Genomic DNA, 43258 nt, shown 5'->3' with positions numbered 1-43258 from the left:
GGTGAAAGGTGAAAGGTGAAAGGTGAAAGGTGAAAGGTGAAAGGTGAAAGGTGAATCAACCCGGCAAAAAAATTTGCCGGGTTGATTCACCTGAAAAAAACCTTTTACCTTTCACCTTTAGCCTTTCGCCTCAATTATTCGCTTCTTAAACTTTTAACAGGATTTGCAATAGCCGCTTTAATAGCCTGGAAACTTATGGTGATTAATGTAATCGCGATTGCAGCTATTGCCGAGAGGATAAACACTCCCGGCCCAACACTTATCCTGTATTCGTACTTTTGCAGCCAGCTTTGTAAAAAAAACAAAGCAATGGGCGAGGCTATTATACAACTGATAATCACCAGTAGTACAAAATCTTTTGATAACAAAAACCAGAGTTGACTAACGGTAGCACCCAATACCTTGCGCACGCCAATCTCTTTGGTACGTTGCTCTGCTATATAAGCAGCCAACCCGAAAAGGCCGAGGCATGATATAAATATGGCCAGCAAGGCGAAAATGCCCGATAGCTTACCTACTAACACTTCCTGCCCGAATTTCCGGTTATAATCATCATCAACAAACCTGTAGGAATAAGGGTAAGCGGGATTATATTTGGCAAAAATTTTATTAAGCTGATCTATTGCCTGGTGCGTATTTATATTTGGCGACAAGCGGTAAATTAGGTTATCCTGTGGATAAGTACTATACAAAAACATGGTTGGATCGGCTTTGGCAAAAGGCGAAAGCATGAGGGCGTCTTTTACAACACCAATGATCTTTAACTTTGCTCCGCCATACTTTATAACCTGGTTAATGGGATTTTTCAGGCGCAGCCGCTGTATTGCCGCTTGGTTAAATACCACGTTTTGAGTATCTGCAGCTACGTTATCATAATTCCGCCCGGATTGTATTTGCATTCCCAGGGTTTTAAAATAATCGCCGGATACCGATATGACACCCATTTCAACAGTTTCACCGGCAAATTTACCGGGCCAGTTATCAATATTGTTATGCAACCAGATGTCGGTTGCCGGACTCGATGATTGTGTAACACTTTGCACTATGCTGCTTTGAAGCAGGTCGTTTTTAAGAGCATTGTAATTTTTGCCGAGGTCGGCGTTTGAATAGGTAGTAAGCAAACGATTTATGTTATAGCCCGATTGCCTGTTCCTGGCAAACTGGATCTGCCTGTAAATCACTACAGTACTGATGATCAAAGCTATAGAACAGCTAAACTGCATAACCACTAAAGCTTTCCTGGAATACGATGCCGACCGGCCTACTTTTATAGTTCCTTTTAAAACTTTAACAGGGTTAAATGATGACAGGTAAAAGGCCGGCCTGCAGCCCGCAATGAGCGCTGTAAACAAAACACCTGCCATCATGATGAGCCAAAAAGAAATACTATTAAAAGGGATGCTTATAGCAGTACCTGTTAACGCATTAAACGGCCCTAATGCCAACTGTACAAACAACAGCGAGCACAAAAATGATATAAATGTAATTAACGCTGACTCGGTAAGGAACTGGAAGATGAGGTTACTGCGCTGAGAACCAATGGCTTTGCGAATACCTACTTCACGCGCTCGTTTTTCTGAGCGGGCGGTTGTAAGGTTGATAAAATTAACGCAGGCTATCAGCAATACTAAAATACCTATAATGCTGAAAATACGGACATATTCGATAAAACCACCGCTGGCTATGCCATTCCTGTAATCTGCATATAAATGCCAGTCTTGCAGCGGCTGCATTATCACCTCGGAGTTTTTGGCGTTGATATTATTTTCGCCTTTTTCCATGTTTTTAATTTTAGGCGCGATCTGGGCATAACTGATACCAGGCTTTAACTTTACAAATATGTTAAATCCATTATAGCCAAAGCTATTATGAGCGCCCTTCATGTATGCATTAGTTTGCTCGAGTAAACTAAATGGAATAAGATATTTAAACTGAAATGATGAGTTTAAAGGGATATCATCAACCACACCTGTTACTTTTAAATTAAAAGCATTATCAACCTTTACTACCTTGTTTATCACGTTGGTATTACCAAATAAAGCAATTGCAGTTGCCTTTGTAAGCACAATAGAATAGGCATCCTTTAATGCTGAACCCGCATCACCCTGGAGCATATGATAAGGAAAAACCTTTAAAAAATCGCTGCCAACCCGAGGGCCATCCAAAAAAAACTTTTTATCACCTACCAGCAAACCGTGTGAACCATTGCCATCTGTTGGCACTACATATTCAATCTCGGGGTAATTGCTTTTTAAAACGTCGGCTAATTTAAGTGAGGTTGAACTAAATGTTAATGTTTCGCCATTGCTGTTAAAATTGCGGCGCACCTGGTAGGCCTGCTCATAACCGGGCAAAAACTTATCGTACGAATATTCATTGTTAACCCATAATGCAATCAGTAATGCCACAGCCATCCCGGCAGCCAAACCCAATATATTTATTGCGCTGTACACCTTATTGTTAACGATATTTCGCCAGGCTATTTTCAGATAGTTTTTTATCATCTCATTTGGTTATTAGTACTTTTCGCTTCACTTTAATTAGTCCTTCCGCTTTGAGCCTTTTGCTTTAAGCTTTCTGCCATACCTTTCGCCTTCCTACTCGCTTCTCAAACTCTTCACCGGATTTGCCAGTGATGCCATTACAGACCGGTAACCTACTGTTATGGTAGCAATAATAAATGTTAACAGTATCGATTCCAGGAATATAACCGGGCCGATGGTTATCCGGTATTGAAAATCTTTCAGATAATTATGCATGGCCCACCAGGCTAATGGTGCGGCTATTACAAAAGCTATCAGCAGCAAAAAGGTAAACTCCCTGCCAAACAACCAAAGGATATTCTTTATTTCGGCTCCAAGCACTTTACGAACGCCGATCTCTTTGGTTTTACGTACCGCCATAAACGATACCAAACCATATAGGCCCAGGCAGCCTATAACTATGGCAATGCCGGCGAAAGCTTCAATTAGCGTAAGCAGGATATTATCCATCTCGTAAAACTTTTTGATACTATCATCCAAAAACTGGTATGAGTAAAGCTCTTCGGGGAAAGTTTGGTTCCAGATCTTTTCGAAAGATGCCAGCGAACTCTTTGCATTACGCATATTTATTTTGATGGCAACAGTTGAATAGTTATTAAAATTTGGCATCATACATACCGGCGAAATTTCGCTATGGAACGAGTAATTGTAAAAATCCTTAACCACTCCTACTATCGGTGCAGTAGTACGTTTGCCGTTTATCGATAGCATTTTGCCAATAACGTCCTGTGGTTTTAAATGAAGTTTTTTAACAAAGGTTTCATTCACCACAAACTCCTTTGTTGTATCAGCAGGAAAAAAATTGCGGCCAGCAACCAATTTTAAACTAAATGTTGAAAGGTAATTTTCATCCGCAGTTTTGGTATTGATACCCCAGTGCTCGTCTTCGGCCCGATGATCATAATTAACGCCGGTGGTATTATTTGATTGTGAAGCAGGCGGACGATAACAATACGAAACCTTTTCTACTCCCTGAACTTCGTTCAGGCGATTTTTCATGGTGCTTAGTTTTGTCTTATCATTTGATGGCACGGGCAGTAAAACTATACCGTCTTTCCTGAAGCCCAGATCGGCAGTTTGCGAGTAATGTAATTGCGATACAATAATGATAGTGCCAATAATTAATACCTGCGAAATAGCAAACTGTGTTACCACCAAAATACGGCGTAATGAAAAGCCGCCAACGTGTTCTTGCGATAGCTTGCTTTTAAGGGCCATAATAGGCTGAAACCTGGCTAACACCAAACCCGGATAAGAGCCGGAAAGGAAAACCACCGCAATACCTATCAGAATGATGAACACCGATAGCCCGGCAATATTAAATTGCATTTCTGATTGGAACAAATGGTTTATTGCAGGTAAGGCCACATACGATATCCCTACCGCTAAAACAACCGCCACAACCGTTATTAAAGCAGTTTCGGCTATAAACTGCCAAAAAAGCTGGTGAGGCAGGCTACCCAATACTTTGCGGATCCCAACTTCTTTTGAGCGGTTAAGCGCCTGTGCTGTTGCCAGGTTTACAAAATTTACGCAGGCAGTAATAATCAGGAATATCCCTATAAAAAATAGCGCCCATAAATACTTTTTATCTGCGTAACCGTCAAGCTCGGCGTTAAAATGAATATCGCTAATAGGTTGTAGTTTAAAAAACCACACTTTCAGGTCGCGGCCTGTGTAGTGTTTTTTTACAATTTCGGCCAAAGCTTTTTCGCCCTGAGTTTTTGATATGCCTGTTTTAAGCTTTGTAAATGCCTCGCTCCCACTGTATACACCGCCCCAATTATCTTCMCGGCGCTTATCAGTGTATTCTTCCATGCTGCCATATGATAAATAGATCTGCTGCCGACGGTCGGTATTGGCTGGTATATCTTTTAAAATACCGGTAATGGTAAAATTCACTTTATTATCCAGGCGAATCACCTTACCCACGGCATTACCGTTGCCAAAGTATTTATGCGCTATTTTTTCGGTGATAATGGCTTCGCCGGGCGCTACCAATACCGTTTTTATATCTCCTTTTAACAACGGAAAATTCAATATATCAAAGTATGGGGTTTCTGCAAAAGCCACACCATCTTCTTCCTCAAACTTTTTAACATCGTTACCCTTTGTGATCGTGATCAGGGGTCGATGAAGGTTTATTACCCTTGCTGTTTTTTCGCCCAGGGTAAAATCGTTTCTGAATGTTTTTCCTAAAGGCTGGGGTACTCCGTTTGATTTATCAATCCCCTCATCATGCCACTCGGTATACAAGCGAAAAACCCTGTCGGGATCTTTATGAAAAGTATCAAAGCTGAGGTGATAGGTTATCAGCGTAAAAATCAAAATGCCGCAGGCAATACCAAGCGCCAAACCAATAACACTAATAGCTGCGTAAGCTTTATTACGCTTTAAATTTCTCCAGGCTATTTTAATGTAGTTCTTTATCATGATGTTAGTTCATTTGTTCACTTGTTCATTAGTTCATTGGTATATGGCGGCCAGTTTTAAATCAACAATCTGATAACCGCCTGCTGCAAACTGGTCATTCGCTCCTCAAACTCTTAACAGGATTAGTCAACGCGGCTTTTATGGCCTGGAAACTAACTGTCGCCAGGGCTATCAGCATGGCTAATACCCCTGCAATGGCAAATACCCACCAATGTATAGTTATACGGTACTGGTAATTTTGCAGCCATTTGGCTATGGCCCACCAGGCTACCGGGAATGCTATCAGGCATGAAATACCTACCAGCTTTAAAAAATCCTTTGATAACAAACCTGTTAAACCCGCAACTGTAGCACCCAATACCTTGCGGATTCCTATTTCCTTTATCCTGCGTTCGGCCGTATAGGCAGCAAGGCCGAATAAGCCAAGACATGATATGAATATTGCCAGGGATGCAAAAACACCTGCCAGATTGCCGGTTAGGGTTTCGGTTATAAACAGTTGGTTAAAATCCTCATCAATAAACTTGTATTCAAAAGGGTAACCAGGATTATTTCCTTTTAAAATATCTCCTGTTTTGGTTAATGCTTCTTTCAAGTTTACACCTGCCTTTAACCTTACACTTAAAACCCTTGTAACTTCGGGATGGTTATATAGCAAAAGCGGGGCGCCCGACATGTACATATCGTTGTACAAAAAATCTTTAATGATGCCGGTTATTGTAAGCACTTTATTACCGCCATCCCTTATTATCCCTCCTACGTGGCCCTCTTTTCCCATTTGCCTGGCAAATGCTTCATTGATGATCACATTATTACTGTCAAGTTTTGGATCAGAATAAAAATCCCTGCCCGATGTTAGCTTCATACCCATGGTTTTCACAAACTGCGGACTAACATTTTCCCACGTGATTAGTGGATTTTTGGATGCATCCTTACCTTTCCATGCGTAGTTATCGGTATTATTCCAGATCTGTACTACCGGGTATTCACTTAGAGCAGCATCCTCAACAAACCCCGATTGTTTTAAATCATTATATATTCCTGTAAAATGATCGGTTAATTTGCCTTGTGCATTAATATAGATCAGGTTACTTTTACTATAACCCAGTTCCCTGTTTTTTACATGCTGAATTTGCTGGTATATAACAACCGTTCCGATAATGAGTATAATGGAAACAGAAAACTGCATAACAACCAGGCCTTGCCTGATGAAGCCCGCACCGGTGCCCGATTTAAGTTTCATGCTTTTTAATACCGTTACCGGGTTAAAGGATGAGAGATAAAATGCCGGGTAGCTACCTGCCAGTAAACCCGTTACCCCGCCTATTGCAACCAGGTAAATAAGATGGCCGGATTCAAATACATTGACCGACAAATCTTTTTGTACCAGGTTTTTAAATGATGGCAGGGCTATATAAATTAAACCTACAGCTATCACTACAGCAATAAATGACATTATAACAGCTTCACCTATAAACTGACCAATCAGCTTTCCTTTACCTGCTCCCATTACCTTGCGTACCCCTACTTCTTTAGCCCGTTTCTCTGATCGCGCGGTAGACAGGTTCATGAAGTTGATACAGGCAATAATTAAAATAATGAAAGCTATGGCTGCAAAAAGCCGCACATATTCTATCCTGCCGCCATCCATTTTACCATTGGTGAAATTATCGTACAGGTTCCAATCGTTCATGGCAAAAACGAATGCTTGGGTTTTATTACCGGTCTTTTTTGTACCAAGATAATTCGATAGCTTTTTATTAACTGCCCTAACATCCGCCGATGGTTCCAGCTCAACATAAGTACGCGCCCAGTTGGCGCCCCAATCCTGCATCCAGGGCATTTTATGGTCGATATTTGTTAACGGAGCAAGCCAGTGAAACTGCAGGGTGGAATTTTTTGGCAGATCTTTAAATACCCCGGTTACCGTAAAATCCTGCTCATTATTCATCCTGAGGGTTTTACCTACCGGATCGGTATTACCAAAAAACTTTTTAGCCATGAGCTCGCTAATCACCACCGAATGGATCTGCTGCAGCGCATTTGCGCTTTTCCCATATACAAAAGGCATATTAAGTATTGGTAATATTTCTGCGTCGGCATAACTACCGGGTTCGTTAATTGCCTTATCGCCAAGTGAAAATAGCTGGTGATCACTTCCCGCTGTACGGGCCGCGTTTTTTATACCGGGGATGTCGGCCTTTAAAGCTTTGGCCATAGGGCCAGGCGTAGCACGGAAGGTGGATATTTTACCATTGTAGGTTTGGTTTTCGAAAACAGTATAAAGGTTGTTCCGCTTCTCAAAATTATGATTAAAGGTCATTTCATCCTGCACCCACAAAAATATCATAGATGCACAGGCTATACCTATAGCCAGGCCCGCAATATTTAAAAAACTATGCGCCTTATTATTAAACAAGACGCGAAGTGCGGTTTTAAAATAGTTCTTTATCATAATGATTAAATTCTAAACCCTAAATTGACTTCCTCTTTTCAATGACCAATGACCGATGACCGATGACCAATTACCAATGACCAATTACCAATGACCAATGACGAAATTACTCGCTCCTCAAACTTTTCACCGGGTTTGCCACTGCAGCGCGTACCGCTTTATAACCAACAGTTACCCAGGCAATAATTACCGATGTGCCAATAGCTAACAGGAATACCCAGGCATTGAGTGATATGCGGTAAGCAAAGTTTTGAAGCCAGCCCGTCATTACATACCAGGCCAAAGGCATGGCTATTACAAAGGATATTACAATAAGCACTATAAATTCCTTAGAAAACAGGTAAACAATACTGCTTACCGAAGCCCCTAGTACCTTGCGTATACCAACCTCTTTGGTTCGCTGCACAGCCATAAAAGATACCAGGCCATATAAACCCAGGCACGATATAAAAATGGCTATGCCAGCAAATATTTTATAAACCAGGGCCATCTGGTTTTCAGATTGATAAAATTTAGCAATATTCTCATCCAGGAAATATCCGTTGTAGGCATATTGCGGATAAGTGTTCTCCCACATTTTTTGCAGGTCGGCAACCGTTTTGCTTAGTGTTTTGGTTTGAACCTTGATGGCTACAATGCCTTCAAATTTTTTGGCCGCGCTTATTACAATTGGTTTTACAGTTTCGCGCAGCGAATTAGTTTTAAAATCCTTAACCACACCGGTTATCGGCATCCATTTACCGCCGCCAAGGCGTACGGTTTTACCAATGGCGTTTTCGGCGTTTTGAATACCCAACTTATGAATAAAAGTTTCGTTAACTACTACCTGCCGAGCGGTATCGCTTACATCATAACCCTTCCCAGCTGTAAATTGCAGACCGAAAGTTTTAAAATAGTCCGCATCGCCAAATTTTAAATAGGTATTAAAGCCGTTATCTTTTGTGGAGTTATTAAAGTTGAAATTGGTACCCCAGTTGTTTTCTGACGATGGCGCATCTGAGGCAAAACTTACCGATTTTACAGCCGGATTTTGTAGTAACTGTTGTTTAAAAGAGTTTATTTTCCCCAAACTAATGCTATCGGTATAACCGGGAATGATCAATAGTGCTTCCTTATTAAAACCCAGATCGGCCTTATTTACATAATCCATCTGGTTCACGGCTACAATGGTACCGATGATAAGCAATTGCGAAATTGCGAACTGCGCAACCACTAATGCTCTGCGCAGCGGGATGCCCCCTATTGAGGCTGCAGTAATTTTGTTTTTTAAAGCCAGTACCGGTTTAAAGCCCGATACCACTAAAGCCGGATAGATTCCGGATAAAAGGATAACGATCACCGTAACCGCGGCTAAAAACAGCATATTCTGAACATTGAACAAGCCAATGCTTTCCGGAACATTCGCAATGTTTTTGAGTTGTGGCAATGCTAATTTGGCTACCGCGAGTGCCAGTATTACCGAAAATAAAACAACAAGCATAGTTTCGCCAATAACCTGGGCTATCAGTTGCTTGCGGGTGCTGCCTAAAACCTTACGGATCCCTACCTCTTTTGAACGCCCTACTGATTGCGCTGTTGATAGGTTAATAAAGTTGATAGATGCCATGATAATAATAAGCACCGCTATAAATGAAAGCGTACGTAAGGTGGCATAGCTCATGGTATGATCGGCAAGCGGGTTGCCAAAGCGGGTATCAAAATGAAAAAGTGATAAGGGTTGGGCGAGTAAATGAGTTTCGGAAATTCCTTTTTTGTAATGCTTAGTCGAAAATATTTTCAACTGCGCGCTCACATTATCCTGGCTGAGGTTTGATGGGAACAGCATAAATACCTGGTGGTTACTGCTGGTTGATCCCCATTCGTTGCTGTAGTTATAATCTTTGCCATGCGCTTTCCAGGAAACAAATGACACCATTATTTTAAATGGAAAATCGCTGTTTACCGGGGCATCTTCAATTACACCGGCAATTTTGAGCGTGAGTACATTATCCATTTTAAGGGTCTTGCCAATCACGTTTTTCCAGTCGCCAAAGTATTTGATAGCGGTACTTTTATCAATCACCACCATATCCGGGTCTTTCAAAACAGTGGCACTCCCAGCCAGCCATTTTGAACTAAAAATATCAAAAAACTGGGGCTCGATAAAAAGGACGCCAAGGTTCTCGGTGAATTTCTTATCACCATTGTTGTTGCCAGCACCTTCGGGCACGGTGATCTGGCTGCCATAACTGCCGTTTACAGCCGCTACTTTTGCCTGCGGAAAATCTAAACGCAAAGCTTCGGTAGCGGGCACTGCAATACCCGGGTTATAAGTAAGATCGGCTTCATGCTTCTCCTGGGTTACAATGTGGTATATGTTTTTGAAATTGGGTTGATCAGTATCAAAACTCAATTCAAATTTGATAATCACAAAAATGAGTAAACAAGCTGCAATGCCAACGGTTAACCCAGCTACATTAATGCTTGAATAAGCCTTATGCCTGACTATGTTTCGCCAGGCAATTTTGATATAATTTTTGATCATATTATCTGCAGATTTTGATACGTAGTTTAAAACATATACCAAAACAGCAAATAGTTAATAATCAATATATTAACATAAGTTAACAATACGAATGTGTTCGTAAGTGTGACAGTGGGTGTACGGTAATGATACAGTGATTTTGCAGGAATAATGACAACAGACATTAAAGCAGCCACGGAGACGGTTAGCGTTTAACCTTAGCTAATGCCCTGGTTATATCCGATAGGTAAACCTGGTCTGGTTCTTCTTTATAAGGATCTGCCCGGTGGTAGCCGGTTTCAAGGAAAAGTTCACGGGCGTGGCTGAGCGATTTGGATGCCTTAATTTTGTCGTTCATGGCTAAATACACAAGGCCAATATAATAATGAACATCTGCAAGCTTTTCGTACTTCTTAACTTCCTGCTTCAGATCGGCCAATGCCGGGGTATATTTTTTCATATTCAACAACGTTACGCCTCTATGCAAATAATCATACAGGCCTAAATTTTTTTTCTTTTCATGGTCGCCAATGCATTCATTAAAATAATGCATGGCCAGTTTATTATTGCCCATTTCGCGCTGGGCCATAGCCATTACCATGCGGAGGTCGTAGTCGCCATCGCCCGTGTAACCGGGCAAACCGTTGGTGAGTGTATATAAACGGGACAAATCGGCATAACAGTTTTTGTAATCCTTCAGGAATTTAAAATAACACCAGCCCCTAATGCCTAAGTATGCACCCGGATCGGCTTGTACCGCTTTATCCATTAATACTTTCCAGGTGTAAATATCGCCACGTTTTAAATAAGGCACCGACATTTCACATAACGTTGGCCCAAAAGTGGCGCAGGCCTGCAGCGAATAGATAAACAGTTGCTGAGAGTTTTTAGATCCTTGTGCATATTGAATAGCGTCTGTATAGTACTGGCATGCCAACTGGTGTGGCTTATCGGTATAAACATTGCAATTAGTTTGTGCATTAAGTACACCCCCACTTAACCATATTAAGGCCAACAAATACTTTTTCATATGGCTATATCTTTAACATGACCATTAACAACTTTGAAGTACAAATAATAATAGGTATCGCAAATTGTTCCATTGGGAAGTTTACCGGGGATCCACCCTTTTAAACTTTTAACAGCCTCTGATACCATGGTAACAAAAATCGGCGAAAAGACGACCTTTCGATAACTGGCATCTAACTGGTAAATTCTGAACCAGCCGGTTTGCCCTTTACAGTTTACAATAAACCGTACGGTAACTGAGCCTGTAACGGGTTTGAACTGTGGCTGATAAACCATTTTGTTAAACAGTTCTTTCTTTAAAGCTTTTGCCTCCCCCTTATAGGAGGTATTTAACCCGTAGTATTGATAAATGTTGTCCTTGTCGCAAAGCTTAAAATCGTATTGATCTGTTTGCGGGTTAAATATAATATCGCCAACCTGGTTTGGTAAATGAACAGTATCCGGCAGTTTATCCTGCGCAAAAATATTATAAGTGAAGAAACTGAGAATTAGGGTACTTATAATATATCTCATTTGTAGGTAAACATAAAAAAAGGCGCTGTAAAACGCGGGGTGTGACAAGTTATTTTTGTTTAAAAACAAATAAAACGGCAAATTCCGGAAACTATAGCCAGCTATTCATTTCGCAAACTATTTACCGGGTTGGCCATAGCCGCTTTAAGTGATTGATAGCTTACAGTTACAAATGCAATGAGTATGGCAATAACAGCAGCAAGTGCAAATACCCACCATTGAATAGCTATGCGGTAAGCAAAATCCTGCAGGTATTTGCTCATCATGAGCCAGGCTATTGGTGAGGCCACAACAATCGCGATGAGCACCAATTTAATAAAATCGATCGAAAGCAAGCCGGTAATGTTTGCCACCGATGCACCAAGTACCTTACGAATACCGATCTCTTTGGTACGCTGGATGGTAAGCAGCGAGATCAGCCCTAAAAGACCAAGACAGCTGATAAAAATCGCTATTATAGCGCTCGATGTGATAAGCTTATTTAACAGGTCTTCCTTTTGATAAAAACCGGCTATTTGCTCATCCAGAAAACTATATTCAAAAACGTTATCAGGAAACACCGATTGCCATATTTTTTGCACCTGGGCCAAAGCCTCAGCGCGGTTTTTCATATCTATCCTGATACCGGCATATTGATAGGCACTACGAAAGGTACTGATATACGTTGGTTCAATGGCTTTGTATAATGATTTGGCATGAAAATCTTTCACTACGCCAACAATAGTACCAGGGATCTCAGAGAGATCGCCGGCCGTAAATTTGCGACCGATGATCTGCCGCGGATCTTTTACGCCTAATTTTTGCATGAGTTGTTCGTTCACCAGGTATTCTTTAGCCGAATCAGCTTCGGCAATGTTCCTCCCGGCAATGATACGGAGACCGAAAGTTTTAGCATATCCGGCGTCGCCCATAACGGTACGCCCAACAAATTTTTCCCATTCACGGCTATCGTATTTTATCGAGCCACCTTTATCCGCAGTTGATGATGGCGCCCGGTAGCAAAAAGAAACCGCACTGATGCCCGGATTGGCCAATAACTGGTTACGTAGAAAATCTGTTTTACCCTTATCAAAATCGGGCAACGGCAGCATGATCACCCCGGTTTTGTTAAAGCCAAGGTCGGCAGTTTTAAGGTAACGCACCTGCATGGTAATAATGATAGTGCCTATGATGAGCACCTGTGCTATGACATTTTGAACAACTATCAAACTTTTACGGCTAAATCCGGCAGATTGCGAGTCGCCATTCACCTGGTTTTTCAATGCGTTCACCGGTTTAAACCTGCTCAAAATTAAGGCGGGGTAAAAACCTGCAGCTATAGTGATGATAGCTACGGAGAGTACAATAAAGGCAAACAGCGCTGTATCATGCTCAAAATTAAACGTAAGCGTTGTTTGCAGCCAGGAGTTTAAAACAGGCAAAAACAGCCATACGGATAAAACAGCCAGTAAACCGGCAGATAAAACTATCAATGAAGTTTCGGCAACAAACTGGATAAATATTGCCGATGGCGTACTCCCTAAAACCTTGCGGGTGCCAATTTCTTTGGCCCGCTTAAAGCTTTGCGCAGTTGCCATATTGATGAAGTTAACGCAGGCTATAACGATAAGCAGTAAACCTACAATACCAAGCGTGGTCAGTAACGATTTCTGTATCACGCCACTGTACCTGCCATCAAAATGCACTTCATTAATGGGTTGTAAAATATACTTGAAAATTTTTGCCGCGTCCTTATCCTGAACTTTGGTTATGGCTGCTTCGACCGTTTTGGATGAAAGGTTTGGGGGCAAAGACAGAAAAATCACATTTCGCGAGTCTTCCCAAGACCAACTCTCCTGGAAATCCTTTTGAACATCCGGGTAAAGTGTTTTAATGGCTGTGAGCGATAAAAACATATCGCATTTAAAATCCGTATTGTCTACGTTATCCGCCAGTACTCCCGTTATTTTAAAGTTATGCTTACTATCCAGGCCAATTACCCGGCCAACTGCATCATCTGTACCAAAATATTTTTGAGCCAGCTTATGGGTAATAACTGCATTGTCGGGGTCATTAAAAGCAGTTTTGGGGCTGCCGCCAAGCCAATTATAATCAAGCATATTAAACCAATGCTTGTCGGTAAGACCAACATTTTCCTTTTCATAAAACAACTTCTTCCCCGCATCATCCTTTTGCCGCACCGAGATGGTAAACGATCGTTTTTGAACAAGTATAGCCGCGTCCTTTATCTGCGGCAACTCGGCTTTGATGGCGCGCACTAAGACCATTGGCGCACCGCGTTCATAAAGCGTGCTGCCATCCTCAAGGTGCACCTGTTCTACGATTTTATAAAGCGATTTTTTGTTATGGTGATAGGCATCAAAACTTAGGTGATAGGTAATAAACTGGAATAAAATAATACTACAGGCTATCCCCAGCCATAAGCCAAATACATTGATCAGCGTATAAAACTTATGTTTCCACAGGTTGCGCCATGCTATTTTGAAGTAGTTTTTGATCATAATATTTACTTTATACGATGATAGCTAAAACTCTTTAAATGAGAAGTTAAAATGTGTTAAAAGGCTAAAGACTAAAGACTAAAGACTAAAGGCTAAAGGCTAAAGGCTAAAGGCTAAAGGCTAAAGGCTAAAGGCTAAAGGCTAAAGGCTAAAGGCTAAAGGCTAAAGGCTAAAGGCTAAAGGCTAAAGGCTAAAGGCTAAAAAGAAAGCTTGCGCTTTCTTTTTAGATAATTATAACTTTTTGCTTTAAGCCTTCGGCTTTAAGCTTATTACTCGCTTCTCAAACTTTTTACCGGGTTAGCCACTGCCGCCTTTACCGTTTGAAAACTTAACGTAAACAGGGCCGTTAACAACATACCTGCTCCACTTGCCACAAAGATCCACCAGCTGATAGATGTACGATCAGCAAAGTTTTCCATCCATTTATTCATGGCGTACCAGGCAGCCGGAGTTACTATGACAAAAGCCAGTACAATTAATAATATCAGCTCGGTTGAAAGCAATCTTACTATTTGCGCTACAGATGCGCCAAGCACCTTGCGCACCCCTATTTCTTTAGTACGCAGACTGGTGGTATACATGGCCAAACCTAATAAACCTAAACAACTGATAAAGATTGATAAGCCGGTTGCCCAGGTAAGTAATGTGGAGGTATGCTGTTCCTGTTCGTAAAATTTGGCTATATCGGCGTCAAAAAAGTGATACTCAAAATCATCTTCAGGGTATAATTGTTTCCAGGCAATTTGCATGCTGCTGATGGCTTTCTTCCAATCATTTCCTCCTTCCGTTTGTGGTTTTAAGGCTATATGAAAAGTACGGTTTCCAAACCTGTTCCCCGGTATCAAAATAGTTAGGGGCTTAATAGGAGAATGTAACGATTTCTGGTAAAAATCTGCGGCGACTCCAACAATTTCAATTTTCTGTTTGTCGTGGTCCAGAATTTTACCGATAGCATCGGCTGGATTTTTAAAGCCTAATATCTTCGCATAGGTATTGTTAATAATAAGGGCTTTTGCCGAATCAGCCTGCCTGATGTTGCGGCCGGCCAGCAACCTGATATGATAAACCTGTATATAGTTTTCGTCGGCATATTTTTGCTGAACATCTGTTTTTATTTCCTTCCTGCCGTCCTTATAAGTAATTTCGGTGCTGTTGGTATTGCCTGACGATGGCGCAGCACCGCCAATGCTTATCATATCTACCTGTGGAATGCTTGCCAGTTTGTTTTTAAACACTTGTTTCAGGCCGTCGTGTGTATTCTTAAACGGAATGGTAATATTCACGATAGCATCTTTTTTAAAGCCGAGATCCTTATGCAAAGCATAATAAATTTGTTTGCTTACCAGTATAGTAGCCATGATAAAAAACTGGGCTATTATAAACTGCATTACCGTTAACGATTTACGCAATACAGCATTGCGGGTTTTACTTGAGCCCGACTGAGCCTGTTTTTTTAGCACCAATACAGGCTTATAAGCAGATAGTACCAATGCCGGATAAAATCCGGAAAGTAAGGTTACTACAAAAGTGAGCGCAACCAGGAACAAAATTAAGCTGCTTTGGCGTATATAATCAATCGTGATCTCCTTTGGGATAAAATCTGTGAATAACTTAAGTATCACCGGAGCAAGGCACATGGCTATAATTACCGCGAATACGGTTACCAGGAAAGTTTCGCTTAAAAACTGGCCGATAAGCTGACTGCGGGTACTGCCCATGGTTTTGCGGATACCTATTTCCTTTGCCCGCTGTGAGGCCTGGGCTGTAGTGAGGTTTACAAAGTTGATGCAGCCCAGCACAAGTAAAAACGCGGCGATAACCAGCAAGCCATATAAAGTAGTTTTATTGGCTATGCGCCCGTTATCGAAATTACTGTAATCTTTGTTGAAATGCAGGTCATTTAATGGCTGCAGATGAAACATCTGTTTATTCCCGGCATTCTCCTTTTTGGGCGGATTATGTTTTTTGAGCAATACATTCAGCTGCTTTTCTACATTGGCAGCATTAGCGTTACCGGCAAGCTTAATAAATAACGCCGATGCCGAAGTTGTGCTGCCCCATTCGGTTAATTGCAAATTCCCCTTCAGGTCGGCATTACTCAGCCCGGTACTGTATGATATAAAATTGCGAAAGTAAAAATCTGTGTTGTGTACAGGTGTTTGTACAATGCCCGTTACCGTTGTTTTAATAGTATCAAAAATTACAGTTTTACCAAGCACCTGGCTATAAGGTACATTCGGGAAATAAATTTTAGCCTGGTCTGAAGTAATGACCAATTTATAAGGCTCATTTAATGCAGTTGAAGGAGAACCAGCTAACCAGTTGTATTTAAATAACTTGAAATAGCGGCCATCTGCAAGCACAGCATCATTCTGATTTTTAAATTTAACCGGAACATCGGCTCCAGCTTTCGGTACAAACACATCTGTTTGGTATAATGTAAAAAATGGCACTACATCTTTTAAACCAGTAACCTCGGACCTGACAGCACCCGGAAGCGGGCCTGCTACTCCGCTATTATAAGCCACTTCGCCCGAGAATGAATATTCAGAAACTACCCTGTATATCCTATCCCGATCCTGGTGAAACTTATCAAAAGTAAAATCAAAATTTACAATAACGTAAATTACCAATGCGGCACTAATGCCAATGGATAAACCAACAATGTTAATCATTGTAAACAGCTTATGCCGCCCGAAATTGCGGAAAGCGATCTTTAAGTAATTTTTTATCATCTTTTTAGTTCATTAGTTCAATCGTTCATTAGTGGTATTCTTCATTAGTTTTTAGCATTTGTCTTTAACACATCAATATCAATCAAACAAGATCAGTGAACAAATGAACTAATGAACAAACCTATTCGCTCCTCAAACTCTTAACCGGGTTCGCCGTTGCTGCTTTGATGGATTGAAAGCTGATAGTTACAAAAGCAATCACCAAAGCAATAATGCCAGCCATTACAAACACCCACCATTGGATGCTGACGCGGAAAGCAAAATCAAGCAGCCATTTACTCATGGTATACCAGGCTACAGGCAGAGCAATTACAGAGGCGATTAGCACCAGCTTCAAAAAGTCTTTTGATAGTTCGGTTACTATTTGCGGGATGCTGGCGCCTAATACCTTACGCACCCCAATCTCTTTAACCCTTTGTGTAATGGTAAATGCCGACAAGCCAAATAACCCCAAACATGCTATAAATATGGCAATGAACGAGAATATGGTGAACAGGTTCCCCTGCTGTTGCTCGCTATCATACAGTTTCTGGAATTTCTCATCCAAAAAGGTGTATTCAAATGGAGTTTCGGGCTGATATTTTTTCCAGGTTTGCTCCAATGTGTTTATGGCCGACTGCACGTTCCCGCCATCTATTTTAATGGATAGTCTGCCGTAATTATTATTAGCGAATGATGGCATGCGCATTAACAACGGGATGATATTTTGGTGCAGCGATTCGAAATGAAAATCATTAACTACGCCTATAACTTTTCCGTTTACGCCACCATAGCTTATTTCCCTGCCTATGGCGCTTTCAGGCGTTTTCCAGCCTAATACTTTTGCAGCAGAAACATTTATTATATAGTTATTACTATCGGTAGCAAAATCCTTTGAAAAATTACGGCCGGCTGCCAACTTCACGCCATAAGTTGGGATAAACCCATAATCGGCATTAATGTTCTTAACGTCGGCTTTAACAGCCTGTATTGTGCTGCCCTGTATAACGGAAATACCCTGATCATCCAGTAAACGCCCCGACGGAATCCTTGATGAACGACCAACACCCTTTATAGTACCATCCTTCATCACTTCGTTTTTAAATACCTCAAACTGGCTTGGACTAAATGCATTACCCATGGTTACCAAATGATCTTTATTAAAGCCCAGGGATTTTTGCTGCATGTACCTCAATTGCTGAAATACAATGGTTGTTGCCACTATCAAAATAATGGAAATAGAAAACTGCAAAACCACCAATACCTTACGGAATGAGATATTCCCAGAGCCTACTTTTAACATTCCCTTTAAAACTTTAATCGGTTTAAACGACGACATAAAGATGGCCGGATAAATACCGCTAATAATGCCTATCACAAATGGCATAGCTACAACAGTCACAATTATTTGAGGCTGAAATAACTGGTTAAACGAAAGCGTAAGCCCCGAAAATTTATTAATCAGCGGCATAATGAGCCAGGTGATAACCAGTGCCAGTATTAACGAAAAAGCAGTTATTAATACCGATTCACTTAAAAATTGGGTGATGATCTCTTTTTGCTGCGCCCCAATTACCTTACGGATGCCGATCTCCTTAGCCCTTAAGGTTGAGCGTGCTGTTGACAGGTTCATATAGTTGATACAGGCTATCAGTAAAATGAACAAGGCAATTGCCGAAAATATATAAACCCGTTTGATATCACCATTCTGCTCTAACTCATCATCCAGGTGCGAGTTCAGGTGGATGCTCAGAAATTTCTGGAAGGATAATTTGCTGTTCTTTGATTCATTATTGCCAACATACTTATCTAAAAAAGCCGGGAACTGCGAGGCCACATGATCCACATTGTAACCTTTGGGGAATAAAAGATAAGTAAAGAATGAATTATTGCCCCAATTGGTCTCCAGCCCTTTTTTGCCGTAAATAGCGTCGTTATTCAAGGTATTGAAAGATAATAGCATTTGTGGATGCAGCTGGGCATTTTCGGGAAAAGGCTCATAGATCCCGGTAACTTTAAAGTTGTATTGGTTATCCAATCGGAGTTCCTTGTTCATCGGATCTTCATTACCGAAATATTTGCGGGCCAGCTCCGGTGTCAGCATTACAGTAAACGGTTCTGTAAGAGCTGTTTTAGGGTCACCATGAATTGTTTTTACACTAAAGAAATCAAAAAAACTCTCATCGGCAAAGTACGAACCACGCTCATTAAATAGCTTATCCTTATACCGCAATGAGCTTGAACCATTGGATAATATCCGGGTAACTTTTTTAATATCCGAAAACTCATTCTTTAACAACGGCCCAAACGGAGGCGCTACCGCTCCAAGATGAAGTGTTTCTACTCCATCCGGGGTGTTAAAACTACGGGTAACACGATAAATATCATCAGCGTTGGCGTTAAACTTGTCGTAGCTCAACTCGCTGATCACATAAACCACAATGAGCAGGCAGCAGGTTAACCCAATGGTTAATCCAAAAATATTGATGAACGAAATAAATTTGTGCCGGGTAATGTTTCGCATGGCACTGCGCAAATAATTCCTAATCATATCGTTAAATTCTAATTTTTAAACCCTAAATCCCAAACTCTAAGTGCTAACTGCTAACTTAAGCGCCCTTTTTCAAATGAACCAATGAACCAATGAACCAATGAACCAATGAACCAATGAACCAATGAACCTACTCAGTCCTCAAACTTTTCACCGGATTTGCCATAGCTGCTTTTACCGATTGAAAGCTAATTGTGATCGCGGCTACCAATACGGCTATAAAACCCGCCAATAAAAACACCCACCATTGTATACTTATGCGGTATGCAAAATCCTGCAGCCATTTATTCATGGCGTACCAGGTGATGGGAAATGAAATCAACGACGCGATAATAATAAGCTTTAAAAACTCTTTAGATAGCAGTGTTGTAATACTACCTGTTGATGCACCTAAAACTTTGCGGATGCCAATCTCCTTAACCCTCAGCCTGATCATGAAAGCGGCCAAACCAAATAAGCCCAAACTGGCTATAATTAAAGCGATAACAGCAAATACTGTAAATATTTTGCCGGTTTGCTGTTCCGCTGCATAAAGTGAGGCAAATTTCTCATCAAGGAAAGAATAACTGAATGGGAGGTCCGACTTAAAATTATTCCATTGAGCCCTCATATCAGTAATTAAGGCTTTAATATCTTTAGTTTTTACCTTAACCATAATTGAGCTCGCACTATGACCGGGTAATAACATCAGCGGTGCAATTTTCTGCCTGGCCGAAACATAATGAAAATCCTTAATTACACCCACAACTGTATAGTGAGCCCTTGCCGAGCGGACAATAGTTTTACCTACCGGATCGCTTTTACCCCAGCCCAGGTCGCGCACCAAAGCCTCGTTCACTACAACAGCCATCGAATCGCCGGGATATGACGGATAAAAATTACGACCTTTTACCACCTGGATACCTAAAGTTGGTATATAGTTTTCATCAACATGAAAAATATCAGTATGGATCTCGGCATGGCCGCCCTTATCATTAAATTCCTTAGCGTCTATCTGTGTGCCATCGATACCACCCCCAGTACCCGGAACACTGCTTGATATGGTTGCATTGATCACCTGCGGATTACGCAGCAACTCCTGTTTAAACGCGTCAATGTTGTTACGTAACGACCAGCTTTCATTTATCACCAAAACCTGGTCTTTATCGTAACCCAGTTTTTTGTTTTGCATATAATGCAATTGCTGGTAAACCACAAACGTGGCTATAATGAGTGCTGTAGATACCGCGAACTGGAAAACAATAAGCGCGCTGCGTAAATAATTTTTATTCGCCGTTTTTGTACTTCCCGTACCTCCTTTTAACACACTGATGATCTGGAAGCCCGATAAAACAAATGCAGGATAAATACCGGCTATTACTCCAACTGTAAATGCCAGTAAAAGTTCAATAATTATGGCTTTATAATTCAGGAAAAAGCTGATCCCGATGTGTTTGCCCGACAAGTTATTAAACATGGGCAACAGCAGGTAAACCAGGGCTATTGCTAATACCATGGCTCCCAAAGTAAGTAATACAGATTCGGTAAGGAACTGCGAGATCAGGCCGCTTCTTTCTGATCCTAAAACCTTGCGAATGCCTACTTCTTTACTTCGTTTTGCCGAGCTTGCGGTTGACAGGTTGGTAAAGTTGATACAAGCCAGCATCAGTATAAATATGGCTAATGCGCCAAAAATGTATACGTAATGAATATCGCCGTTGGCCTCTAACTCATACTTGGTGGCGGAGTGTAAATGAATGTCCGTTAAAGGCTGCAAATAAAACAGGAATGTATTTACTGATTTGCCGGCTTCGGCCATGTTCATACCCATATCATGGGCTATTTCGGGCACTACAAATTTCCTGACAAGGTCGTCAGGAAAGGAAGCTTCCAGTTTCTTAGGATCAGCATTTTTATTTAGCCTTATGTAAGTAAAAAATCCAATATTGCTCCATGTTTGCCTGGCGTCTCTTACAAAGGTATTCATGCTAAAAAAAGCATCGCCGTGAAAATGAGAGTCATCAGGCACCTTATCAATAAGCCCGGTAACTTTGTAAGGGTCCTTATCAACAAGTAACGATTTACCCAAAGCCGGCTGATTGCCAAAATATTTTTGCGCAAAGGCCTTGGTAATTACCATGCTATAAGGTTCTTTAAGGCATGTTTTAATATCGCCATCTGTCAACGGGATCGAAAACATTTGCAAAAAGTTAGCGTCAACCATTTGCAGGTGCTCTTCTTTAAATTTTTTCCCGTTGTATTCTATAAACGACGGTTTCCGGCCGGTAAGCCTGGTTACTTCTTCTACCTGCGGGTACTGATCTTTTATCCCTTTGGCTACTGCCACATCCACATTTGGGTACACGCTTACACCTGCGTTTTCAATAGTTTTAATACCAACCCGATAAATCTGGCCGGCTTCATGTGCATAGCTGTCATAACTTAATTCACTATAAACATAAGCAGTAATCAGCATGCAACAAGCCAATCCAACCGAAAGGCCGAACACGTTTATAAATGAAAATATTTTATTCCGCCTTAAACTACGCCAGGCGGTTTTGATATAATTTTTAAGCATCGTGATGTAATTACACCTAATGCTGTTTAAAACGCATACCAATTATTTAATTTATTGATAATCAAATATTTAATTTGTAAATTGATTTATAACTGTACGCAGGCGTAACAGTGGGTGTACGCTTATGATACACTTGTATGCCCGATAATACGCCGAATTAAATTGAGTATTTGGATCAGCAAATTTTTAATTATTGAACTGCTTGCCGCTGATATAACTTCCTAAAATTTAGTGGGTTATTTTGGTACACTGCCCTAAACTGGCGGTTAAAATTAGATAAGTTGTTGAAGCCACAATCAAGACAAATATCGGTCACGCTCAGGGATGTTTCAATCAAAAGATTGGCAGCGTAATTTAATCTGACCTCATTCAGGAATGCTGTAAATGATTTTCTTGTACGCTGACTAAAATATCTTGAAAATGAATTTTCTGCCATATTAGCCAAACCGGCGACTTCCGCGATAGTAATTTCGCGCTTAAAATTATTGAGAACAAAATTTAAAATATTATTCATCCTTTTTGTTTCAGCAGGATTTTGTCCGGTAATCACATTATGGCAGATTTCCTGCAAATCATTACTACCCGATAGGATATTTAATATATCAACTAACAATAGCCACCTGGTTAATCCTTTGGCTGTTATTAAAACATTCAGCTTTGCCGTTATCAACATATTAGTTTTACCCGTAATGCTTAACCCTTTAACCGAGCGTTGAAGTAAACCTGAAATTTTTTGCGTTTCGGGCAATGCGAAAAAGCCGTCGCCAAAGGAATCCTCCTTGAAATGAACAACTATGGATTTAGCTCTTAATACCGAATGCTCTTCCAGGTAATCTGCATCATTTTGGTAAGTATGTGGCAGATACGGACCGATCAGCACCATGTCCCCCTGCTTAAACTCGCTGATGTGATCACCTATAAAACGTTTTCCGGTACTTTCGGTAACCAGTACAAGTTCATATTCGGGATGAAAATGCCACGGCGTTGGAAAAAAATTGTAATCAAAATATTTGGTAACAAAGGATTCGCCTGAATTTCGAGGTAAATATTCCAATACTGGTTTCATGCCCAATATTAAGCTATTTTACTTAAATATTTTTTCTAAATGTTAGAAAAGTATCGGTTTTTAACAGATGCGATGTGGCGGCCGCCGACAAAGATTTTGACCTTTGGTGTATTAAAACCAATTGTATGCCAAACATTAAATTAACACCAGAACAAAGTGGCCACTATCATAAAGATGGCTATGTGATAGTAAAAGGTTTTTTTAGTAAACCGGAAATAGACAAGCTGTACAAAGCTGCAACCAGTGACGATAACATGTTGAATAATGCACTTGATCTGAACGATCAATCGGGCAAAAAAACTAAACTGTCTTTATGGTTTACACCTGGAAATGATGTTTTCGGATATCTAACGAGAAGTCAAAAGATGGTGGATTCGGTTGCACAGTTGCTCGGCGGCCAATCCAGGGTATGCCATTTCCATTCAAAATTGATGCAGAAAGAGCCAAAAGTTGGCGGTGCCTGGGAATGGCACCAGGATTACGGCTATTGGTATAAAAACCAATTTATGTTTCCCGATCAGCTTATTAGCGTAATGATTGCACTTACTACTGCCAACAAAGAAAACGGTTGTCTCCAGGTAATTAAAGGTTCGCACAAAATGGGGAGGATCAATCACGGTTATGCCGGTGAACAAGTTGGCGCCGACATGGTGATGGTGGAAAACTCACTGAAATCAATGGAATTAATTTACGCTGAACTGGAACCAGGCGATGCACTGTTTTTCCATAGTAACCTATTGCATCGTTCAGAAGCTAATTTGTCCGATTACCCAAGATGGTCAATTATATCCTGCTATAGCCTGCAATCCAACCTTGCTTATAATGAAAAGTCCACTTCATGGAAAACACCTGTAGAGGTCGTTCCCAACGAAGCTATTCTGGAATGGCAAACAGAAGAGCGGGTTAAAGCTGATTTTCTAAAAAAAGAGGAAGATCCGGCACTACAAGGTAATGAGTGGGGCAAATAATCATAGAAGACCGTTTAACCTGATAAACTGCCATTTACCATTGAATAAAATTTCAAATGAAAATAAAGTTTTTTTGCCCCCGTTGGGGCTCTGAACAATTGTCCTGGGATGAATTTTGTTTTAAAGTAAGGGAAGCCGGTTACCAGGGTGTCGAAGCATCTGTACCTTTTGATGAACAGCAAAAGAATATCATCTTAAATGCACTTAAAAAATACGATCTGTTATTGATTGGTCAATATTACCAATCTTTTGAAGAAGATTTTGAGTTGCACAAAATCAACTTCCGCAAACATCTTGAAAATACAGTGCAAGTGCAGCCGGTTTTGATTGATTCGCAAACCGGAAAGGATTATTTCACAAACGACCAAAACAAAGAGCTTTTTGCCATAGCTAACGAGATTGCCGTTGCAAGCGACATTACCATTGCCCATGAAACGCACCGGAATAAAGCTTTATTTGCAGCCCATATCGCTAAACAATTACTTACAGATAATCCTGATGTTTTGATAACCGCAGATTTTTCGCACTGGTGTAATGTATCTGAAAGCTTGCTGGAACAGCAACCGGAGGCGGTTAAAATAGCCATCAGCCGGACTGTTCATATTCACGCGCGCGTTGGCCATGCCCAATCTGCGCAGGTTTCTGATCCAAATGCCCCCGAATGGCAAACAGAACTGGAAGCACATTTGCAGTGGTGGGATGCTATAGTAAATTCGCGCCTGCAAAGCGGTGCCGGGCAATTAACCATTACACCCGAGTTTGGCCCTTCCCCTTACATGCCTGTACTGCCGTATACAAAAATGCCGGTATCAAACCAATGGGACATTAACGTTGGCATGATGCAATTACTTAAGAAGCGCTACCAGGGGACTTAAGACTAAGTACTTATGGCTAAACACACAAAGGGCCTGTCGCGTTAAACAACAGGCCCCTTTTTTGTACTTAATTACTTTATATAGATCTTAGTTAAGATTAAGATTGATACGGTTACCCCTGATTACTACAGAAGAGCCGCCGCCGTTTAGTTTGCCTTCAATTTTTTCTTTTTCTTTAGTTCCGCTAAAGTTGGAGGTGAAGTTAGCTTCTACCCTGTCGGCACGCAGATCAAGATCCAAGCCTTGTTTTGACGGAATCGATATGTCTACATGCCCGCTAACATCTACTTTAACATATTTACCAACGCTGTTAAATTGTGCATGAAAACTGCCACCGCTGGTAGATGCATCAAGCGCGCATGCCAGGTTAGTAAGATTGATACTACCACCTGAAGTTCCTGTTTTAAATTCGCCTGCTATGTTATTTGCATTGATACTGCCACCGCTGGTATTTGCATCTATAGTACCTTTTAAGTCGGTAAGGCGCAATGAACCACCAGAGGTTTCCAGGTGAATTTTGCCATTGCAATTGCTGGCTTCAATGCTGCCGCCGCTGGTTTCAAGGCTGATATCCGAGCCAGAATTGCTTACATGAATGCTGCCGCCAGATGTTTCGCCTTTAACAATGCCGGTTAATTTGTCAACATGTAAGCTGCCGCCACTGGTTTCAAATTTTTCATTACCTGATAAGTTATCCATGTGGATACTGCCACCACTGGTACTCAGGTTTGTATTAACCTGTTTTGGTACAAATACTTTAAAGCCAATACTTAAAGAGTTTTTCCAGTTTGAAAAATTGTGCTTGTTTTTGGCGGTTGCATGAACTTCGCCACCACTAACGGTAACACTAAGGTCATAATTTTGCAGGCGTTTTTCTATTTCTTCTTTTGATATTTTGCCAATAACATTGTTGCCCTGGATATAAACCTCTACACGAGGCGCCTCCCCGGCTGCTCCGCTAACGCTGATGCTGCCCCCCGATGTGCTAACAAATACGTCTTTTATAGCTCCTGATAAGGATTTGGTCATGTATGGCGTTTTGGAGTCCTGCGCAAAAACAACACAGCTTTGGCAGGCAACAAATAATAACAGTAAGTGCTTTTTCATAATGTTTTAGTTTGGTTTGTTAATAAGACAGCAGCAAGAAGAAATATGTTGCACCCGGTAAAAAATAAATTCTAAATCCTAAGCTTTAAATACTAAAAAGAATTACTAAATATTAGTATCAAATCTCAATATCAGACTTTTCACCAATGAACTAATGAACCAGTGAACCAATGAACTACTCCGCTCTTAAACTATTTACCGGGTTTGCCAAAGCTGCTTTTATAGCATGGTAACTAATAGTGACAACCGCCGTTACCATCGCAATTGCTCCGGCAACGGTAAATACCCACCATGGTATGGCAATGCGGTAGGCAAAATTCTGCAGCCAGCTGTGCATGGCCCACCAGGCAACTGGCGAAGCGATAATAACCGATAGCAACACCAATTTCAGAAAATCCATAGATAACAGGGTGCTGATTGTCGACAGGCTGGCACCTAATATTTTACGGATGCCAATCTCTTTGGTACGCTGCTCAATAGTGAAAGCAGCCAAACCAAACAGGCCCATGGTAGCCAGTATAACAGTTATATAAGTAAACAGGCTGAATATAGATGCCAGGCGGTCTTCGGCTTTGTATTGCTGGTTAAAGGCATCATCCATAAAAGTGTAATCAAAAGGCGTATCCTGATCATACTTTTTATAAATGCCCTGCATTTTAGCCAACAGGGTTGGCAAATTGGTATGCGGTTTTATCCTGGCAAATAAACTACAGCCGGTTCTTTTCCAAAAGGATGAGGTATCCGGCAGCGTAAACAAAGCAAAGGGTTGTAACTCATCTGCCATCGAGCTAAAGTTGAAGTTTTTAAGTACTCCCATAACCTGGAGTTTGTTATTGCCATCACTAATAAAACTGCCTACAGGGTTTGCAGGCAAATGCAGTTTTCCTATAGCCAGTTCGTTAATTACAACTTTGTTACGACCGGTAATTTCGGTATTTTGTGCAGGAGGATATTTCCATTTTAAACCAAGAACGGGGATAAAGTTATTATCGGCAACTAAGTTGGCTATAGCTATACTTTTCTCTTCTTTAGTTTTGCCGGCGGCAAAAAACATATCATAGCCTTTGTACATAGCATAATGTGAAGTAGCAACCTTATCGATACCTGCCAAATCACTGATGTCTTTTTTAAAGGCCTGGTAATTTTTCACAAGGTTGGTACCTACAGGCAGCATTACAATATTATCGCGGTTGATACCTGTATCTGCATGCCTGAAATAGTAGAGCTGCCTATCGATAATAATACCACAAATAATCAACCCTACCGAAATGGCAAATTGCAATGTGGTAAATACTTTGCGTACCACGGTACCGCCGGCTTGTCTGCTCATCTTGCCCTTGAGTGTAACCACTGGCTTAAATGCCGACAAAACCAGCGAAGGATAGCTCCCGGCTACTAACACAGTTAATACCAGCAACGCAAACAACAGCCCCAAAACCTGTGGACTGTATAAAAACGAATTATCGATCTTTAACTGCAACACATTTAAAAACCAGGGCTTGCACAGATAACACAGACAATAACCCAACACGAATGAAATGCCCGCGAACAAGGCAGACTCTACATAAAACTGCATGGCAATGCTAATACGGCTTGCACCAGATACCTTGCGTACCCCAACTTCCTTGGCCCTTAACGTCGCCCTCGCGGTAGAAAGGCTCATGTAATTAACCAATGCCAGCAGCAATATGAGCACGGCCACCAGTGGAAAAATCTTTAAATACCTGGTGTTAGATGAATCGCCAAAGTTCATGTGCAGGTGGGTATCCGTTATTGGCGATAAGGTATAAATCATCTCATCAAAGCTTTTATCCTTTTTGGCCATTGCCTGCAGGTTACGCCTCAACGTGGCAGTATCCGAGGCATGATTTAAAAGCAGGGTCAACCCGAATGAGCCAAAGCTTATACCTTGCGAACCTGTATACATTGATGCTTCTTTCATTGAAAGCAAACTTGTGTTAGACGCCACAAAGTTGAAGTCAATAGATGAATTTGACGGGGCGTTTTCGGCTACGCCGGTAATGTGATAGGTATATGCGCTATCTGTTTTTATGATAAGTGTTTGCCCTACCGGATTTACGTTGCCGAAGTATTTTTGGGCGATATCCCTGGAGATTACAACAGAGAATGGCGCTTTGAGTGCATCCGATGCCTCTCCCGACAATAATTTAAAAGAATAAAAATCAAAGAAACCCGCATCTGCAAACATCAGTTTACTTTCTGCAAACTTATTTTCGGGTGATTTCGGATTGCTCACCACCAATGGCCTGAAATAAGTCATCGTACGCATGTAATCCTCCACCACAGGATTATTTTGCTTTACAACAGGCCCGGCAGCGTAACTCATGTAGGCCATATTCATGACATTTCCCCCCACCTTTATAGATGCCCGGAGGTTATAAATCCGCTTCCCGTTTTTGTGAAAACTATCGTAACTCATTTCATGGGTTACATACAGCATAATCATGATGCAAACCGCAAGCCCCACGGCCAAACCCGTGATATTGATAAAGGTAAAACCCTTATTCCTGCTCAAACTCCTGAAAGCTATTTTGATGTGATTACGTAGCATATGTTAGTTCATTGGTTCATGGATCATTAGTATATTGGTACTTGTCGCTGGTAAACGGTTTGTTACTATAAACAGCCTTATCATTACTTATCGCGAGCAATCGTTTGTCACCCTACTCACTACTCACTACTCACTCTTCAAGCTTTTTACCGGGTTGGCCAACGCCGCTTTGGTTGATTGTATACTAACCGTAATGGCGGCTACCAATAATGCGGCAGCACCTGTTATGATAAATACCCACCATTGTATATCAATACGATAAGCGAAATCCTGCAGCCATTTGCTGGATATATACCAGGCTATTGGCGATGCGATAACGGTGGCAATAATCACCAGCGCTAAAAAATCTTTTGCTATCAGCAGGATAATATTGGCAATGCTTGCGCCCAACACCTTGCGGATGCCAATCTCTTTGGTACGCTGCACTACGGCAAAGGCTGTTATGGCAAACAACCCTAAACAGGCCAGTATAATGGCCAGCGCTGAAAAAGTGGTGAATACCCCCGCTGTACGCTGTTCGGTGCGGTATAGGGCGTTGTAATTATCGTCCAGAAAATGGTAATCATATGGCCTGTGCGTAACACGGTCTTTCCATACCTTACCAATCTCGGTTATTATTTGAGGTGTGTTATTGCCGTTAATCCTAATAAACAACTTGTGCAGTTGCTCATTATCCAAAAACAGGATGAGCGGGGTAATAGGATCATGAAACGTTTTAAAATTAAAATCTTTAATAACACCTTTCACAACACCGGGGTTACCTTTTGATATGGTTTTGCCTATGACCTGCTCCGGTGTCCACCCTAAGGCTTTTACAGCCGATTCATTCATGATAAAAGAATAGTGGTAGTTTTTGTACTTATTGGTGGTATCCATTTGCAGCAAGTCGGCACGGGTATAATCGCTGCCAGCGGTTAAGCTCAGTTGCATAGTTTTCACAAAATCCATATCCACCGGTATGGCGGTCACCGAAATACTTTTGCCATCATTGGTACTGATACCATCGCCCCAGCCTACATTAATAGGCTCGTCATTTGCAGCGGCTACAGATTGTACACCGGGAATGGCCGCCATTGCTTTTTTCAGGGCTTCGAGTTGTGGCCGTATCTTATGATCTACAGGTAAAACTACTACGTTGCTTTTATTGTAACCAACATCCTTATTACGGATATAGGCCAACTGTTGCAATATCACAATGGTAGAGATGATTAGAAAAATAGAGATCACAAACTGGAACACGATGAGCGATTTGCGTACACTTTGACCTGAAGTAAACGAGAAGCCCGATTTAAGTATCTTCACCAGTTTTGCGTTGGATAACAATAACGCCGGGTACGCCCCTGCCGCAAAACCAACCACTAAACTTAATGCCACCAAACCACCAATTACAGCCGGGTTAAATAACACCATTATTTCTAATTGCTTGCCCGATATTTGGTTAAATAAAGGCAACACCAAAGCTGCCAAAACCATAGCAAATATTGATGCTATTGCGGCTGTAAAAACCGACTCAGCTATAAACTGCCAAAATAATTCGCCATTACCGGCGCCCATTACCTTGCGTACGCCTATCTCGGCACCGCGTCCGGCCGATTGGGCTATGGCCAGGTTTATATAATTTACACAGCCTATCAATAGTATCAGTATAGCTACAGCCAAAAGGATATAAATATAAGTGATACTGCCGGTAGGCTCAAATTCGTATGGTATGCCAGAGTGGAGGTGAATAGCTGTTAGTGGTTGCAGGTTGTAAGTAAGGTAATGTTTGCCCTCCATCTTAAGCTCTTTTTTGCTAACCGTGTTTACCATGTAATCGGTTAGTTTAACTTGAAGCGATTTGATATTAACTTTATCATCAATCAGCAAATAAGTCATGTTACTTGCCGACCACCATTGCTCGGGCCCGTTATCGGTAATGTATAAACTAAAAGGCACAACAAAATCAAACTGAATTTGCGAGTTTGACGGAACGGTTGCCGCAACCGCCGCCACCGTAAAGTTTTTTGAACCAACTGATAAAACTTTGCCCAAGGCATCCTGGTTACCAAAATACTTTTTAGCCGCGTTTTGGGTAATCACTATTTTATCAGGCGCGTTTAAAGCCGACCGCGCATCGCCCTGGAGCAAGGGGAACGAAAACACGCTGAAAAAATTGGCATCGGCATAAAATACCTTTTCTTCAAACACCTGGTTGTGGTAACTTATTACCATAGGATATTTAAAGGTGCGTACATATTCCTTTACACCTGGAAACGTCCTTTTAAATTGCGGGCCTGCCTTTGTACCACTTAAAGCAATATTTTTAGTTACGTCGGACGAATTATACTCCATCGTAGCCCGCACAATCCTATCGGCGTTTGAATGGAAACGGTCATAGCTCAATTCATGCCTGATATAGATGCCAATAAGCAGGCAACTGGCAATACCTATAGTTAAACCCAGGATGTTGATGAACGCATAAAGCTTGTTCTTTTTTAAATTACGCCACGCTAATTTGGTATTCATATTTTTTAAATGATAAATTCTAAACTATAATTTTTAAATTCTAAATGATTCTTTGCCACACTATACACCCTGACCAATGAACTAATGAACAAGTGAACCAATTATTCGCTCCTCAAACTCCTTACCGGGTTCATCATTGCTGCTTTAAGCGATTGGAAGCTAATGGTAAATACKGCGATAATAAAAGTTATAAACGCGGCTAATACAAATATCCACCAATGCAAAGGCGTTTTATAGGCAAAACTTTGCAGCCATTTATTCATACAATAATAACCGATAGGCATAGCGATAACTGTTGCTAATAGTACCGGCTTTAGCAGATCTTTTGAGATCAATATCAAAATGCTTTGTACCGATGAGCCCAATACTTTACGTACGCCAATTTCTTTGGTGCGCTTAGCAGCTGTAAACGATGCTAAACCAAACAAGCCAAGGCAGGCGATGAAAATGGCCAGGCCCGAGAAAATAGTGAGCATGGTTTGCTGCCTGATATCGGTTTTATAGGTGGTGTCAAATTTCTGATCCAGGAAAGTATACTCAAACGGGTAAACCGAAGCTACCTTACTATATATGTCTTTAACCGCTGCCACAGCTGCAGGGATATTGCCCGCCTTTAATTTGATAACGACCACCCTCCTGTCTTCGCTTGGAGAGATCACCAGGGCATCCATGTTTTCTTTAAGGGAAAGAAAATTAAAGTCTTCTACAACACCAATAACAGTGCGCCGTTTATCATCACGCACTTTATTTTTTATCCATTTGCCAATAGCTTGCTGCGGCGAACAACCTAATTCTTTAGCAGCCGTGCGGTTGATAAGTACCGAGTTGGTAGTATCGGTGGCAAAAGCAGGCGAAAAATCACGACCGGCAATTATTTTCAATCCTAAGGTTTTCACGTATTCAAAATCGGCAAACTCTGTTCGCGACATAAAATTGGCTTGCTGTCCTTCGGCATCAAAACCATGCACATCGTAAAAGCCGCCGGGCTCGCCAGACATCAGCGACACCGATGAAACCGCCCCGGAGTTCTGTAATTCGTCTTTAAAGGTTTTACGGTGGTCATAAATATCGTTATTATCAATTTTTATCACCAGCGTTTGTTCCTTATCATACCCTAATGATTTGCTTTTTATATACCGCATCTGGTTTACAATAACAATAGTACCGATGATAAGCATTACCGAAATACTGAATTGCAATACCACTAATCCCTGCCTGAAAATACTGCCGCCTTTACCCAGCTTCAGTTTGCCCTTTAATGCCTGGATAGGCGAAAACGCCGACATAAATATTGCCGGATAGCTTCCCGCCAAAAAGCCAACTACCAAAATAACCCCCAAAAGAAACAACCAGATAGGCAGGCTATTCCAGGAGACAGTTAAATCATAACCCAACAATTGGTTGTAGGATGGCATCAATACCAGCAGCAAGCCAACTGATAATGCACACGAAATAAGCGCCAGCATCAACGACTCGCCGATGAATTGCCATATTAAATGATTGCGCAACGCGCCCATTACTTTGCGCATCCCTACCTCTTTTGAACGCTCAACCGCCCTGATGGTGGCCAGGTTGGTGAAGTTGATACAAGCGATGAGCATGATAAGCGCCGCTATCGATATAAAAATAAAAACCACCATTTTATCGCCATGCTTCACATTGTCAAAGGCCGAGTAGCGTTCAAAATAGATATCGTTAAGCGGGGTTAGCGTTAAATCAAATTTAGCGCCGAATTTTTGCATATCCTTACCCATATACTTATCCATAAACTGGGTAAAACGACGTTCGAGTGCGGTTTGGCTGCTGTGCTCATTTAAAAGCACGTACACAAACAGGCCGTTGTTTATCCACACATTAAAGCCTGGGTTTTTGGTATAATTGGCTATAGGCATTACCAAATCAAAATCAAGATGCGAGTTTGACGGCACATCTTTAGCCACGCCCGTAACTTTCAAATTCAACTGTTTATCAAACTGCACCACCTTTCCCATGGCGTTATCAACGGTGCCGAAGTATTTTTTTGCAGTAGTTTGGGTAAGTACAACGCTGTTAGGATTATCAAGCGCTGTGGATGCATCCCCTCTAAGAAGCGGAAAAGTAAACAGCTTAAAAAAGCCTGCATCTACTGCATAAACCTTCTTTTCGTTAAATGCCCTTTCGCCAAAGGAAACAAGGTTATTTTGTGGCGACACCCGCACTGCCATTTTAATATCCTGAGGATAATCATTCAGTAGCGCCGGTGCATACGGACCCGACAGGTATGGCACCCTCGGTTTCGCCGGATCAAACCCACGCATTACCCGGTAAATATTTTTACCCTGCTTATGGAATTTGTCGACACTAAACTCATTCATAATATACAGGAAAATCATGAGGCACACCGTAATGCCCATGGTTAATCCGAGGATATGGATCAGCGAAAAAGCCTTTTGTTTATAAAGGTTCCGCCAGGCTATTTTTAAATAATTCCTGATCATAATTTTTAAACTCTAAATCCTAATTTCAAAACTCTAAAAAGAAAAAACCTTAAATTCTAATTTTAAAATTCTAAACGCTTCTTCGCTACACTCTACACCCTGACCAATGAACTAATGAACCAGTGAACCAATGAACGATTACTCGCTCCTCAAACTCTTCACCGGATTGCTTAACGCTGCTTTTATAGATTGAAAACTGATAGTAGCAAAGGCGATGAATACAGCCAGGAATGACGACACGGCAATAACCCACCATTGTATATTTTGCCTGTAGGCAAATCCCTGCAGCCAATGGTGCATAAACAGCCAGGCTACTGGTGTTGCAAAAACTATAGCTATAAGTACCAGTTTGATAAAATCTTTGGAGAGCATGGCAACAATGGTGCTTACGTCTGCTCCCAATACTTTGCGGATGCCTATCTCTTTACTGCGTTGCTCGGCGGCGTAGGCAGCCAAACCAAACAGACCCAGGCAGGCTATAATAATGGCCAGCGAGGTAAACACTATTGATATGGTGCCCATACGTTGTTCGGCACGGTACGTGGCATCAAAATCTTCATCCATAAAAGAATAATTAAACTCCCTGTTGGGCGATATGGATTTCCACCTGTCTTTAATAAGCGCCATCAGCGAGGTGATGTTGGCAGTATTCACTTTTAAGCTCATCGCCCCGGTATCCTCGCCGTACATCAGTACTACAGGGCTGATATTGGTTTTTAACGAACTGAAGTTAAAATCCTTTATCACCCCAACAATATGAAAACCCTTAAAGGTTTTGGCCATATTATCCTGCGGGAGATATAATGTTTTGTTTATAGGATCGGGTACATCCATCAGTTTCGCGGCTGTTTCATTGATGATCATCGATGCGGTATCGGTTGCCATCTCTTTAGCGAAATTACGCCCTTTGGTGATTTTTAAACCCAGGGTATTAACGTAATCTTCATCAACCATCCAGGTTTGCGTAAGGATAGCCCGTTTTTGATCGAGGTTACGATCGGGGAACATGCTGCTGCTGTTGCGGTAATCCATGGTGGGTAAAAAGCCCGTCATGGTGGCATTCATTACGCCCGGTAGTCGCTTTACCTCTTCTTTAAATGTTTTTGCATGTTTACCCAGGTCATATGTGCCGTGTATGATCAATACCTGGTTGCGGTTATAGCCAAGATCTTTATGCTGGATATATTTTAACTGGTTGTAGATTACCAGCGTGCCTATGATGAGGAAAATAGAAATTGAAAACTGGAATACAACCAAAAAGCTCCTTAACCAGCTGCCTTTAAAACCATTGGCCAGCTTACCTTTTAATACTTCAATAGGTTGAAAAGCTGATAGGAAGAACGCCGGATAAAAGCCTGCCAGGCAGCCAATCACTAATACCACTACCAGCATACCCGGTATCAGCCAGCTTAGGGAGCTAAGACTGAGCGCTAAAGTTTTGTCGGCCATATGATTAAATACCGGTAAAAATAAATAAGCCGTGATTACAGCCAACACAGCCGCTATAAACGTAACCATTACCGATTCGGACAGGAATTGAAAAATAAGGTATTTACGGGGCGAACCCAGCACCTTACGAACCCCAACCTCGCGTGCACGATTTGATGAGCGTGCGGTAGACAGGTTCATGAAGTTTACGCAGGCTATCAGCAATATAAAAATGGCTACCGCGGTAAAAATGTACACATACTGGATATTGCCATTAGGTGAAAGTTCCGAAACGCTGTTTGATTTAAGGTGAATATCTTTCAGCGGGATTAAGTTAAGCTGGTACTTGTTACCGGCCTTTTCAAAATCATCAAAGGTGATGTGCAATATACTTTGCAATTGCGGCCCTGCATATTTACGCAGCAGTTGGGGTAATTTTGCTTTGAACTTCTGCGGATCGGCCCCTGGTTTTAATAAAACATAGGTATTAAAATTATTGCTGAACCAGGCGTTCTCCCTGCTTTCGGCAAGGGTGCTCATTGATAAAAAGAAACCGAAATTAAAGTGCGATTGCTTTGGAATATCCCTGATGACCCCGGTTATTTTGTATAAAATGCTATCGTTAAAAGTTAAGGTTTTACCAATGGCCTGCAAAGGGTTATTAAAATAGCGCCTGGCTGTGGTTTCGTTTATTACTGCTGTGTGTGGCTCAATCAGGGCCTTGTGTGGGTCGCCCGCTATCATGGGTAAGGTAAATACATCAAAAAGGGAAGCATCGGCAAATATCATTCTATCTTCCTTAATATTCTGATTGCCTTTTTTTACATTATAGCCACCCCTGTTAATCATCCTCGTCGATTTTTCCACCTCCGGAAAATCGCTTACCAAGGCCCCCGCAAGCGGTGCAGGCGAACTGGCATATGATTGATCGTTACCACCAAATTTGATATCGTTATTCAGGCGGTAAATCCTATCGGCATTCTGGTTAAATCCATCGTAACTTAACTCATCAACCACATAAAAAACAATAAGCAAACAAGTTGCCAGTCCCAGGGCCAGCCCCAAAACATTAATAGCCGTAAACCCTAAGTTTTTCTTAAGCGTACGGAAAGCGGTTTTGATGTAGTTTTTTATCATTTTATTGGTTCATTTGTTCATTTGTTCACTGGTTCATTGGTGGCAATTATAAAATCCTTTGACAACATGCTAACGATAGTGGTTACACTTGCATCCAAAACTTTTGTGATGCATTAGTTCATTAGTTCCTGTCTGTCCAACCAGACAATACCAATGAACTAATGAACCAATGAACGTTTTTACTCACTTTTAAGGCTTTTAGCCGGATTAGCGTTGGCAGCCTTTACAGATTGTACGCTTACAGTTACAAAGGCTATGGTAATAGCTGTAATACCGGCAATGGCAAACACCCACCATTGGATATCAATACGGTAAGCAAAGCTTTGCAGCCATTTACTCATGCCATACCAGGCCAATGGTGATGCAATTACGGTGGCCACCAGTACCAGTTTCATCAGATCCTGAGATAGCAGGGTAACAATGTTTGCTATACTGGCGCCTAATACTTTACGGATACCTATCTCTTTCACCCTTTGCTCGGCGGTAAAAGTTACCAGGCCGAAAAGTCCCAGGCAGGCTATACTAATGGCAAGTATGGTAAATACAAACAGGATACTGCCCTGCTTTTGTTCGGATTGGTATTGTTTGGCAAAATTTTGATCTAAAAAGTGAAACTCTACTTTGCTTTCGATATCAAAGCGACCATACACTTTACTGATATAATCTAATGTAGCCTGGATGTTGTTTTTACCAATGCGTACATACATATTATCCTGATCGTTTGCTTTGGCTGGCATTTCCATCACCATAGGCGATACCTTATGCTGAAGGGAGTAGGTATTAAAATCTTTTACAACGCCGATAATAGTTTGCGATATTGTGTTGCCCTTTTCATCAACCCCGGTTCGTACGGATTTACCTACGGCATCCTTCCAGCCCATTTCATTAACCAGGGTTTGGTTAACAATGATGGATTGCTTTTGATCGGTAACCATTGATGATGAAAAGTTGCGCCCCCTGGCCATTTTTATTTGCAGCGTAGGGATAAAGTCCTGATCAACAACCAGGTTCTCTACAATTTTCGATTCGGAGTTTGCTTTTCCATCAGCACCTAAGTTAAAACTGCCACCGCCTATGTTGTTGTTACCTATCGGGTTACCGGCTATGCCTACGCTTTCCACAGCAGGATTTTGCAAAAGCTGGCTTTTTATAGCAGCAATTTTAGTTCGGGCCGATTTATCATTAATATGAAAAGTAAGCACCTGCGCTTTGTTAAAGCCTAGGTCTTTGTTTATTACAAAATGCAATTGCTGGTAAATGATACACGAGCCCGCTATCATTACGATGGTGATAACAAACTGGAACACCACCAACGATTTCCTGAATAATACGGTAGATGCCTGGTTGCCTATTTGGCCTTTCATGGCAGAAATAGTACGGAAACCCGACAGGAACAAAGCCGGGTACAAACCACTCAGCATGCCTGTTACAAATGAGAATACTGTAAAGGCAATGATGGTTTTTGTAAGCCCGAATTGCAACAGTATTAATGTTTTGCCCGATAGCTGGTTAAAATACGGTAATACAAACTGGATGACCGCCCCCGCCAAAATCGTGGCAATGGCAGTCAGCAAAATAGATTCAGCAAAAAACATCAGCATTAACTGGTTTTTGCTGGAGCCTATAACTTTGCGCACCCCTATCTCCTTAACCCTTACAGACGAACGCGCGGTGGTTAGATTCACATAATTGATAACCGCTATAGCCAGTATCAGCAATGCTGCAATGCCGAACACATACACATAAGTAATATTGCCGTTATTACCTATCTCATAATCTAAATTTGATTTGAGGTGGATAGCCGTTAACGGCTGCAACTCCATCCGGAAGCTCATTTTGCCCAGGTCGCCTTTCAGGTATTTGTTAAAGAATACACCAGAACTTGCCTCTATCTTTTTAAAGTCATTATGGTCCTTCAGCAAAAGGTAGGTATAGATGCCCGAATTGCCCCATCTATCGGTATAACCCGATGGAAATGACCGTAAAGCGGCAAATGTAAAGTGCGAATTTGTAGGTATATCGTCAATAACGCCGGTAACTGTGTTTGGTTGTTCATTGATCATTACCGTTTTGTTCACTCCGTTATCTGCATCGCCAAAAAGCTTAACAGCAAGCGTTTTGGTTAAAACAACGGTTTGCGGCCTGGCTAAAGCAGATGCAGGTTCGCCGGATAAAAAATGATAGCTAAATACATTAAAGATGGCATTATCTGTAAAAAGGATCCCCCCTTCATTTATCTGCTTATCGCCGTATGCTATTTTGCCGCCACCCTCTGCATCAACACGCGCAAACTCTTCAACTTCGGGGTAATCATTTTTTAATGTGGGTCCGTAAGGTGCCGATGTAACTGCGAGGTTAAACTTACCGCCGTTCCATTCACCATGCTGGGCAACGCGGAAAATCCGATCGGATTTTGTATTATAACGGTCATAGCTCCATTCATCAGCCACGTAAAGACTTATGAGCCAGAAAGCGGCCACGCCAATGGCTAAACCGCTTACATTGATGATGGAGAAAACTTTATGCTTGATAAGGTTTCGCCAGGCTACTTTAATATAATTCTTTAACATAAGGCTAATGTTTTATGGTTATACTATTAGAATACTAAAACCCGTACCAATTACATAAAAACCTAAATATCAGCAAATTAAAAATCAAACCAAAATACAAAACCGTACGATAGCGGACGGTCATTGTGCATAGGCGAACAGGAGAGGCTTTTGGACGAAGGACTTTCAGACAAAGGATGAAGGATGAACATTATGGTAATTATGCCTGAAAGTCCTGCGTCCCAAAGTCTTTGTTCCTTTGTCTAAAAGTCCTTTGTCTGAAAGTCCAAAATCACTCGTTCCGCAAACTATTAATCGGATTGGCTAATGCCGCTTTAATAGATTGGAAGCTTACGGTTGCCAGTGCAACTATTACGGTTACCAGCCCCGCCATTACAAATACCCAAATCTGGATGGTGATGCGGTAGGTATATGTTTCCAGCCATTTGTGCATGCCCCACCAGGCAATTGGTGATGCTATAGCGAAGGAAATAAGTACAAGCATTAAAAACTCTTTTGATAACATACCAGTAAGGTTTGACACCGATGCGCCTAAAACCTTACGTACACTAATCTCCTTTTGACGGTTTTGTGCCATATATGCGGCAAGACCAAACAACCCAAGGCATGATATAAATATGGTTAGACCGGCAAACAGGCTGGCCAAGGTGCCCACTTTTTGTTCGTCGTTGAATTTTTTCGCGTATTCATCATCAACAAAATGATATTCAAACGGATACTCCGGATTATATTTTTTAAACACGGCTTCTGCACGTTTCAGGTTTTCGGCGGTAGTGTTATTGGGGTTAAGCTTATAATGTACCACGTTAAACCATGATTTTGGCCCCTGGATAATCATGGCTTTAATAGGCTGGTATGGCGATTCGATAATAAAATCTTTAATAACACCTACCACCACCAAATTATGGTTATCCCGTTTGATGATCTGTCCTACAGGATCTTTAAAGCCGGTTACTTTTACCGCGGCTTCGTTCAGCAATATGGCTGTTGAGTCTGTAGGATAAGTATTTATATCGATATCCCTGCCGGCAGCTATTTTTAAACCCATGGTTTTTACAAAGTCGCCATCGGTGTTGTACATGATAAAATCTATTTTCTGACTTTGGTCTTTTCCTTTCCAGTCAAAACCCCAACTGTCGCTCCACCGTTGGGTAACCGGCGAGTTGGTTTTAGTAACCGATACTGCTGCCCCACTGCTTACCAGTTCATTGCGGATCATCTTGAAGTTTTTATCAATACTGCCCGACATCATGGTATATGCCAGGTTGTCTTTTTTGTATCCAAGATCCCTGTTTTGGGCGTATTGCATCTGGTCGCGGATGAGGATGGTACAGATGATGAGGATAATGGCGAAAGTAAATTGAACTACTACCAATATTTTGCGCGGACTAATTGCGGCATCTACCCTTTTAAATGATCCTTTTAAAACGCTAACCGGCTTAAATGACGACAGGAAGAAAGCCGGGTAACTGCCGGCTATTATCCCCGTAAATAAAACAAATTTAAACCGGCCAGCCAGAAATAAATACTGCCATAAGGCACAAATAACCGTTTATCAGTCAACTGATTGAAGCCCGACATACTAACCTGCACAATGATAATGGCTATTATGCCTGCAATAAAAGCGATAAGGATGCTTTCGCCCAAAAATTGTGTGATGATCGAACCTTTTTTTGCACCTATCGCTTTCATGATACCTACTTCGCGGGCGCGTTTTTCGCTCCGGGCAGTGCTTAAGTTCATGAAATTGATACAGGCTATCAATAAAATAAATGCCGCGATAACAGCAAACAACCTTACCGACTCAATTTTACCGCCGGTTATTTTGCCATTTTCAAATTTGGAATATAAATGCCATTTGGCAGCAGGGTGCATAAACACTTCCTGGTCTTTTTGATCGGAGTGCGATTTGGTAATGTTGATCACTTGCTTATTAAGCTGGTCTTCGGTAACATTGGGTTTAGTAAGTACCCAGGTTTGCACAGAATTGTTGCCCCAGTACTCGTCATCGCCACCTGTTTTTTTCAGATAGCTCCAGGGCATCAGGTATTCAAAATCAAAACGGGTGTTGTTGGGCAAATCTTTCATTACCCCTGTCACCGTAAAATGGTCAACGCTGTCAATGCGTATCACTTTACCCATCGCATCTTGTTCGCCAAAAAGCTTTTTTGACAGCTTTTGCGTAATAACTATGGAATTGATAGTATTAAGCGCCGTTTTTGGATTTCCTGCCACCAGCGGAAAATTAAACATTGTCAAAAAATCCGGGTCGGTAAAGTTACCATCCAGGTTCAGGTGTTTATCGCCAAGGCTAAACAAGAAACTTGCTGATGTTGTACGTGCGCTTTGTTCAACGGAGGGGTAATCCTGCTTCAATGTCTTCGACATGATCTTCGGTGTCGTTCCCCAGCACCAAAGCTTGCCATCAAAAACAGCCCGGTTATAAGCCAGGTATAGTCTATCGCGATTTTGATGAAACTGGTCATAGCTCAACTCGTTCTGAATCCAGAAAAGGATAAGCGCCGCGCTTGCCATTCCTATGGCCAGTCCCGATATGTTGATCAACGAAAATGATTTATTGCGCAATAAATTGCGCCAGGCAATTTTTATAAAATTTTTAAACATGGTATTTGGTTCAATGGTTCATTAGTTCATTGGTGTTATATGATTCGTAGTTCATTAGTTCACTGGTTCATTAGTTCATTGGTGGAGGAGCGTAGAACCTGCAGTCTGAATTCGCCAGCCACAAGCCATTATTCAACATAACCGACCCAATTAGCCAACAGATAAGACCAATGAACTAATGAACCAGTGAACCAATGAACGATCTTATTCGCTTCTCAAACTTTTAACCGGGTTGCTCAAAGCTGCTTTAATAGCCTGCCAGCTAACGGTTGCAAGGCATACGGCCACGCTGATAGCTATAGTAGCCACAAATACCCACGCACTGATATTAGTGCGATAAGTATACTGGGATAACCATTTATCCATGTAATAATAGCTGATAGCTGAGCCGACAACAAAGGAGATGATTACCAGTTGCAAAAACTCCCTTGACAGGTTGAACCACAGGCTGCTTACAGTTGCCCCTAATACTTTACGGATCCCGATCTCCTTTTTACGCTGTTCGGCGGCGAAGGAAGCTAAGCCGAACAAGCCAAGGCATGATATGATAATGGCCAGCACCGTGAACGCGCTCGATAACGTACCCAGCAATTTCTCTGTCTGGAACTTGCGGCTAAAATTTTCGTCTACAAACTTGTATTCAAAAGGGTATTCGGGGTTATATTTTTTGTAGAGTGACTCGATGGTCGCCAGGCTTTTTGATACCGATATTTTTGGATTTAACCGTACGCCTATAGTCCCTGCCCAGTTTTTATCAAAGCCGATGATCACCGGCTTTACAGGTTCATATGGTGAGGCCCATACAAAGTTTTTTACAACCCCTACAACAGTACATTTTCTATCCTGCCACTTTACAATCTGGCCTAATGGATCTTTTAGCCGCATCATTTTTACCGCGGCTTCATTCAGCATAACAGACGAACTATCAGCAACGTGATCTATGGAAAAATCGCGGCCTGCCAAAAGCTGCAGACCATATGTGGGGATAAAATGATAGCTGGTAACCAACTGATCAATAGGAATTTTATCTTCACCTGCCAATTGACCGGGCCAGGTAATGCCCCAGCTACTGCTGTTGGCACTGGCAATAGTACTTGATGTAATTGCTGCATCGGTAATAGCTCCGGCGTTAATGGCATCCCTCCTGAAGTTTTCAAACTCTTTTTGGATGCTGCCTTCAATAGAAAACTCCAACAAACCATTTTGTGAGTAGCCAACCGGCCGGTTTTTTATATAGCTGATCTGTTTATAAATCAGGATACTTGAAAGTATCAGGCATGTAGCAAATACAAACTGTATTACAACCAGTACCTGCCTGGAGTAAAATGTTGTTTTGCCTGCTTTGTTAAGGCCTTTTAAAACTTTTATTGGTTTAAACGACGAAAGGAACAAGGCCGGGTAACTGCCGGCAAGGATCCCGGTAAGCAATGTTACGCCAATTATGGCTACCCAGGTTAAAGGGTTACTAAACGGTATAATGAGTTGCTTACCAATCATCTCCTGAAAACGCCCCATCAGCGATCCCATTAATAATGCGGCAAAAATAAAAGCAAGGAAAGATGTCAATATCGATTCGCCCATGAACTGCTGGATAATGGCAAACCTGCGGGCGCCTACTACCTTGCGGATCCCCACCTCGCGTGATCGTTTTTCAGAACGTGCTGTTGACAGGTTCATAAAATTGATACAGGCTATCACCAGGATCCCGATTGCCAGGAACAGGAACAGCCTTACATACTCAATACTGCCGCCACCTGTGGCCTTACCGTTTTTAAATTCACTGTACAGGTGCATTTTATTAAAAGGGTATAAAAACAGCTCATTTTCTTTATTAAAAGGATCATTATGAGCAATCAGCTTTGTGATTTTAGGGTTAAACTTAGCCACATCGACACCTGGTTTTAACTTGACAAAGGTTTTGAATGAATAATTGCCCCAGCCAGAATTTTTAACCCATGGCATGGTTGATTCAAACAATTTCCACGACATTAAAGCCTTAAACCTAAAACTGGAATTTTGGGGCAGATCTTTAAAAACGCCGCTTATTTTTACCAGTGTGCTGCCATTTAATTTTACTGTTTGACCTATAGGATCCTGCTTACCAAACAGTGCTTTAACAGCCGACTCTG

The 43258-nt window shown here is 41.5% G+C and carries 22 protein-coding genes (1 of these 22 running past the window's edge); 2 read left to right on the top strand and 20 right to left on the bottom strand.

The window, feature by feature from the left end:
• Positions 1–134 precede the first annotated feature (134 nt).
• From AC1DQW_RS14145 to AC1DQW_RS14095, 11 genes are all read right to left on the bottom strand, one after another.
• A complete protein-coding gene (locus tag AC1DQW_RS14145; RefSeq protein ID WP_477454671.1) occupies positions 135–2504 on the bottom strand; it encodes an ABC transporter permease in 2370 nt (789 codons plus the stop codon).
• A gap of 93 nt (positions 2505–2597) precedes the next feature.
• Positions 2598–4976, bottom strand: a complete 2379-nt coding sequence (locus AC1DQW_RS14140; protein ID WP_477454670.1) for an ABC transporter permease — start codon at positions 4974–4976, stop codon at positions 2598–2600.
• Positions 4977–5070: 94 nt separating this feature from the next.
• Positions 5071–7431, bottom strand: coding sequence for an ABC transporter permease (locus AC1DQW_RS14135; RefSeq protein WP_477454669.1), 2361 nt, complete (start codon positions 7429–7431; stop codon positions 5071–5073).
• Between the two features lie 106 nt (positions 7432–7537).
• Positions 7538–9955 carry an ABC transporter permease gene (locus AC1DQW_RS14130; protein ID WP_477454668.1) on the bottom strand — a complete coding sequence of 806 codons (2418 nt, stop codon included), beginning with the start codon at positions 9953–9955 and terminating at the stop codon, positions 7538–7540.
• Between the two features lie 184 nt (positions 9956–10139).
• Positions 10140–10964, bottom strand: a complete 825-nt coding sequence (locus AC1DQW_RS14125; RefSeq protein WP_477454667.1) for a hypothetical protein — start codon at positions 10962–10964, stop codon at positions 10140–10142.
• Positions 10961–11476 carry a hypothetical protein gene (locus AC1DQW_RS14120; protein WP_477454666.1) on the bottom strand — a complete coding sequence of 172 codons (516 nt, stop codon included), beginning with the start codon at positions 11474–11476 and terminating at the stop codon, positions 10961–10963. Before AC1DQW_RS14120 ends, AC1DQW_RS14125 begins: the two co-directional genes overlap by 4 nt.
• A gap of 101 nt (positions 11477–11577) precedes the next feature.
• Positions 11578–13977, bottom strand: a complete 2400-nt coding sequence (locus AC1DQW_RS14115) for an ABC transporter permease (protein WP_477454665.1) — start codon at positions 13975–13977, stop codon at positions 11578–11580.
• A gap of 269 nt (positions 13978–14246) precedes the next feature.
• Entirely contained in the window at positions 14247–16712 is a 2466-nt protein-coding gene (locus AC1DQW_RS14110) for an ABC transporter permease (RefSeq protein ID WP_477454664.1), read from the bottom strand.
• Between the two features lie 121 nt (positions 16713–16833).
• On the bottom strand, positions 16834–19242 hold the full coding sequence (locus AC1DQW_RS14105) for an ABC transporter permease (RefSeq protein WP_477454663.1): 2409 nt from the start codon (positions 19240–19242) through the stop codon (positions 16834–16836).
• Between the two features lie 130 nt (positions 19243–19372).
• The gene (locus tag AC1DQW_RS14100) at positions 19373–21799 is read right to left on the bottom strand and encodes an ABC transporter permease (protein ID WP_477454662.1); all 2427 of its coding nucleotides are present in this window, start codon (positions 21797–21799) and stop codon (positions 19373–19375) included.
• A gap of 190 nt (positions 21800–21989) precedes the next feature.
• Positions 21990–22865: an AraC family transcriptional regulator gene (locus AC1DQW_RS14095; protein WP_477454661.1), complete on the bottom strand. Its 876-nt coding sequence runs from the start codon at positions 22863–22865 to the stop codon at positions 21990–21992.
• Between the two features lie 125 nt (positions 22866–22990).
• Here AC1DQW_RS14095 and AC1DQW_RS14090 point away from each other — a divergent pair, with 125 nt between their 5' ends.
• Positions 22991–23833 carry a phytanoyl-CoA dioxygenase family protein gene (locus AC1DQW_RS14090; protein ID WP_477454660.1) on the top strand — a complete coding sequence of 281 codons (843 nt, stop codon included), beginning with the start codon at positions 22991–22993 and terminating at the stop codon, positions 23831–23833.
• 56 nt (positions 23834–23889) lie between these two features.
• Positions 23890–24708, top strand: coding sequence for a sugar phosphate isomerase/epimerase family protein (locus tag AC1DQW_RS14085; protein ID WP_477454659.1), 819 nt, complete (start codon positions 23890–23892; stop codon positions 24706–24708).
• An 87-nt stretch (positions 24709–24795) separates the two neighbouring features.
• Here the strand turns inward: AC1DQW_RS14085 and AC1DQW_RS14080 are convergent, their stop codons facing one another.
• From AC1DQW_RS14080 to AC1DQW_RS14040, 9 genes are all read right to left on the bottom strand, one after another.
• Complete coding sequence (locus AC1DQW_RS14080) at positions 24796–25815, bottom strand: DUF4097 family beta strand repeat-containing protein (RefSeq protein WP_477454658.1); 1020 nt, start codon at positions 25813–25815, stop codon at positions 24796–24798.
• A gap of 175 nt (positions 25816–25990) precedes the next feature.
• Entirely contained in the window at positions 25991–28387 is a 2397-nt protein-coding gene (locus AC1DQW_RS14075; protein WP_477454657.1) for an ABC transporter permease, read from the bottom strand.
• Between the two features lie 126 nt (positions 28388–28513).
• Positions 28514–30892 (bottom strand): ABC transporter permease, encoded by a 2379-nt coding sequence (locus tag AC1DQW_RS14070; RefSeq protein WP_477454656.1) that lies wholly within the window; start codon positions 30890–30892, stop codon positions 28514–28516.
• 101 nt (positions 30893–30993) lie between these two features.
• On the bottom strand, positions 30994–33369 hold the full coding sequence (locus tag AC1DQW_RS14065; RefSeq protein WP_477454655.1) for an ABC transporter permease: 2376 nt from the start codon (positions 33367–33369) through the stop codon (positions 30994–30996).
• Between the two features lie 138 nt (positions 33370–33507).
• Positions 33508–35934, bottom strand: a complete 2427-nt coding sequence (locus tag AC1DQW_RS14060; RefSeq protein ID WP_477454654.1) for an ABC transporter permease — start codon at positions 35932–35934, stop codon at positions 33508–33510.
• A 179-nt stretch (positions 35935–36113) separates the two neighbouring features.
• Positions 36114–38504: an ABC transporter permease gene (locus AC1DQW_RS14055; protein WP_477454653.1), complete on the bottom strand. Its 2391-nt coding sequence runs from the start codon at positions 38502–38504 to the stop codon at positions 36114–36116.
• A 271-nt stretch (positions 38505–38775) separates the two neighbouring features.
• Complete coding sequence (locus tag AC1DQW_RS14050) at positions 38776–39879, bottom strand: ABC transporter permease (protein ID WP_477454652.1); 1104 nt, start codon at positions 39877–39879, stop codon at positions 38776–38778.
• Positions 39880–39983: 104 nt separating this feature from the next.
• Positions 39984–41129, bottom strand: coding sequence for an ABC transporter permease (locus tag AC1DQW_RS14045; RefSeq protein WP_477454651.1), 1146 nt, complete (start codon positions 41127–41129; stop codon positions 39984–39986).
• A gap of 204 nt (positions 41130–41333) precedes the next feature.
• Positions 41334–43258: the 3' portion of an ABC transporter permease gene (locus AC1DQW_RS14040; RefSeq protein WP_477454650.1), read on the bottom strand. The gene runs 445 nt beyond the window's last position; the window shows 1925 of its 2370 coding nt (coding positions 446–2370); its start codon lies beyond the right edge, outside the window; the stop codon is at positions 41334–41336.

Source organism: Mucilaginibacter sp. P5_A4, assembly GCF_056400605.1.
This window is presented reverse-complemented; position numbering and strand designations above follow the sequence as displayed.

Bases quoted from the DNA above. Each gene is read 5' to 3' on its own strand.
- AC1DQW_RS14145 (WP_477454671.1), bottom strand. From the start codon at position 2,504: ATGATAAAAAACTATCTGAAAATAGCCTGGCGAAATATCGTTAACAAT.
- AC1DQW_RS14135 (WP_477454669.1), bottom strand. From the start codon at position 7,431: ATGATAAAGAACTATTTTAAAACCGCACTTCGCGTCTTGTTTAATAAT.
- AC1DQW_RS14130 (WP_477454668.1), bottom strand. From the start codon at position 9,955: ATGATCAAAAATTATATCAAAATTGCCTGGCGAAACATAGTCAGGCAT.
- AC1DQW_RS14125 (WP_477454667.1), bottom strand. From the start codon at position 10,964: ATGAAAAAGTATTTGTTGGCCTTAATATGGTTAAGTGGGGGTGTACTT.
- AC1DQW_RS14120 (WP_477454666.1), bottom strand. From the start codon at position 11,476: ATGAGATATATTATAAGTACCCTAATTCTCAGTTTCTTCACTTATAAT.
- AC1DQW_RS14115 (WP_477454665.1), bottom strand. From the start codon at position 13,977: ATGATCAAAAACTACTTCAAAATAGCATGGCGCAACCTGTGGAAACAT.
- AC1DQW_RS14110 (WP_477454664.1), bottom strand. From the start codon at position 16,712: ATGATAAAAAATTACTTAAAGATCGCTTTCCGCAATTTCGGGCGGCAT.
- AC1DQW_RS14105 (WP_477454663.1), bottom strand. From the start codon at position 19,242: ATGATTAGGAATTATTTGCGCAGTGCCATGCGAAACATTACCCGGCAC.
- AC1DQW_RS14100 (WP_477454662.1), bottom strand. From the start codon at position 21,799: ATGCTTAAAAATTATATCAAAACCGCCTGGCGTAGTTTAAGGCGGAAT.
- AC1DQW_RS14095 (WP_477454661.1), bottom strand. From the start codon at position 22,865: ATGAAACCAGTATTGGAATATTTACCTCGAAATTCAGGCGAATCCTTT.
- AC1DQW_RS14090 (WP_477454660.1), top strand. From the start codon at position 22,991: ATGCCAAACATTAAATTAACACCAGAACAAAGTGGCCACTATCATAAA.
- AC1DQW_RS14085 (WP_477454659.1), top strand. From the start codon at position 23,890: ATGAAAATAAAGTTTTTTTGCCCCCGTTGGGGCTCTGAACAATTGTCC.
- AC1DQW_RS14080 (WP_477454658.1), bottom strand. From the start codon at position 25,815: ATGAAAAAGCACTTACTGTTATTATTTGTTGCCTGCCAAAGCTGTGTT.
- AC1DQW_RS14075 (WP_477454657.1), bottom strand. From the start codon at position 28,387: ATGCTACGTAATCACATCAAAATAGCTTTCAGGAGTTTGAGCAGGAAT.
- AC1DQW_RS14070 (WP_477454656.1), bottom strand. From the start codon at position 30,892: ATGAATACCAAATTAGCGTGGCGTAATTTAAAAAAGAACAAGCTTTAT.
- AC1DQW_RS14060 (WP_477454654.1), bottom strand. From the start codon at position 35,934: ATGATAAAAAACTACATCAAAACCGCTTTCCGTACGCTTAAGAAAAAC.
- AC1DQW_RS14055 (WP_477454653.1), bottom strand. From the start codon at position 38,504: ATGTTAAAGAATTATATTAAAGTAGCCTGGCGAAACCTTATCAAGCAT.
- AC1DQW_RS14045 (WP_477454651.1), bottom strand. From the start codon at position 41,129: ATGTTTAAAAATTTTATAAAAATTGCCTGGCGCAATTTATTGCGCAAT.